58 protein-coding genes (1 of these 58 only partly in view) are annotated in these 54,150 nt (G+C 66.8%); 35 read left to right on the forward strand and 23 right to left on the reverse strand.

Annotated elements, in window-relative coordinates; all coding sequences use genetic code 11:
- Positions 1-59: 59 nt before the first annotated feature.
- Both QMZ25_RS15010 and QMZ25_RS19230 read left to right on the forward strand, forming a co-directional pair.
- Positions 60-254, forward strand: a complete 195-nt coding sequence (locus QMZ25_RS15010) for a DNA cytosine methyltransferase (RefSeq protein WP_283219891.1) — start codon at positions 60-62, stop codon at positions 252-254.
- Positions 255-284: 30 nt separating this feature from the next.
- A complete protein-coding gene (locus tag QMZ25_RS19230) occupies positions 285-1,265 on the forward strand; it encodes an HNH endonuclease (protein WP_345782740.1) in 981 nt (326 codons plus the stop codon).
- Between the two features lie 222 nt (positions 1,266-1,487).
- Here the strand turns inward: QMZ25_RS19230 and QMZ25_RS15020 are convergent, their stop codons facing one another.
- On the reverse strand, positions 1,488-1,856 hold the full coding sequence (locus tag QMZ25_RS15020) for a hypothetical protein (RefSeq protein ID WP_283219873.1): 369 nt from the start codon (positions 1,854-1,856) through the stop codon (positions 1,488-1,490).
- A gap of 493 nt (positions 1,857-2,349) precedes the next feature.
- On the reverse strand, positions 2,350-2,559 hold the full coding sequence (locus QMZ25_RS15025) for a hypothetical protein (protein WP_279942514.1): 210 nt from the start codon (positions 2,557-2,559) through the stop codon (positions 2,350-2,352).
- Between the two features lie 62 nt (positions 2,560-2,621).
- Between QMZ25_RS15025 and QMZ25_RS15030 the strand changes: the two genes are divergently transcribed.
- Together QMZ25_RS15030 and QMZ25_RS15035 are read left to right on the forward strand one after the other, a co-directional pair.
- On the forward strand, positions 2,622-4,046 hold the full coding sequence (locus QMZ25_RS15030) for a GAD-like domain-containing protein (RefSeq protein WP_283219874.1): 1,425 nt from the start codon (positions 2,622-2,624) through the stop codon (positions 4,044-4,046).
- Between the two features lie 260 nt (positions 4,047-4,306).
- Positions 4,307-5,446, forward strand: a complete 1,140-nt coding sequence (locus tag QMZ25_RS15035) for a YncE family protein (protein WP_283219875.1) — start codon at positions 4,307-4,309, stop codon at positions 5,444-5,446.
- A 113-nt stretch (positions 5,447-5,559) separates the two neighbouring features.
- Here the strand turns inward: QMZ25_RS15035 and QMZ25_RS15040 are convergent, their stop codons facing one another.
- The gene (locus QMZ25_RS15040; protein ID WP_065182551.1) at positions 5,560-6,036 is read right to left on the reverse strand and encodes a nuclear transport factor 2 family protein; all 477 of its coding nucleotides are present in this window, start codon (positions 6,034-6,036) and stop codon (positions 5,560-5,562) included.
- A gap of 219 nt (positions 6,037-6,255) precedes the next feature.
- On the opposite strand from QMZ25_RS15040, the gene QMZ25_RS15045 reads away from it, so the two are divergent.
- Together QMZ25_RS15045 and QMZ25_RS15050 are read left to right on the forward strand one after the other, a co-directional pair.
- Positions 6,256-7,068, forward strand: a complete 813-nt coding sequence (locus tag QMZ25_RS15045) for an alpha/beta hydrolase (protein ID WP_283219876.1) — start codon at positions 6,256-6,258, stop codon at positions 7,066-7,068.
- Positions 7,069-7,088: 20 nt separating this feature from the next.
- Positions 7,089-7,259, forward strand: a complete 171-nt coding sequence (locus QMZ25_RS15050) for a hypothetical protein (RefSeq protein ID WP_283219877.1) — start codon at positions 7,089-7,091, stop codon at positions 7,257-7,259.
- On the opposite strand, the gene QMZ25_RS15055 is transcribed toward QMZ25_RS15050, so the two are convergent.
- Positions 7,256-7,999: a hypothetical protein gene (locus tag QMZ25_RS15055; RefSeq protein WP_283219878.1), complete on the reverse strand. Its 744-nt coding sequence runs from the start codon at positions 7,997-7,999 to the stop codon at positions 7,256-7,258. The genes QMZ25_RS15050 and QMZ25_RS15055 overlap by 4 nt on opposite strands.
- 139 nt (positions 8,000-8,138) lie before the next feature.
- Here QMZ25_RS15055 and QMZ25_RS15060 point away from each other — a divergent pair, with 139 nt between their 5' ends.
- A complete protein-coding gene (locus QMZ25_RS15060; RefSeq protein WP_227255455.1) occupies positions 8,139-8,735 on the forward strand; it encodes a hypothetical protein in 597 nt (198 codons plus the stop codon).
- Between the two features lie 54 nt (positions 8,736-8,789).
- Positions 8,790-9,758: a polysaccharide deacetylase family protein gene (locus tag QMZ25_RS15065; protein ID WP_065182549.1), complete on the forward strand. Its 969-nt coding sequence runs from the start codon at positions 8,790-8,792 to the stop codon at positions 9,756-9,758.
- Positions 9,759-9,761: 3 nt separating this feature from the next.
- Here QMZ25_RS15065 and QMZ25_RS15070 read toward each other — a convergent pair whose 3' ends face one another.
- The 3 genes from QMZ25_RS15070 to QMZ25_RS15080 all read right to left on the reverse strand — a co-directional run bounded on the left by QMZ25_RS15070 (position 9,762) and on the right by QMZ25_RS15080 (position 11,957).
- Entirely contained in the window at positions 9,762-10,604 is an 843-nt protein-coding gene (locus QMZ25_RS15070) for an MnmC family methyltransferase (protein WP_065182578.1), read from the reverse strand.
- A 134-nt stretch (positions 10,605-10,738) separates the two neighbouring features.
- Positions 10,739-11,413, reverse strand: coding sequence for a hypothetical protein (locus tag QMZ25_RS15075; protein WP_283219879.1), 675 nt, complete (start codon positions 11,411-11,413; stop codon positions 10,739-10,741).
- A 127-nt stretch (positions 11,414-11,540) separates the two neighbouring features.
- The gene (locus QMZ25_RS15080) at positions 11,541-11,957 is read right to left on the reverse strand and encodes a hypothetical protein (RefSeq protein WP_053518813.1); all 417 of its coding nucleotides are present in this window, start codon (positions 11,955-11,957) and stop codon (positions 11,541-11,543) included.
- Positions 11,958-12,042: 85 nt separating this feature from the next.
- On the opposite strand from QMZ25_RS15080, the gene QMZ25_RS15085 reads away from it, so the two are divergent.
- A complete protein-coding gene (locus tag QMZ25_RS15085) occupies positions 12,043-12,327 on the forward strand; it encodes a hypothetical protein (RefSeq protein ID WP_065175406.1) in 285 nt (94 codons plus the stop codon).
- Between the two features lie 24 nt (positions 12,328-12,351).
- Here the strand turns inward: QMZ25_RS15085 and dmeF are convergent, their stop codons facing one another.
- Positions 12,352-13,326 carry a CDF family Co(II)/Ni(II) efflux transporter DmeF gene (dmeF, locus tag QMZ25_RS15090; RefSeq protein WP_065182548.1) on the reverse strand — a complete coding sequence of 325 codons (975 nt, stop codon included), beginning with the start codon at positions 13,324-13,326 and terminating at the stop codon, positions 12,352-12,354.
- 51 nt (positions 13,327-13,377) lie between these two features.
- Between dmeF and QMZ25_RS15095 the strand changes: the two genes are divergently transcribed.
- Positions 13,378-13,662 carry a metal-sensing transcriptional repressor gene (locus tag QMZ25_RS15095; protein WP_049417302.1) on the forward strand — a complete coding sequence of 95 codons (285 nt, stop codon included), beginning with the start codon at positions 13,378-13,380 and terminating at the stop codon, positions 13,660-13,662.
- A 24-nt stretch (positions 13,663-13,686) separates the two neighbouring features.
- Here the strand turns inward: QMZ25_RS15095 and QMZ25_RS15100 are convergent, their stop codons facing one another.
- A complete protein-coding gene (locus tag QMZ25_RS15100; protein WP_053518817.1) occupies positions 13,687-14,064 on the reverse strand; it encodes a MerC domain-containing protein in 378 nt (125 codons plus the stop codon).
- 68 nt (positions 14,065-14,132) lie between these two features.
- Here QMZ25_RS15100 and QMZ25_RS15105 point away from each other — a divergent pair, with 68 nt between their 5' ends.
- Positions 14,133-15,458 (forward strand): GTP-binding protein, encoded by a 1,326-nt coding sequence (locus QMZ25_RS15105; RefSeq protein WP_065182547.1) that lies wholly within the window; start codon positions 14,133-14,135, stop codon positions 15,456-15,458.
- A gap of 10 nt (positions 15,459-15,468) precedes the next feature.
- On the opposite strand, the gene QMZ25_RS15110 is transcribed toward QMZ25_RS15105, so the two are convergent.
- Both QMZ25_RS15110 and QMZ25_RS15115 read right to left on the reverse strand, forming a co-directional pair.
- Positions 15,469-17,079, reverse strand: coding sequence for an ATP-binding cassette domain-containing protein (locus QMZ25_RS15110; RefSeq protein WP_283219880.1), 1,611 nt, complete (start codon positions 17,077-17,079; stop codon positions 15,469-15,471).
- 163 nt (positions 17,080-17,242) lie between these two features.
- Positions 17,243-18,142 carry a LysR family transcriptional regulator gene (locus QMZ25_RS15115; RefSeq protein ID WP_053518823.1) on the reverse strand — a complete coding sequence of 300 codons (900 nt, stop codon included), beginning with the start codon at positions 18,140-18,142 and terminating at the stop codon, positions 17,243-17,245.
- 197 nt (positions 18,143-18,339) lie between these two features.
- Here QMZ25_RS15115 and QMZ25_RS15120 point away from each other — a divergent pair, with 197 nt between their 5' ends.
- Together QMZ25_RS15120 and QMZ25_RS15125 are read left to right on the forward strand one after the other, a co-directional pair.
- The gene (locus QMZ25_RS15120) at positions 18,340-19,518 is read left to right on the forward strand and encodes a serine hydrolase domain-containing protein (protein WP_180875805.1); all 1,179 of its coding nucleotides are present in this window, start codon (positions 18,340-18,342) and stop codon (positions 19,516-19,518) included.
- Complete coding sequence (locus QMZ25_RS15125; RefSeq protein ID WP_283219881.1) at positions 19,515-20,699, forward strand: MFS transporter; 1,185 nt, start codon at positions 19,515-19,517, stop codon at positions 20,697-20,699. Before QMZ25_RS15120 ends, QMZ25_RS15125 begins: the two co-directional genes overlap by 4 nt.
- Before the next feature lie 3 nt (positions 20,700-20,702).
- On the opposite strand, the gene QMZ25_RS15130 is transcribed toward QMZ25_RS15125, so the two are convergent.
- Positions 20,703-22,319 carry an EAL domain-containing protein gene (locus QMZ25_RS15130; RefSeq protein ID WP_065182542.1) on the reverse strand — a complete coding sequence of 539 codons (1,617 nt, stop codon included), beginning with the start codon at positions 22,317-22,319 and terminating at the stop codon, positions 20,703-20,705.
- Positions 22,320-22,545: 226 nt separating this feature from the next.
- Here QMZ25_RS15130 and cycA point away from each other — a divergent pair, with 226 nt between their 5' ends.
- The 4 genes from cycA (at position 22,546) to QMZ25_RS15150 (ending at position 28,331) form a co-directional block, all read left to right on the forward strand.
- Positions 22,546-23,919 (forward strand): D-serine/D-alanine/glycine transporter, encoded by a 1,374-nt coding sequence (cycA, locus tag QMZ25_RS15135; protein WP_180875803.1) that lies wholly within the window; start codon positions 22,546-22,548, stop codon positions 23,917-23,919.
- Positions 23,920-23,980: 61 nt separating this feature from the next.
- On the forward strand, positions 23,981-24,757 hold the full coding sequence (locus tag QMZ25_RS15140; RefSeq protein ID WP_065182540.1) for a lytic transglycosylase domain-containing protein: 777 nt from the start codon (positions 23,981-23,983) through the stop codon (positions 24,755-24,757).
- Between the two features lie 133 nt (positions 24,758-24,890).
- Positions 24,891-26,243 carry a hypothetical protein gene (locus tag QMZ25_RS15145; RefSeq protein ID WP_180875802.1) on the forward strand — a complete coding sequence of 451 codons (1,353 nt, stop codon included), beginning with the start codon at positions 24,891-24,893 and terminating at the stop codon, positions 26,241-26,243.
- A gap of 9 nt (positions 26,244-26,252) precedes the next feature.
- Complete coding sequence (locus QMZ25_RS15150; RefSeq protein ID WP_065182538.1) at positions 26,253-28,331, forward strand: gluconolaconase; 2,079 nt, start codon at positions 26,253-26,255, stop codon at positions 28,329-28,331.
- Here the strand turns inward: QMZ25_RS15150 and QMZ25_RS15155 are convergent.
- A complete protein-coding gene (locus QMZ25_RS15155) occupies positions 28,309-28,713 on the reverse strand; it encodes a YciI family protein (RefSeq protein WP_065175397.1) in 405 nt (134 codons plus the stop codon). The genes QMZ25_RS15150 and QMZ25_RS15155 overlap by 23 nt on opposite strands.
- Positions 28,714-28,895: 182 nt before the next feature.
- On the opposite strand from QMZ25_RS15155, the gene QMZ25_RS15160 reads away from it, so the two are divergent.
- From QMZ25_RS15160 to QMZ25_RS15200, 9 genes are all read left to right on the forward strand, one after another.
- A complete protein-coding gene (locus tag QMZ25_RS15160) occupies positions 28,896-29,309 on the forward strand; it encodes a YciI family protein (protein ID WP_283219882.1) in 414 nt (137 codons plus the stop codon).
- Positions 29,310-29,360: 51 nt separating this feature from the next.
- Complete coding sequence (locus tag QMZ25_RS15165) at positions 29,361-29,783, forward strand: VOC family protein (protein ID WP_065175395.1); 423 nt, start codon at positions 29,361-29,363, stop codon at positions 29,781-29,783.
- Positions 29,784-29,821: 38 nt separating this feature from the next.
- Positions 29,822-30,232, forward strand: a complete 411-nt coding sequence (locus QMZ25_RS15170; protein WP_065175394.1) for a VOC family protein — start codon at positions 29,822-29,824, stop codon at positions 30,230-30,232.
- A gap of 30 nt (positions 30,233-30,262) precedes the next feature.
- Positions 30,263-30,619, forward strand: a complete 357-nt coding sequence (locus QMZ25_RS15175; protein ID WP_053518847.1) for a DUF1428 domain-containing protein — start codon at positions 30,263-30,265, stop codon at positions 30,617-30,619.
- 45 nt (positions 30,620-30,664) lie between these two features.
- The gene (locus tag QMZ25_RS15180; protein WP_053518849.1) at positions 30,665-31,933 is read left to right on the forward strand and encodes a sigma-70 family RNA polymerase sigma factor; all 1,269 of its coding nucleotides are present in this window, start codon (positions 30,665-30,667) and stop codon (positions 31,931-31,933) included.
- 54 nt (positions 31,934-31,987) lie between these two features.
- Positions 31,988-33,637: a M28 family metallopeptidase gene (locus QMZ25_RS15185; protein WP_283219883.1), complete on the forward strand. Its 1,650-nt coding sequence runs from the start codon at positions 31,988-31,990 to the stop codon at positions 33,635-33,637.
- Between the two features lie 161 nt (positions 33,638-33,798).
- On the forward strand, positions 33,799-35,061 hold the full coding sequence (locus tag QMZ25_RS15190) for a histidine kinase (RefSeq protein ID WP_180875798.1): 1,263 nt from the start codon (positions 33,799-33,801) through the stop codon (positions 35,059-35,061).
- Positions 35,051-35,818 (forward strand): LytTR family DNA-binding domain-containing protein, encoded by a 768-nt coding sequence (locus tag QMZ25_RS15195; protein ID WP_053518856.1) that lies wholly within the window; start codon positions 35,051-35,053, stop codon positions 35,816-35,818. Before QMZ25_RS15190 ends, QMZ25_RS15195 begins: the two co-directional genes overlap by 11 nt.
- A gap of 32 nt (positions 35,819-35,850) precedes the next feature.
- Complete coding sequence (locus tag QMZ25_RS15200) at positions 35,851-36,195, forward strand: hypothetical protein (protein WP_283219884.1); 345 nt, start codon at positions 35,851-35,853, stop codon at positions 36,193-36,195.
- Positions 36,196-36,234: 39 nt separating this feature from the next.
- Here the strand turns inward: QMZ25_RS15200 and QMZ25_RS15205 are convergent, their stop codons facing one another.
- On the reverse strand, positions 36,235-36,849 hold the full coding sequence (locus tag QMZ25_RS15205) for a hypothetical protein (protein ID WP_053518857.1): 615 nt from the start codon (positions 36,847-36,849) through the stop codon (positions 36,235-36,237).
- Between the two features lie 331 nt (positions 36,850-37,180).
- Complete coding sequence (locus QMZ25_RS15210) at positions 37,181-39,292, reverse strand: M13 family metallopeptidase (RefSeq protein ID WP_065175391.1); 2,112 nt, start codon at positions 39,290-39,292, stop codon at positions 37,181-37,183.
- 287 nt (positions 39,293-39,579) lie between these two features.
- On the opposite strand from QMZ25_RS15210, the gene QMZ25_RS15215 reads away from it, so the two are divergent.
- Positions 39,580-42,531, forward strand: coding sequence for an EAL domain-containing protein (locus QMZ25_RS15215; RefSeq protein WP_283219893.1), 2,952 nt, complete (start codon positions 39,580-39,582; stop codon positions 42,529-42,531).
- Between the two features lie 66 nt (positions 42,532-42,597).
- Here the strand turns inward: QMZ25_RS15215 and QMZ25_RS15220 are convergent, their stop codons facing one another.
- Positions 42,598-43,479: a LysR family transcriptional regulator gene (locus tag QMZ25_RS15220; protein WP_283219885.1), complete on the reverse strand. Its 882-nt coding sequence runs from the start codon at positions 43,477-43,479 to the stop codon at positions 42,598-42,600.
- 95 nt (positions 43,480-43,574) lie between these two features.
- Between QMZ25_RS15220 and QMZ25_RS15225 the strand changes: the two genes are divergently transcribed.
- The 3 genes from QMZ25_RS15225 to QMZ25_RS15235 all read left to right on the forward strand — a co-directional run bounded on the left by QMZ25_RS15225 (position 43,575) and on the right by QMZ25_RS15235 (position 46,564).
- Positions 43,575-43,985, forward strand: a complete 411-nt coding sequence (locus QMZ25_RS15225) for a DoxX family protein (protein WP_053520277.1) — start codon at positions 43,575-43,577, stop codon at positions 43,983-43,985.
- Between the two features lie 31 nt (positions 43,986-44,016).
- Positions 44,017-44,805: a class III extradiol ring-cleavage dioxygenase gene (locus tag QMZ25_RS15230; protein WP_193396630.1), complete on the forward strand. Its 789-nt coding sequence runs from the start codon at positions 44,017-44,019 to the stop codon at positions 44,803-44,805.
- Positions 44,806-44,920: 115 nt separating this feature from the next.
- Positions 44,921-46,564 carry a Na+/H+ antiporter gene (locus QMZ25_RS15235; protein ID WP_053520275.1) on the forward strand — a complete coding sequence of 548 codons (1,644 nt, stop codon included), beginning with the start codon at positions 44,921-44,923 and terminating at the stop codon, positions 46,562-46,564.
- Between the two features lie 62 nt (positions 46,565-46,626).
- Here QMZ25_RS15235 and QMZ25_RS15240 read toward each other — a convergent pair whose 3' ends face one another.
- Entirely contained in the window at positions 46,627-46,875 is a 249-nt protein-coding gene (locus QMZ25_RS15240; protein ID WP_053520274.1) for a DUF3297 family protein, read from the reverse strand.
- 89 nt (positions 46,876-46,964) lie between these two features.
- Here QMZ25_RS15240 and QMZ25_RS15245 point away from each other — a divergent pair, with 89 nt between their 5' ends.
- Entirely contained in the window at positions 46,965-47,507 is a 543-nt protein-coding gene (locus QMZ25_RS15245) for a hypothetical protein (protein WP_053520273.1), read from the forward strand.
- Positions 47,508-47,553: 46 nt separating this feature from the next.
- Here QMZ25_RS15245 and QMZ25_RS15250 read toward each other — a convergent pair whose 3' ends face one another.
- The 5 genes from QMZ25_RS15250 to msrB all read right to left on the reverse strand — a co-directional run bounded on the left by QMZ25_RS15250 (position 47,554) and on the right by msrB (position 50,823).
- A complete protein-coding gene (locus QMZ25_RS15250) occupies positions 47,554-47,829 on the reverse strand; it encodes a DUF4031 domain-containing protein (RefSeq protein WP_111186594.1) in 276 nt (91 codons plus the stop codon).
- A 13-nt stretch (positions 47,830-47,842) separates the two neighbouring features.
- Positions 47,843-48,340, reverse strand: coding sequence for a hypothetical protein (locus QMZ25_RS15255; protein ID WP_053518232.1), 498 nt, complete (start codon positions 48,338-48,340; stop codon positions 47,843-47,845).
- Positions 48,341-48,466: 126 nt separating this feature from the next.
- Positions 48,467-49,405 carry a flagellar motor protein MotB gene (gene motB / locus QMZ25_RS15260; RefSeq protein ID WP_283219886.1) on the reverse strand — a complete coding sequence of 313 codons (939 nt, stop codon included), beginning with the start codon at positions 49,403-49,405 and terminating at the stop codon, positions 48,467-48,469.
- Positions 49,406-49,408: 3 nt separating this feature from the next.
- Positions 49,409-50,263, reverse strand: a complete 855-nt coding sequence (gene motA, locus QMZ25_RS15265) for a flagellar motor stator protein MotA (protein ID WP_053518236.1) — start codon at positions 50,261-50,263, stop codon at positions 49,409-49,411.
- A gap of 92 nt (positions 50,264-50,355) precedes the next feature.
- On the reverse strand, positions 50,356-50,823 hold the full coding sequence (gene msrB, locus QMZ25_RS15270; protein WP_053518238.1) for a peptide-methionine (R)-S-oxide reductase MsrB: 468 nt from the start codon (positions 50,821-50,823) through the stop codon (positions 50,356-50,358).
- A gap of 140 nt (positions 50,824-50,963) precedes the next feature.
- Between msrB and QMZ25_RS15275 the strand changes: the two genes are divergently transcribed.
- Both QMZ25_RS15275 and QMZ25_RS15280 read left to right on the forward strand, forming a co-directional pair.
- Positions 50,964-51,338 carry a hypothetical protein gene (locus tag QMZ25_RS15275; protein WP_053518240.1) on the forward strand — a complete coding sequence of 125 codons (375 nt, stop codon included), beginning with the start codon at positions 50,964-50,966 and terminating at the stop codon, positions 51,336-51,338.
- A 140-nt stretch (positions 51,339-51,478) separates the two neighbouring features.
- On the forward strand, positions 51,479-51,667 hold the full coding sequence (locus tag QMZ25_RS15280; RefSeq protein WP_128988036.1) for a lana protein: 189 nt from the start codon (positions 51,479-51,481) through the stop codon (positions 51,665-51,667).
- 45 nt (positions 51,668-51,712) lie between these two features.
- Here the strand turns inward: QMZ25_RS15280 and QMZ25_RS15285 are convergent, their stop codons facing one another.
- A complete protein-coding gene (locus tag QMZ25_RS15285; RefSeq protein ID WP_053518243.1) occupies positions 51,713-52,192 on the reverse strand; it encodes a winged helix-turn-helix transcriptional regulator in 480 nt (159 codons plus the stop codon).
- 149 nt (positions 52,193-52,341) lie between these two features.
- Between QMZ25_RS15285 and QMZ25_RS15290 the strand changes: the two genes are divergently transcribed.
- Together QMZ25_RS15290 and alr are read left to right on the forward strand one after the other, a co-directional pair.
- Positions 52,342-53,646 carry a D-amino acid dehydrogenase gene (locus QMZ25_RS15290; RefSeq protein WP_053518245.1) on the forward strand — a complete coding sequence of 435 codons (1,305 nt, stop codon included), beginning with the start codon at positions 52,342-52,344 and terminating at the stop codon, positions 53,644-53,646.
- On the forward strand, positions 53,625-54,150 hold the 5' portion of the coding sequence (alr, locus tag QMZ25_RS15295) for an alanine racemase (RefSeq protein ID WP_283219887.1). 545 nt of this gene lie beyond the right edge of the window; 526 of the gene's 1,071 nt are visible here — the first part of the coding sequence; its start codon is at positions 53,625-53,627; the stop codon falls past the right edge of the window. Before QMZ25_RS15290 ends, alr begins: the two co-directional genes overlap by 22 nt.

The raw sequence follows: 54,150 nt of genomic DNA on the forward strand, positions 1-54,150 counted from the left end.
TGCTGAAACTGGGCCATGATCTTCCTTCTTGGACCATTCAGGCGCGACGCTCGAATAATATGGGGCCCTTCCATTGGCGCAATCGAATCCTTAGGATAGAGGAAATAAAACGGCTTCAATCGTTTCCCGACTCGTTTGTGCTTGAGGGCACAATTGAGCGTCAATGGAGACAGATTGGAAATGCCGTCCCTCCATTAGTGGCGGAGAGTTTTGGTAGGGTTTTGTTTGAGCGCTTAAGTAAGGGCGCTAGCTAGTTTTTTTGCACCTTTAATTTGGGAGGGGTTGTGCCAGCTTCTGGGCTCTTGAGCGCTAAACAGCTATTGTCCTTGATATGCGATTCCATTCAGTTGTCAGGGTGGAATTATTTCATTGGTAATTCTCGGAAGCCCTTTGGGGTCGTATTGGAGAGGCAGGGGCGCGGCCGGGAGAATCTTAGAATATTCATCTGGAATTGCACGCATGGCGGCGGCGCTGCGCGTGCTGCTGACGAATATAGAATTCAGTTTACTGGTTCGGTTCCGGCCTATAGTGACGGCGAGATTGCACTGCTTCTTGGCTGGTATGCGCCATTTGGTGTCTTTGCTGCTTGGGATATTGGGAGACACGAGGGGCAAAACTCGAGCTCACCCTCTGCGCAGATTAGAGAAGAAGTCCTCCGAGGCGCATATCATAATGGATTTGCCGTGGGGGAGAGGGCGAACGGTGAAATAGTGGCGGCATTCAGGCCGGAGCTTCTGGCAGAGTACGCGTTAAATGCAAGTGATATTCACAATGGCAGTATTCAAGAGCTTAATGTTCTAAACGACATTCAGCATCTCGCCGCGCAGGAGCGAGGCGGGCAAGTAGATCGCGCGCGCGTTACTTCGACTATAGTCAGAGCATATCGCGAGGCGGACTTTAGTCGCAGGGTGTTGACGGCGTACTCGAATCGATGCGCAATGTGTGGAGTTCAGTTAAAGCTGATCGAGGCGGCTCATATCGTTCCCGTCGCCGTGCCCTCTAGTACAGACTTGACTTGCAATGGAATTGCATTGTGCGCGATTCATCACAGGGCTTATGATTCGAATCTAGTGTCGGTGGCGGAGGATTACTCAGTTCAAGTTAGTGATAGTAGAATTATAGAATTGCAGGGCCTTAATCTCGGTGGTGGCTTAGAGTCTTTCGTTGCGGGACTTAATCCGTACATAGCCTTGCCGGCGGATAGGAGAGACTATCCATCTGTCGACAACATTGCAGTGTCCCGCCGGGTTAGAGGGTGGCGCTGATTAGCTGTCGATACGCAGATTGATTGGCGTTTATCCAATGCGTTTAATCCCGGGATGAGCACCTATTTCCTCCTGGAGATAGGTGCGGCTGTTCCATGGATGGGCTGCCCATTAGAAGTTGGGCGCCGTCCTATTCTGGGGTTAAAGTCGGATTGCCTCGTGCGCGGGTTGCCACTCAGCACGTTCCGGTTTTTTAAGCGTCGCGTGTGCACATGTAGGTACCTAATCAGCACAATGCAACCTTTCAGTAGCCTGCGCAGTCAACGCCACACAAGCCATCTTCAATCCCTCCATTACCCGATCCCCCACGTACTCCTCGGGCGCGCCATTCTGCCGCGTGCGCTCCGCAGCCAGCATCAACTCTGCCACCACGCGCAATCCCGCTAGCGCGCAGTCCGCATCCGCCAGCTGAAGACAACGCCCAGGCAATTGATGCCGCTCCGGCCACGGCTGTCCATCTGCGGCCGCACCCTTTCCGATGCGACGCAGGGTCGAGACAAATCCGTTGGGATCGGTGGGTGCGTCGCGCTCGGGCTCGGAATTGGCCGGATCGTACTGCGCGTGCAGGGAACGGAAATTCGATTCGTTCATGGCAATGCTCCGTACAGAACAGATAGCACCGCCACCGATGAAGGTGGCGGGACGATGCGTGGCTCGAAAACCGGTCAACAACCAATCCGGCGGGCCCGAAGGCCCCCACGCACCGTCCGCCATGGAACGCGAACGGATTGCCAGCCGGCGCCACGTAAACGTGACGCCGACTGACAAGCGCAAACACATGGTTGTTGACCGGGTTTTCGACGCCCGCGCCACCCTGTGTGAGGTGGCATGCAAAGGTGTACTCGCATGGCTGCGAGATGCCAAGGAACCGTGGGCCGCAGAGGCCACAAGTGCTGACGCTTACGGCATTGTTACACGACTCCAATGCGGCGGAACCCCTGTGGTGCGGCGGTTTCCGCCGTTGTTAAGTTACGGCCCGAATGCGCAGCAGAAAGCACGCTTTGGCGCCGTGCAAGGCCCCAAAAGCGACACCCGACACAAAGGGCTGATAGAGAAAGCGTGGCAATTGCGACACGGCTTAACGTTAGGGCTCCAGTCCCGGCCGAGGCCACAGGGCATCGTCGCGCTCCAGGTCGTAATCGCTTCCGAATGCGAGTGCCGCCTCGCGTGGCGGAAGGTCCGCGTAGCAAGCCAGCAGATACTCGTCCATGCCGGTATTGCCAAGGTCGATGGCGAACAGATGCAGCAACTCCTTGTCGAACGCTTCCAGCCATGCGGCGTCGATTCTGGTCATGGTCATCCTCAAACGGGGAGGGCAGGATACTGGGCATACGTCTGATGACAGGAACAGATGCATTGGTCCTTCCTCGCCGCCTCACCCCACATCGCTTCGTCAAGACGCATCGGCCGTCGCGGCAGGTTTCGCCGGCTCCCCATAAGCGTGTTTCCGCCTATGAGGGTGTTCTCCCCGCCAGCCTTCTCGATCTGTGGCGCCGGAAAGGTCTCGGATTCTATGGCGACCTTCAGCTCGCGCTGATCGATCCCCGGCAATGGCAATCCGTGCTTGATCGCTGGATTGTTTCGCCACCCGATTCCGTACGGCGCATTCCCATCGCGCTGACGCCTTTCGGCACACTTCTCTATTACCGAAAACTGTCGGAAGCCGACGAAGACGTGGCCTACATCGATCCCGTGTCAAAGAAGACGGGTGACTTGGCGTGGAGTCTGGATGACTTCTTCAACACATTCCTTTGCGAGCAGGAGGCACTCGAAACGCTCATTTCACCGGCGTTGGCTCGGGCCGCAAGAGAAGCGTGCGGAGCACTCGCGCCCGGCGAAGTTTATGAAGTCGATCAGATGCTGTTCTCGGCCCATACGCTAAGGGTCGCAAAGGTCAATGCGCTCGACATGCATCGCCGCCTTCGCGATGCCGTTGATTTGCCCAAGTCGAAGACCGACGAGCCGACGACAGTAGCCGACGCGCTGCCAGTCGAACATCGCTCCATGTTCGAAGGCATTGCAACAGGCCCGGGACTCGCCGGGCTGTATCTGTCTTCCTACATCGACTGGCATCGGCTGCTGGCGCTGCAGCCGAGCGGCCAGTACCACTTGCTGTTCTGGCGCATTCATCACAAGACGTTCGAGCGCACCGAGATGCGCGTTTACAGCGGCTCCTACGAGATTTCCAGCAATTCTGAGGGGGATGACATTGTCGCGCTCGACGTCACCCTGCGGGAAGATTCTCTGGGCAGTGAGGCCAATGATGAAGAACTGGTGGCGATGCGTGCAGATGACACGACCCTTCTGCTACGTGCCGACGAGTTGGCGGACATGGCAACCGCCATCGGTGGGCGTGGCGTGATGGGGCGAAGTGAACACTACTTTCGTTGCGTCACGCTGGACGTGCCATTCGTAGAAGAGCCCAGCGATGGCCGCGCAGCACCATCATTCACGGATATGCCACATGCGCTGCAAGCATTGATCCATGTTGAACCTCTCCTTGCGACCATCACTCACGTTGACGATCCGGATCTCGACGAAGAGCACGACGGCGAGGGCGCTGTCATGTGCACGCTCGATCTGGGCGAGGACCACGGGTTGCGCATGAACATGCCGCTCTATTCGCCTGAGAATACCCGTCGCCAACTCAAGGGATGGGTTTGGGATATGGCACCGCTTGCCTGCAGGGCGGGCATCAGGTATCGGCGCGGAGAGGACGGTGTCATTGAATATGGACCCTTGGTCGGGGATGTGTTGACTACCCGTGCTCCGGATTCTTAGAAGGGCGCCAGGGCCGTGAATCCAACTCGGCCTCCTTGCCGACCGTGAATGCCCCCTCGCGGGCACTACGCGGGCGCACACAGGCATTTCGCAGCGATTGCGCGGGTGCCCGGTGCAGCATCCCACCCCGCCTCCCTGTCTCCTGTTACCATTCCCCCCGCTAACCCAGCCAGCCTTTCCGTGCGCACACGCCGGAACGGCCGTCTTCGTACGGCCCAGCGAGCCAGGACACCCTTCCGTGCCCTTTCAAGGATGCTCGCATGTTCCGTCATTCCGCTTTCCGCTCGGCCGCCCTGGCCCTTGCCATTTCGCTCAGCGTCGGCGCCCCGGCGGCCTTCGCCGATAACGCGCCCGCCGCCAGCACCCCCGCTGCCGTGCAGCGCCAGGCCATCGCCAAGGGCCTGTACGAGCTGGCGTACAGCCCCACCCAGAACGCCGTGTTCGTGGCCTCATCCGGTGGTTTCGGCGATGACGCCGGCCCGTCGCAGGTACTGCGCCTGAACCCGGCCACGCTGGCCGTGGAAACCCGCATCCCGCTGGAGCGCAAGGCGTTCGGCGTGGTGCTGGATGACGCCCACAACCGCCTGTACGTCGGCAACACCGTTGATACCTCGGTAACCGTGGTCGATACCGCCCAGAACAAGGCCATCGGCATCGTGCAGCTGATGGAGAAGAAGGTCGGCAAGGACGGCAAGGCCGCCTACACCCACGACCTGCGCGAACTGGTGGTCGACAGCCCGGCCAACCGTCTGTACGTCACCGGCCATTCCAGCGAGGGCAGCGTGCTGTTCGTGGTTGATACCACCACGCTGAAAGTGATCGACACCATTCCGGGCCTGGGCAACGCCAAGGCGCCAGGCCTGGCGCTGGATGCCGCCAACAAGCGTGTGTACACCAGCAACCTGCTGGCCGACCTGGTGGTAGTTGGCACCGACGCCAACAAGGTGGTGGCCCAGCACAAGATCAGCGCCGAGCAGCCGATGAACATCGCGCTTCACCCGGACGGCAAGCGCCTGTTCGTGACCGACCAGGGCTCGGAGATGATCCGCAGCTACATGACCAAGAGCAGCGCGGGCTTCACCAGCAAGCACCCGGGCCAGCGCGTGCTGGTGCTCGACCGCACCACCGGCAAGGAACTGGCCAGCATCCCGACCGACGCCGGCCCGCTGGGCATCCTGCTGGACGCACCGCGCAAGCGTCTGTACGTGACCAACCGCGATGGCGGCACGGTGACCGCGTACGACAGTGACAGCTACCAGAAGGTGGCCTCCTACCCGGTGCCGACCCACCCGAACAGCTTGGCGCTGGATGCCAAGAACAACGTGCTGTACGTGAGCATCAAGAACGGCGAGAAGGATGCCAAGGACGCGAACGAGAGCGTGGCGCGCATCCAGCTGTAACGGCTGGAGGTGGCCGCGCTGGGAAGGCGCGGCCACCTGTTACAGGCATGGGATTTCGCCAGGTGGGCGCCAGAGTGGCGGCGTGGACCCTCCGCCGCCTGCCACCCCGAACCTCAATCCACCCCGCGGTGGTCATAGCTGATCACCCGCTCCACCTGCCAGGTGCCGTCCACGCGTCGCCACACCTGCACGAAGCGCGCCTGCCCCACCCAACGCTCCACACCGTCCTTGCCGCGTTCGTAGAAGCGATGGTCGCCCATCTCCAAGGCACGCTCGTCGTGCAGCGGAAACACCTGCAGCGAACGGTCCACCAGTTCGCGGCGCAGGCGCCAGCCGCCCTCGCGCGCGTTGTCGCACATGCGGGCCACGCTGCGCCGGAAGTCCTCGCGGCTGCTGGCCGACTTGCCGTCCTTGTCGTGGAAGAACTCCATGTCCTCGGTGGTCATCGCCGCGGCCCGATCGGCATCGCAGGCCTCGAACGCCACCGCGAACAGCTGGGTATCGGCCTGGCGGATCTGCTCGCGCAGGGTGTCGGACGGGGCAGGGCTGGCGGCAAGGCCGGCGGCGAGCAGGGGCAGGGCGAACAGCATGGCGCGTCTCCGTGGATGTCGGGCGCACAGTGGCACGCTGCGGGGGCGGTCAGCGCACGGGTGCGACGAAGCCCCGTCTGCCAGGTACGAACGCCCGGATTCCGGGTGCGGGTGCCGGGCGCCAGGCGTGTAGGGCATGTCATGGCGCGGGCGGATTCCCTCACGGTCGCCACAGGCGGCGCTGCCTAGGCTGGTGCCATCCTTTCACCAGGAGTTCCCATGCCTGCTTCCCCCATCCGGCTGCACATCGAAGACACCGGCGGCGAGGGCCGCCCGGTCATCCTCATCCATGGCTGGCCGCTCTCGGCCGAGGCGTGGAAGGATCAGGTGCCGATCCTGCGGGATGCGGGCTACCGCGTGATCAGCTATGACCGGCGTGGCTTCGGTCGCTCCGAGAAGCCAGCCGACGGCTATGACTACGACACGCTGGCGGCCGATCTGGCCGGCATCATCGAGCAACGCGATCTGAAGGAGGTCACGCTGGTCGGTTTCTCGATGGGCGGCGGCGAGGTGGCGCGCTACATCGCCAATCACGGCGAGTCGCGCCTGCACAGTGTGGTGTTCGCGGCTGCGGTGCCCCCTTACCTGCTGCGCACCGACGATAACCCGGAGGGCCCGCTGACCCAGGACAAGGCGGACGAGATGCGCGCCGGCCTGGAACAGGACCGCGAAGCCTTCTTCGATGGCTTCACCCGCGATTTCTTCAGCGCCAACGGCAAGCTGATGGTTACCGAGGCCGAGCGCCAGGCGGCGATCGCGCTGTGCCACCAGTCCGACCAGACGGCGGCGCTGGGCTGCATGAAGGCGTTTGCCACTACCGACTTCCGTCGCGACCTGCAGAAGGTGAGCGTCCCCACCCTGGTGCTGCACGGCGACAGTGATGCCACCGTGCCACTGGAGGGCTCGGGCAAGCGCACCCAGCGCGCCATACGTGGCAGCGAGCTGGTGGTGCTGCATAACGCGCCGCATGGCTGCAACAACAGCCACACCGACGACTTCAATCTGGCGCTGCTGAACTTCCTCAAGCAGTAACCGGCCTCTACACTCGTCGCATGCGCCAGACCCGCACGCCACCGTGGAAGAAGCCCAACCCGAAGGGCCAGAAGTCGCAGCCGCTGTCGCCTGCACAGAAGGACGCTGCGCGGCAGCGTGCGGAGGAGAACGGGCGACCCTATCCGAACCTGGTCGACAACATGTGGGCGGCCAAGCTGCCGCGCGGTTAGCGCGGCGTTGGGCGGCCCGCTGGTGCAGGGGCGAGCAGGGGCGTCCAACCGCGTTCGCGCCAAGGTGCGAACGTGCGTGGGTGGACCTGCACCGCACCTGCGGCCAGAGCGCCCCGCGCTGTCAGTGCGGCCTGCAGCCGGTGTGTCTGCATCGGCTGTGCGAACGCGACCTGCAGCAGGTCACCCTGCTGCCGTACCTGTACCGGCAGGACATCGCGCGACTGGATTGCCAGCGGTGGGCGGCCGATGGTGTAGTCCATCTCGACCGTGCGTGCGCCCTGTGCGATGACAGGCTGCCACGCCTGCAACAGCGCGGCGTGCCGGGATGCGGGCAGGCGCACCTGGGCGATGCTCGCCGGGTAGCCGACGGTGCTTTCAACCATGACCTGGAAGCGTGCGCCGTCCGGCATGGCGACGGCCCATACCGCTGCCGTGGCGAAGATCGGTATGCAGCCGATGAAGTACCACGCGCGGGGAACCGGTGCGGCAACGTGGTAGCTCCACTGCGGATGACGACGTTGCAGGCGCCGTAGTGCCTTGCGTTCGCGACGGCGCGGTGGTGTGGCCGTAGGCAGCAGGGATTGCGTGACTGGTGGCAGCTTGGCGCGCTGGGTCTGGATGACACGCGACACGGCGTAGGCCGCCCCTGCGATCATCAACAGGCCGGTGCCGTAATGCACCAGCAGGTACAGCGTCAGCATCCAGCGCACTCCATGCAACGGCTCTTCCTCGGTGGACATCGTACCGCCGAGCACACGTGTTGTCGCATCCGCCAGCCGACAGCCGTGATCGGCTTGGTTAGGATGACAGACCGCCGACACGAGTGTAACGATGACATCCACTCCGTTCCCTCAGGGCCGCACGCGCGCCCCGGGACTGATGTTGCTTCTGCTGCAGGTGGTCGCCGTGCTGGGCCTTGGCTTGGCCGCAGGCTATTTCCATCATCGCGTGGATCTGTTGCTGGAGCCGGTGACGGCTGCCTGTGGTGGCCCGGACCCCGCGGCGCGACTGCGGATGGCCGAAGTGTTGATGGCGCGTGCCGGCGCGCTGGATGATTGGCAGCCACTGCGGTGGTTGCCGGTAGCGGGCATGGTGCTCGCACTGCTGGGTGCGATGGCCATCTGCGTGCATTGGTGGCACCGGGTACGGCGGCCCCTGCGCACCACCGCGCTTGGGCTGATGGCTCTGCATGCCAGCGCCATGGCGCTGGCGGCGTGGACCCTGCATCTGTACGAAGACGCATGGAACAGCGTGGTCAGGCTGTCTCCGACGGCGTGTCTGGTCGATCTGACCCAGCAGGGACGCATGCCACTGGAGCAGGCCCAGGAAGTGGTCTTCCATATTTTCACCCGCGCGCACGCGCCGCTGCAGCGCAATCCGGATGACCTGGCCCTGGTGCTGGTGGCGCTGCTGACGGCCGCGATGGTAGGCGGTGTTGCGCTGTGGCGGGCCGCGGCTGCGGAAGAGGGGCGCTGACGGCGCTCGCGCGCTGGGCTACAGTCGGCGTTCCTGCCGACACAAGGATGGTCCATGCGTACGTGGCTGTGTGCCCTGCCGTTGCTGCTGTTGTCGCTGGCGGTGCACGCCGCGGAGGTGGACCGGCGCATCGCGGTGACCATTGATGATCTGCCGTGGGCGCGCGTGGACACCATCCTGCCTGCGGATCTGCAGACGCGCCATGCGGCGTTGATGGCGCAGCTCCGCCAGGCCGATGTGCCGGTGGTGGGCTTCGTCAACGAGAACAAGCTGGAGGTTGATGGCCAGGTGCAGCCGGCGCGGGTGCAGATGCTGCGCGATTGGCTCGACGCGGGTTATGGGCTGGGCAACCACACCTATTCGCACATGGACCTCAATGCGCAGGGCGTAGCCGCCTTCCAGCAGGATTTCCTGCGTGGCGAACAGGTGCTGCGGCCACTGCTGGCCGAGCGCGGCCAGCGGCCACAGTGGATGCGCCATCCGTATCTGCGTGCGGGCCGGACCGCCGAGGACCGCGCGGCAATGGACGGATTCTTCCGCGACCACAGGTACCGCGTGGCGCCGGTGACGGTGGACAACGGCGAATGGGTCTGGGCCTTCGCCTACGCCAACGTGATGAATGAACAGCCGCCGTCCGCAGCCCGCGAGGCTACGCTGGCGCAGCTGCGCAAGGGCTATGTGCCGTACATGCTCAACAAGCTGGACTACTACGAGCGGCAGTCGCAGGCGCTGCTGGGCTATGCCTTGCCGCAGGTCTGGCTGATGCATGCCAATGAACTGAACGCGGCCACCTTCGCCGAACTGGTGGCGGCCACCCGGCGGCGCGGCTACCGCTTCATCACGCTGGAAGAAGCCATGCGTGACCCCGCCTATGCGCGCGGCGCGGAAGGCTACAACGGCCGCTACGGCCCCAGCTGGCTGCATCGCTGGGCGATGGCCGAGAACAAGCCGAAGGACTTCTATGCCGGCGAACCGGTGGTGCCGGCGTGGGTGATGACGCTGGCGAAGGTGGATTCGGAGTAGCGCTCAGCGCTTGACCGCCAGCACGCCGTCCAGCGCGAGCTCGGCCTTGAATCCGGCCTTTTCCAGGCGCTTGGCCACTTCGCGCGGCACATCGCGGCCGCTGGTGAGCTTGTTGGGCGCGCCGGTGTAGTGGAACAGGCGGCCGCCCTTGCGCAGGACGCGGGCGAGATGGTCGTAGAACACCTGCGAATACAGTTCGCCTGCGATGCCGAAGCGCGGCGGATCATGCAGGATCGCATCGACGCTGTTGCTGGCGATCTGCTCGATCTGCTGCGAGACGTCGCCCTGGCTGAAGTGCAGGCGACCGCCGGCAGCGGCCGAGTCGGGATCGGGCGACCACGGGTTGAGGGTGCGCAGCCACATCACGTCGGCGTTCTTCTCGAACGAGCGGATCTGGCCGACGCCGGCCTCCAGTGCGCAGGCGGCGAAGTAGCCGAGCCCACCACAGGTATCAAGCAGCGCCTTGCCCGCTGGTGCAACCAGCTCGACCTTGCGGCGCGCGTCCTCGAACGGCGACAGCTTCGAGGTGGGCAGCATCTTGATGCCGTCGATCTCGAAGGTCGGCGCACCCCACTCGGTAGGCACCAGTTTGATCAGTGAACCGCTGTAGCGTGAGATGGGGGCGAAGTCTTCGCCCTCCCAGTAGTACAGCGTGCGGTCCTTCAGCTTGCCCGGCCACGGGTAGTGCTGGCCGCGGAAATGGAAGCCTTCCGCGTCCAGCCCCACGCTGTCCTGGCTGCGCCCCAGGTCAAGCGAGCCTTGCCACTCGGGCGCGCCCTTGTCATGGGCACGACGCAGGGCATCGGCGCTGTCGCGGGTCAGCAGAGGGCCGGTGTAGTGGGGCACGGCAGGCATCGGGCGGTTCGGGGGAGGGCATGGTACCGCAGCTGCCATGAAGGATAGAAAGAGCGGTGTCGGACCCCTGTGCATTGCTGCGACGACCTTCATTGAAAGGATGAAGGTCGCCAGGAAGAAACGGCCTATTGGGCAAACTGAGTTCCGCGATTGGATGCGCACTGCTTTGGTATGCATACATCCAGCGAGGTGCTCACGAATCGCGACTCGTTTACGGTGCAGATGACGCCAATTCCCTCGCTGAGAGAGAAGGGGGATGAGAAATGACGTGTATCGCTAAGGTGGCATCTGCCATTGTCAACACCAAGTGTGGCCGTTCGGGCGCCGGCGACAGAACATTCTGCGTTCATCTGGCCCGTTGAGTAGTAGGAGATGCCCACAGGCACACGTCCATTCGGAGCAGTTGCTGTAACCCAGTCGATACTCTTCCAGTTCAATTTTGAGGCTGAACTACCGGGGGCGTTCTCACGAGTGCATACCCAGCCCGCCGCCGGCCCTTCAATCGTCCCTTCCCCCTGAGACGGTTCCATATCCATGGAGGCGCAGAAGGCCTGATGATAGAGCTTGGTGGCTTCCGACTGGTCACTGTATCGATAGATCAGGCGTCCAAATCCATCTGGCTTGAGATGCTGATCAACCTGGATGTGTGCTCCGTCGAAGTCTGGCCACGTTGTACGACGAACGATGATGATCTCGCCCTTGGAGTCCAACTCGGTTCTGTCGACACTCAAGGGTGTTTCTGCGAACGCAGGTACAGCCATGGCCGTCGCTAAACATAGGATCAGCGTGCGTCTGCTCATGTGTGAGTCTCCGTTTCATGGTGGCGGAGACAGTAGGCTCAACAATATCCGGCATCTCGATTGTGACCGAAGTTGTGCCTGATCGAATTTGAAACTTTCCTCATCCGCTTGAATCCCTGCACTTCGATCAATCGCACTTCACCGCATACACCGGCCCGGCACCGATCAGCATCAGTGCCATGTAGTCGCTGTCACTGGCCTTGCCCTTCAGCGTGGCGCCCCTGTTGAAGTGGAAGAGGCCGAAGCCGCCGGCCATGCGGATCAAGGCGCTGTCGATCTGTGCCGCATCGTCGCGGAAGTAGCGGCTGATCTCGCTGGAGGTGGCCTTGTGCAGCCCGTTCGGGTCGCGCTGCCATTGGCCATCGCGGTTGAAGGAAACGAAGTACTGGCTGCCTTCGCGCTCGATGCGGAAATCGGCGGTCCTGCGCGGGCTGGTGGCGAAGCAGCCTTGCAGGGCATCGGAGGAGAACGGCAGCCGTGCATCGCCACCACAGGCGGTGAACAGCAGCAGGGCACCGGGCAGCAGCAGGCGAAGCGCGCGCATGGGATGTCCCGACGAGGCAGGTGCGGCTAGTGTAGGCAGCAGGCGGGCGTGGCCCGTACAGAAATTCGGCAAGAGGACGCGTGCAATGGCACAGGGCAAGGCACCGTGGTGCGGTGTGGCCAGTGGATTGGGCCTGGTCGTGGGGTGGGCTGCAGGCACGCTTGCGGCACAGGCGGCGGTGGCCGCGGGAGGCAATGGCATCGCCGCGGGCCTGGGGGTGGGCGTGCTGGGCTCGGCACTGGTGGGATGCGGGCTGGCGGTGGCGTCGCGGGTGCGGGGCGAGCGTTGGCCCTGGATCGGTATCGTGGGCGCGGTGCTGAGTGCGCTGCCGTTGCTGATGTACCTGCTGCGGATGATGCTGAAGCTCTGAAGCCGGGGCGAGGGCTCGGCGCTGTCAGGACGGGCTGTGATGGATCTCGACCGTCACGTGCACCAGCTCCTCGTGGATCGCCAGCGCCTGGCGCACGGTATCGGCATCAAGGCGGGCGTCGCTGGTGACCACGCTGGCGCTGACCGCGTACTTGCCCCGGCCCACCTGCCAGACGTGCAGGTCGGCCAGGCGTGCCGGCCATGGGCCCTGCTCGATCACCTCGCGGACCTCGGCCACCACCGGCGCGTCCATCTGCGCGTCGAGCAGGATGCGGCCACTGTCACGCAGCAGGCCGACCGCCCACACCGTGACCAGCACGGCGCCGACCAGACCCATCACGGGGTCCAGCCAGGTGAGGCCCAGCAGTTTGCCGCCGAGCAGTGCGACGATGGCCAGCACCGAGGTGGCCGCGTCGGCCAGCACGTGCAGGTAGGCCGAGCGCAGATTGAGATCGTGGCCATGCGAAGGGGCATGAACGTGATCGTGGTGATGCCCGTGATGATGCGCGTGGTCGTGCCCATGCGCATGATGCGCGTGGCCGGGGCTGTCGTGCAGCCACCACGCACAGAGCAGATTCACGCCCAGGCCGACCACGGCGATGGCGATGGCTTCGTCGTAATGGATCGGCGCGGGAACCCACAGCCGCTGCACGGACTGCGCGGCCATCAGCGCGGCGACACCCAGCAGGGCAATGGCGCTGGTATAGCCCGCCAGGATCTCGATCTTCCAGGTGCCGAAGGCGAACCGCGGGTCGTGCGCGTAGCGCCGTGCACAGCGGTAGGCGAACACCGAAAGGCCCAGTGCCAGTGCGTGCGAGCTCATGTGCCAGCCGTCGGCCAGCACGGCCATGGAGTTGAACCACCAGCCGCCGATGATCTCCACCAGCATCATGCCGACGGTCAGCCACAGGGCGCGGCGGGTATTGCGTTCGGCAAGGGGATTGCCATCGTCGAAGCGATGGTCGTGGCGACGGGCAGCGGCGAGTGTGTCCAGATGCATGGAGTGACCGGCGGGTGGAGTTGATACCCCCATAGGGTATACGATCCACCCATGGCACATGTACACAGAAATCGAAAACAGCTGCTGACCCGGGTGCGCCGCATTGGCGGCCAGGTGGCGGCATTGGAGCAGGCGCTGGACAGGCCCGAGGGTGAAGCGGGCGACTGTGCGGACGTGCTGGTGCAGGTTGCGGCGGTGCGTGGTGCGGCCCACAGCCTGTTGATGGAGTTGCTGCACGAGCACCTGCAGGAGCATGTGGTCGGGGCTGAAGACCCGCAGCAGCGGGCGGCGGAGGCCGAGGTGCTGGTCGAACTGTTGCGGCGTTACGGGAAGTAACGCCGAGCGGGCCGTCGGCGATGCTCAGCAGTGGCGGTGCCGGCGCCGCGCGTTCCAGACGTGGGTGGCGGCCAGCAGCAGGCTGCCGGTGACGGTCAGCGGCGTTTCCCAGGCATGCGAAGGCAGCTCGAGCGCGCCGGCCAGCAGCAGGCCCAGGCCGAGACCGGCCGCGGTCCAGGCCATGACGGGCAGGCGATGGCGGCGGTCGGCCCGCCACAGGGCGTAGCCGGTCAGCGGCAGGGCGATCGCCACGAACAGCAGATGCACCCATTCGGCCTGGGCCCAGGCGCCGAACAGTGGCAACGCGGCGGCAAGCAGGGGCAGCGCCAGGCAGTGCAGCAGGCACAGGCTCGACAGGGCGAGGGCTCCGGCATCGAGCAGTGCGGGGGAAGGGGACTTCATGGGGGAGGTTCCTTGCGTAGCAATTGTTATACAGTAACATTTCTTTTCCGCAGCCAGACCGCTCCGACGTGAACACTGTTTCCCGCGCCGACCGCCGCTTGCCCGTCACCGTGCTGTCCGGCTTTCTGGGGGCCGGCAAGACCACCCTGCTCAACCAGATCCTGCGCAACCGCGAGGGCCTGCGCGTGGCGGTCATCGTCAACGACATGAGCGAAGTCAACATCGATGCGCAGCTGGTGCGCGACGGTGGCGCCGAACTGCGCCGCACCGAAGAGACGCTGGTGGAATTCAGCAACGGCTGCATCTGCTGCACGCTGCGCGAGGACCTGCTGCAGGAAGTGCGGCGGCTGGCTGACAGCGGCCGCTACGACTACCTGCTGATCGAATCCACCGGTATCGGCGAACCGATGCCGGTGGCCGCGACCTTCGCGGTGCGCGATGAGCAGGGCTTCAGCCTGAGCGACATCGCCCGGCTGGACACGATGGTCACCGTGGTCGACGGCAGTGCCTTCCTGGCCGACTTCGGATCGACCCTGCGCCTGGCCGAGCGTGGCCAGCAGGCGGGACCGGACGACGACCGCGGGGTAGTCGACCTGCTCTGCGAGCAGGTCGAGTTCGCTGACGTGATCGTGGTCAGCAAGATCGACCAGGTGGATGAGGAAGTGGTGCAGGACACGCTGGCCGTGCTGCGCGGCCTCAACCGCGATGCGAAGCTGCTGCTGTCCAGCTTCGGTGATGTACCGCTGACGGAACTGCTCGATACCGGCCGCTTCGACTTCGAGCGGGCGCAGCGCGCACCGGGCTGGGTGAAGGAGCTGCGTGGCGAGCACACGCCGGAAAGCGAAGAGTACGGCATTGCCAGTTTCGTCTACCGTTCACGGCGGCCGTTCCATCCGGCCCGTTTCGCGCGCGCGTTGCGCAGTGGCATGCCCGGCGTGATCCGCAGCAAGGGCTGGTTCTGGCTGGCCAACCGCATGGACTGGGTGGGCGAGTTGAACTCGGTTGGCGCGGCAACGCGCACGCAGGCCGCAGGGTTCTGGTACGCCGCGCGTGATCGCGTACGTGCAGGCCTGGAAGACACCACGCCGCTGCTGCCGCCGACACCCCTGCCGTACAGCGATGTGGGCTGGGCGCGCCAGCAGGCCAACTGCTGGAGCGCTCCGCTGCCGGGCGTGGAGGACTTCTCGGATCGCGCCGCGCATGCCGCAATGGCGCGGCTGTGGCATCCGCTATGGGGGGACCGTCGGCAGGAACTGGTGGTGATCGGCGTGCACATGGACGAACGCGCGGTGCGCGCGGAACTGGATGCGTGCCTGCTGGATGACCAGGAGCTCCGCGCCGGCCCGCTGTTGTGGCAGCAGTTGCCTCAGTCGTTCCCGGCATGGAAGCGCTGACGGGAGGGGTTCAAGGGCGTGGGTCGTGCCATTGCCAACCGTCTGCTGTTACCTGCAGTACCTGCGTGGGCCGCAAGGCCTGCAGCAGGTGACGGTCGTGGCTGACCATCATCAACGCACCCGGCCATGCATCCAGCAGCTGTTCCAGCGCCTGCAGTGCCCCCAGGTCCAGGGCATTGCCGGGCTCGTCGAGCAGCAGCAGCTGGGGTGCCGGGTCGGCATACAGCACGCTGGCCAGTGCGCCCTTCACCCGTTCGCCGTCGCTGAGGCTGCTGGCGGGACGCTGGATGCGCTGCGCATCCAGCCCCAGCAACGCCAGGCGCGTGCGCAGCTCGCCAGGATCGGCGGCGGGGTTGGCGGCCTGCACGCTGTCCAGAATGCTGCGCGTACCGCACAACCCCAGCAGCTGCTGGTCCAGCAGGGCCAGCGGCGCCAGGCGCTGCACGGCGCCACTGCGGGCGGGCAGGTGATCGGCCAGCACACGCAGCAGGGTCGATTTGCCACTGCCGTTGTCGCCGATCACGGCGATGCGTTGCCGGCGACGGATCTCCAGCTGCAACGGCAGGCTGCAACCGTACGGCAGTACGAGATCAGTCGCCTGCAACAGGCGCGTACTGCCACGTTCGCCCTCGCCTGCAAACAGGGCCAGCTCGGGTGTGGCCTGCACGGCCGATGAAGCGGCGCGCAGCTGCGCGGCACTGGCCTGCAGGCGCTCGTTCTGGATCTGCTGCGCACGCCCGTGGCTGGCTTCTGCGCGCTGCTTCTGCCGGCCGAGCAGGATCGGTGCCTGGTTGGCCTGCTTCGCCTCGCGTGTGCCGCGTGCCTGCCGCTGCTGTTGGCGTTCGTGCTGCTCGCGCGCGCTGCGTTGCTGCCGCCGGTGCTGCGCACGTGCGTGGTCAAGCTGTGCGTCCGCTGCGTCCCGCTCGGCGGCGCGTGCCTCGGCATAGTGCTGCCAGGGTCCGCCGTAGCGACGCAGGCCGTGCGCGTCCAGCTCGACGATCTGCTGCATGTGCGACAGCAGCTCGCGGTCGTGGCTGATCACCAGCAGACCGCCGGTCCACTGCTGCAGCTGCGCGTAGAGCTGCTGCCGATGGCGGGCGTCGAGGTGATTGCTGGGCTCGTCCAGAATCAGCCAGTCGGCGCCACTGGCCCAGGCGCCGGACAGCGCCACCTGCATCGCCTGGCCACCGCTGAGGCGGGCCGCCGGCTGCGCAGGATCGAGATCGTCCGGTAGCTGTTGCGCCTGCCAGTGCTGTGCCAGCCGCTCGCGCAGATCCCAATGCTCGCCAATGCAGGCGAAGTCGGCCTCGTCGATGCTGCCAGCCTCGATCCGCGCCAGTGCGGCCAGCTGCGGGCCGACGCCGGCCAGTTCGCCGACGCTGCCACGGGGTGGGTGGCCGGGCGTGGGCAGCAGGAACACGTTGCCGCTGCGGTGCACGTCGCCGCTTTCCGGCGTGATCTGCCCCGCCAGCAGGCGCGCCAGCACGCTCTTGCCGGCACCGTTGGCGCCGACCAGGCCGGTGGCGACCGGTTCAAAGGAAAACGACAGGTCTGAAAACAGCGACCGGCCATCGGCCAGTCGATACGACACGCGATCGAGCGTGAGGAAATGTGCGGTCATGCGACCTCCATGGATGCCGTGTTCTCCCCTGCGCACAGGGGCGGGAAGCGTCGGGCCGTCTAGTTCGAAGACGGCGGCATCAATGGCGCATCGGTCGCGAGCCTCAAGGAGGAATGAGCGGCCAGTATAGCGCCGGCGGCTGAACGGTCGCGCCGCGGCGTGGCTACGGCACGGTGTCCAGGCGCGCGCCGACGAAGTCGATGAACACGCGCAGCTTCGGCAGTACGTGGCGCCCCGAGGGCCACAACAGGTGGAAGGTGCCGCAGGAGTGCACGTACTCGTCCAGCACCGTCACCAGGCGCCCGTCGGCCAGCGTATCGCGCACTGAATGCACGGGTACGAAGGCCAGGCCGACATCGCGCAGGGCCAGGGCCACGCGGGCTTCGATGGTGTTGGCGACCATGTGCACGGGCAGTTCCTGCACGGGTTCGCCTTCGGGCCAGTGGATCGGCCATGGCTCCAGCTTGCCGCTGCTGGGGAAGCGGTAGTGCAGCAGCGTGTGCTGCAGCAGGTCGGCCGGGGTGCGGGGCGTGCCACGCCGCTGCAGATAGGCAGGCGAGGCAACGACACGCCGGGGAAACACCCCCATCCGACGCGCGTTCATGCGCGAATCGCTGGGCTCACCCACGCGCAGCACTGCGTCGAAGCCTTCTTCGATCACGTCCACCAGGCGGTCACTGAAGTCCAGGTCGAGGCGGATGTCCGGATACGCCGCCATGAATTCGGCCATCAGCGGCAGGGTGAGGTCGCCGACCAGCGGCAGGCTGATGCGCAGGGTGCCACTGGGCGTGGCATGCGGTTGCGCCAGTTCGGTACGCGCGGCATCGCGCTCGTCGAGGATGCGCCGGCAACGGGCCAGGAACAGTTGGCCCTCCGCGGTGAGGGTGATGCTGCGCGTACTGCGGTGGAACAGGCGTACGCCCAGGGCCTGTTCCAGCCGGGCCACGCACTTGCCCGCCGCGGAGGCGGAAATGCCCTGCAGGCGCCCGGTTTCGACGAAGCTGCGGGTGTCGGCGGCGTGCACGAAGGTCTGCAGGTTGGCGAGATTGTCGAGAACGGACATGGGCGTGGCAGGCAGGGCAGCGGCGGGGGGAATGCAACACCGTGATGCAGCGCGTTGACGCGCGATGATGGCCTTCCGGTTCCGGGCATCATGCCCATTGCGGACTCCCCGGTCCATGATGCGCGGAGCGGCAACCGGCTTTTTGCCGGCGTCCAGGCTGCCTAAGGTGGCGGCCTCTCCTCCCACGGACTGCCGCCATGAATGCCGCTCTTTCCCCAGTGACTGAACCCGCCCTGCCGTCGGTGCAGCGCCTGCTGCAGCAGGTGCACCCTCATCGGCTGGTCGGTGCGGTCGTGCAGGTGCGTGTGCACGGGGTGCTGCGCCACGCCAGCGCCACCGGCCTGGCCGACCGTGAACGCGGCGAACCGATGCGCCGTGACCATCTGTTCCGCCTGGCATCGGTGAGCAAGCCTCTGCTGACGGTGGTGATCCTGCGCCTGGTCGCCGAGGGTGTGCTTGATCTGGATGCGCCCGTGCAGCGCTGGCTGCCCGATTTCCGGCCGGCGCTCGCCGACGGCAGCACCCCGGCCATCAGCCTGCGCCAGCTGCTCAGTCACAGCAGCGGCCTGGGCTACCGCTTCCTGGAAGCCGATGCGCACGGCCCCTACGCGCGGGCCGGCGTCAGTGATGGCATGGATGCCAATCCGCTGTCGCTGGCCGACAACGTGCGGCGTATCGCACAGGTGCCCCTGCTGTTCCCGCCGGGCAGCCAGTGGATGTATTCGCTGGGCGTGGACGTGGCCGGGGCGGTGGCCGAAGCCGCAACGGGCGAGACCCTGCAGGCGTTGTTCGAGCGCCTGCTGGCGACGCCGCTTGGCCTGCGCGACACCGCCTTCGCAACCGGCGACGCGAGCCGGCTGGCCACGCCCTATGTCAGCGACGACCCGCTGCCGCACCGCCTGCGCGAGGGCGAGGTCGTGCCGGTGTTCCCGGAAACGGTCGGTATCGAGTACAGCCTGGCCCGGGCCACCGATGCCAGCCGCTATCCATCGGCCGGCGCGGGCCTGGTCGGCACGGCCGACGATCTGATGACGGTGCTCGAGGCGCTGCGCGACGGGCAGGCGCCTGCGCTGCTGCCGGCCCCGCTGCTGGCGCAGATGGGCACGCCGCAGGTGGGTGAGGCGGGGCCGCCGGAGCCGGCAGGCTGGGGCTTCGGCCTGGGATTTGCCGTGCTGCGCGATGCGGTTGCCGGCGCAACGCCGCAGGCGCCAGGCAGCTGGCGCTGGGGCGGTGCCTACGGCCACAGCTGGTTCGTTGACCCGGCACGGGGCCTGAGCGTGGTGGCGCTGACCAATACGCTGTACGAGGGCATGGACGGTGCATTCGTGGATGAACTGCGCGATGCGATCTACGCCGATCTGGAGGCTGCACGATGAGTGGCCACGCGATCGATGCGGCAGCCCCCGCGGGTGCTGCCTCGCGCCTGCCCTGGGCCGGCCTGCTGGCGCTGGCCGGCGGTGCCTTCATCACCCTGCTGACGGAAACACTGCCGGCCGGGGTGCTGCGGCCGATGGGCGCCAGCCTGGGGGTGAGCGATGCGGCGGTGGGTCAGCTGGTCAGCGTGTACGCGCTGGGTTCGGTACTGGCGGCGCTGCCGATGACCGCGCTGACCCAGCGTTTGCCGCGTCGTCCCCTGTTGCTGGCCGCGATCGCCGGCTTCGTGCTGGTCAATACGCTGACCGCGTTGAGCAGCAGCTACGCGCTGATTCTGGCGGCGCGCTTCCTGGCCGGCGTCAGTGGCGGCCTGCTGTGGTCGCTGGTGGCAGGTTACGCCGCGCGCATGGTGGTGCCTGAGCTGCAGGGACGCGCCATCGCGGTGGCGATGATCGGATCGCCGTTGGCCCTGTCACTGGGCGTGCCAGCCGGTACCCTGCTGGGCCAGCAGATCGGTTGGCGCTGGGCGTTCGCCCTGATGAGCGTGCTGGCGGTGCTGCTGCTGGTCTATGCGCGCTGGGCCCTGCCGGCCCTGCCCGCAGCCGGCTCCGGACGGCGTGTGTCGCTGGCTGCGGTATGGCGCATGCCGGGCGTGCGCAGCACCTTGCTGGTGATGGCGCTGTACGTACTCGCGCACAACGTGCTGTACACCTACATCGAGCCTCTGGCCTTGCAGGCCGGTGCGGGGGCCTGGCTGGACCGCCTGCTGCTGGCGTTCGGCATGGCGGCCCTTGTCGGTATCGCGATCGCTGGCTGGGGTGTGGACCGCCACCTGCATGCGCTGGTTTGGAGCACGGTGCTGGGCTTCATCGCCGCCGTCATGGCGCTGCTGTTGTGGCCGGTGAGCGCGACCGCGCTGCTGCTGGCGACGATCGTGTGGGGTGTGGCGTTCGGCGCGGTGCCGACCCTGTTCCAGACGGCATTGGCGCGGCGCGCCGGCGCGGCGGCCGACCTTGCGCAGTCGATGCTGGTGACCGGCTGGAACCTGGCCATTGCGGCCGGCGGCGTGGCCGGTGGCCTGGTGCTGCAGTCCGGCGACGCGCGCCATCTGGGCTGGCTGCCGCTGCTGTTGCTGGCGGCAAGTGCGGTGTGGCTGATCGCACGCCCGAAGGCCTGGGCGTAACGCTTACGGCAGTGGCTCCTGTTCGATCGGTACGCTGCGCGGGTTCTGCATCTGTTCGCGCGCTGCGCCGTAGCGCTGCTGCCGCTTGTGGTGGAACGCCACGAACTCGTCACGTGGCAGCGGCCGGGAGAACAGCCAGCCCTGCCCGAACTGCACCTTCTGACCGTGCAGATAGGCCAGCTGCGCTTCTGTCTCCACGCCTTCGGCCACGACCCACAGGCCCAGCTCGCGCGCCATACCGATGATGTGCGGGGTGACCGGGCTGGTGGCACTGTCGGTGCCGATCGCATCGACGAAGGACTTGTCGATCTTCAGCGCATCCAGTGGCAGCTGTGCCAGGTACTGCAGGCTGGAATAGCCCACGCCGAAATCGTCGATGGCGACGCTGTGCCCGGCGCGGCGTGCCGCGGCCAGCATCGTGCGGGCGCGGTCCAGGTCGAGGAAGCCGCGCTCGGTGGCCTCCATCCAGATCTGCTGCGGCAGGATGCCGCTGCCGGTCATGTGCTTGGCGATCATCTTCAACGCGCGGCCGCTGCTGATGTCTTCGGCCGCCAGGTTGATCGCCACGTGCGCGCTGCGATCGCCGACCAGCAGTTCGCGCAGGTCGCGCACCACGTTCTCGATCACCAGATCGGTGACATCGCCGATCATCCCGGCCTCTTCGGCCAGCGGAATGAACAGGTCCGGACGCACCTGGGTGCCGTCCGGACGCTGCCAGCGCACCAGCGCTTCGGCGCCCACGCAGATGCCGGTGTCCAGTTCGATGATCGGCTGGTAATGCAGGTACAGCTCGCGACGGCGGATGGCGGTGGCCAGTTCACCCCGCAGCGACAGCCGGCGGCGCGACAACCAGATCACCAGGCCGGCACCGGCGGCGGCCAGCAGCACGCCCAGCGGCACGAACAGCCACGCCTGCTGGCGGAAGCTGGCGGTGAGCGCGGTCCGCGGGGTGGTGGCGATGGCCAGCCATTCTTCATTGCGAGCGGTGGCGTACAGCGTGTTCTGGTCCAGACCAATGCCGGGATCGCGCAGCAGGCTCTGCAGCAGCGCCGGATCCATGTCGTTCTGCCGGGCCAGCAGGCGGCCGTCGGGGCTGGCCAGGGCCAGCCGCACGTTCGGATCAACGATGACATCGACGAAGCGGCGGGGATCGACCAGTACGTCGTAGGAGCCATACAGGATCGACAGCACCTTGCGGCGGCCGCTGGTCTCGGGACGCACATCGACCGCGATTCCGGCGCCGTCGCTGGTGACGTGGTCCGGCCTGGGCTGGTTCACGTCGGACAGGAACGGCCCCCATGAGGTGCACCGCAGTTTGCCGCCTTCGAAATAGCCCAGCTGATCGGCCGAAGGGGTGGTCATCACCAGTGTCTGCATGCGCCGGATGTGCTCCGGGCTGCAGGCGGGGAGTGCGGTGGCCTCGGCTGATTTCAGTGCGGCCAGCGCTTCCTGGTAGGACAGGTCCGCGCGCCGCAGGGTGCGCTCGGCGATGTCGTGCAGGCGCTGCTGCTCCACGCTCACGGCGCGGTCCCACGTGGCGTAGGCCATGACGGCGATGGGAATGGCCGCCGCCAGCAGCGCCAGCGCGGTTCCCCCGATGATGATCCGCAGTCGGCTCACGTCCGGGGCTCCAGCAAGGCAGGCAGGGCAGGGCGCATGGTCGGGCCGATCCTTGGGCAGATGCGGCTATCTGAGCATGCCGCCGCGCCGGGCGGAATGGGACGAATCAGGTATTCGGTCACATTGTGGTGAAAGCGGCCAACTTTGCCGGATTCAGCCCGTCCCCAGCTGGCGCAACCGGCCCGGGAGGACTACCGTCGGACGCTTCGCCCGCCGATTCCGCGCCATGACCGACCCTGCCCAGCCCCCCGAGCATCTGCGCCGCAGCCTGTCCAACCGCCACCTTCAGCTGATTGCCATCGGCGGTGCCATCGGCACCGGTCTGTTCATGGGATCGGGCAAGACCATCAGCCTGGCCGGCCCGTCCATCGTGTTCGTCTACCTGATCATCGGCGCGATGCTGTTCTTCGTCATGCGCGCGATGGGCGAACTGCTGCTGTCCAACCTGCAGTACAAATCCTTCATCGATTTTTCCACCGATCTGCTCGGGCCCTGGGCCGGCTTCTTCTGTGGATGGACCTACTGGTTCTGCTGGATCGTCACCGCCATCGCCGATGTCATCGCCATCGCTGCGTACGCACAGTTCTGGTTCCCCGGCCTGGATGCGTGGATTCCGGCACTGATGTGCGTGCTGTTGCTGCTGGGGCTGAATCTGGTGACAGTGAAGCTGTTCGGTGAGATGGAGTTCTGGTTCGCGCTGATCAAGATCGTGGCGATCTGCGCGCTGATCATCACCGGCGCCGGCCTGGTGGCGTGGGGCTTCACCTCGCCCAGCGGGCACACCGCCTCGCTGGCCAACCTGTGGAACGACGGTGGCATGTTCCCGATGGGACTGGTCGGCTTCTTTGCCGGTTTCCAGATCGCGGTGTTCGCCTTCGTCGGCATCGAGCTGGTGGGAACCACCGCCGCTGAAACCGCCGACCCGGAGCGCAACCTGCCCAAGGCGATCAACTCGATCCCGGTGCGCATCATCATCTTCTACGTGCTTGCGCTGGTGGCGATCATGGCAGTGACGCCGTGGCGGCAGGTGGTGCCGGACAAGAGCCCGTTCGTGCAGCTGTTCGTATTGGCCGGGATCCCTGCCGCCGCCAGCCTGATCAATTTCGTGGTGCTGACCTCGGCAACGTCCTCGGCCAACAGCGGCATCTTCTCCACCAGCCGCATGCTGTATGGCCTGGCGGAAGAAGGCCACGCGCCGCGCGGCCTGTCGAAACTGTCGCGCGCGGCGGTGCCGGCCCGCGGGCTGCTGTTCTCCTGCCTGTGCCTGCTGGGCGGCACGCTGCTGATCTACCTGATCCCGAATCTGGTGACCGCCTTCACCCTGGTGACGACGCTGGCGACGGTGCTCTTCATCTTCGTCTGGTCGCTGATCCTGGTGGCTTACATGGTCTACCGCCGCCGTTACCCGCAGCGCCACGAGGCCTCGATCTTCAAGATGCCCGGTGGCGTGGCGATGTGCTGGGCGTGCCTGGTGTTCTTCGCGGGCGTGCTGGTCCTGTTGAGCCTGCAGGCCGATACCCGCCAGGCCCTGATCGCCAGCCCGGCGTGGTTCGTGCTGCTGGGCGTGGGCTACGCGCTGCGCAGCCGGATGGCCCGCTAGGGGCGCGGCCGCCACCGCATTCACCCATCGTTAGCGGGGGCGGCCGGATGATCCGGCCGCCATGACCCGCCGCCCCGTCCTCGCTGCGCTGATGCTGCTGTCCCTCCTGTGGGCCGGGACGGCGGCTGCGCGCACGGTGTACCGCTGCGTGCAGGGCAACACCGTCAGCCTGGCCACCGCGCCGGAACCCGGTTCGCGCTGCACCGCGCGAGATATCGACGACAACGCCATCCAGACCCCGAACCTGTGGGGCAACATGGGGGTGTTCAGCGGCGTGCTGTACGAACGTGAGCAGGACGGCCGGCTGGTCTATTCCACCCGCAATCTGCCGGGCTCGCGGGTGTTCCTGAAATTCACCGTGGCCACGCCGCCGGGCGAGCCTGCGCATGAGGGCCTGGGCCGGGTCGGCAAGCCGCAGCTGGCACCGCACGCGCGGCAGTTCAGGGCGGCAGCGAAGGCGACCGGTGTTGATGATGCCTGGCTGCGTGCCATCGCCCACGCAGAAAGCAACTTCGACGCGCTGGCGGTGTCCAGCAAGGGCGCGCAGGGCGTGATGCAGCTGATGCCCGAGACCGCACTGGAGTACGGGGTGAGCGACCCGTTCTCGCCACAGCAGTCGATCGACGGTGGCGCGCGCTACATGCGCGCGCTGCTGCGCCGCTACAACGGCGACCGCACGCTTGCCGCGGCCGCGTACAACGCCGGCATCGGCGCGGTGACCCGCTACAAGGGCGTACCGCCCTACGCGGAAACGCTGGCCTACGTGGACAAGGTGATGGCGTTGTACACGCGCTATCGCGAGGCGATGGGCATCCGCATCGAGGTGCCGGCAAAGTAGCCACTCGTCGGACGGTGATTGTGGGCGCCCCTCGGCCGCGGCAGGATGGCGCTGCACGGGTGGGCGGGGGAGCGCCGGCCCGGGCGTCGAGGGACGATCCGGCCTGCAGCATCGAATCCACAGGGGGATGTGCATGAAGCCTATCGGGAGCGTGGTCGCGGCATTGTTGTTCGCGATCGCATGCAATGGCTGTGCCAGCAAGAACGTGTTGTATCGCGATGCCGAACGACGACAGGACGCAACCGCGCTGTTCCTGGACCGTGAGGGAAGTCTCTACCCTGCAGCCAGCGTAGCGGTGCCGGTGCAGCAGATGCTGGAAGGGGCACGCCCGTCGTCGGCGGATTTCGCGACGCTCCGGCATCTCTACCAGCAGTCGGCAGTGCCAGGTGCCGCCTCGGCAGCGGCGTGGCGCAGCCTGCTTGCCGATACCGGGGTGACGCCCGACGCCGCCTTCACCGACACCTGGCAGCAGATCCAGCAGGTGCTGCGTGCGCGCGCCTCGCAGCAGCTGGATCGTGCTGCGGAGGACGGCCGTGTGGTGGTGCTGCTGGTGCACGGCTACAACAACGACTACCGCGAGGCGGCCGCCTGGTACGAACGGGTGGAGCGTGATTTCCGCGAGCGCGGGGCGGCCAGCGGGCAGACGTTGTCATTCGTGCGCGTGTACTGGGATGGCCTGCATGGCAACGCGTTCCGGATCTGGGGCGCCGCCCAGCTCAACGGGCCCTACGTGGGACTGGAGCTGCGCAGGGTGCTGGCGGGTGTGGACAACAGGGACATGCCGTTGCGGGTGTTCACCCACAGCTCGGGTGCGTACGTGATGAACAACGCACTGGGCAACGGCTCTTCGCCGCTGCGCGGCATGCAGGACGCTTACTACCGTCGCGCTGCCGGTCTGGATGGCTATGGATTCCCGCCGCTGCGCAACCTGCGCATGGCCATGCTGGTACCGGCGCAGCCGCCGACGGCGATGGCCAACTACCATCATCCGCGCCTGGAGCAGACATTCGGCACGATCCCCGACCGGTTGATCCTGGGCCTGAGCCGGCACGATTTCGCCACCGGCAAGGGCCGCCGGCTGGGGTCGTGCAGGATGGCGGGCAACACCTGCATGGCCACCCACATCCGCTATTCCTGCGCAGCGGTACGGCGCGACCTGCGCAGCAGCGAATCGCACGGGCGAAAGCAGGTGTGGGCCGTCGCGTTTCCGCAGCCCGCGCTGAGATCGCATCCCCATGCGGTAGCGTCCTACATGCAGGATGGCGACTGGAAGCTGTTCGCCGACGCGCTGCTGCTCGACACCGCGCTGGAGCCGGCCAACCAGGCTGCGCTGTGCGAGCGCAGGGTAGGGCCGCTGAAGCACAGCGATGCCTGGCCTGACGAAATAAAAGTGCGCGCTGCAACAGCACCCGAGCGTGCGGCTGAGGCCGATGCGGGTTGGCATTGGTGGAACTACTGGCTAAGTTCGTCGCTCCCCGTTGAATGATGGAACACGATGGCGCGGCGATACTGGATGGCGGCGGTTGCGGTGGCAACCGCCGGTGCATTGGCGGCGACCTTCTGGCTGCCGGACGAACCCCACCCCGAGACACCTGCGGGACCGGCGCCGACGCCGCTGGCATGGACCGCGCAGATCGAACTGCTGGCCGGTGATGGCCATCCGGGTGATCGGGATGGGGCCTCCGTGCAGGCGCGCTTCGCCGATCCCTACGCGCTGCTGCGGTTGGACGATGGCAGCGTCTACTTCACCGATGGCGGCGACAACAACCGTATCCGCCGCCGCCTGCCCGATGGCCGCGTCGAGACCGTGGCCGGGCAGGGCGAAGGTCGCGTCGATGGCCCGGCACTGCAGGCACGCTTCCACACGCCGTCCGGCATCGCCGCCGATGCACAGGGCAATCTGTACGTGGCCGACACCGGCAACCATGCGATCCGCCGCATTGGCGTCGATGGCCAGGTGACCACGGTGGCCGGCGGCGAGCAGGGATACGCCGACGGTCCCGGCGCGCAGGCACGTTTCGATGCGCCGATGGGTATCGCCTTGGATGCGCAGGGGCAGATCTACGTGGCCGATACCTGGAACGACCGGATCCGGGTGATCGGCACCGACGGCAGTGTGCGCACCCTCGCCGGGGGCGATCGGCCCGGCTTCATCGACGCGGCAGGAGGCGAGGCGCGGTTCGATACACCGGTGGCGTTGGCCTTCGACGCGCACGGGGTCCTGCTGGTGGCGGATCTGTTCAACAACGCGGTGCGTCGTGTCGGTGCCGATGGCACGGTCAGCACGTGGGTCGGCAGTGGCGGGGTCATCAACGGGCCGCTGTCGCTGACCGCGACCCATGATGGCGTGCTGTACGTGGGCGACCTTGAGGGACGCGTGGTACAGGTCACCGCACAGGGCCACCAGATCGCACTGGTCGGTAATGACCGACTGCCGCGGCTGGCGCGCCCCAGCGGCCTGGCGCTGGATGCGGATGGCAGCCTGCTGGTGGCCGACGCGGCCGGATACCGGCTGCATCGGCTGCGGCCGCTGCCGGTGGGCGAGCTTCCGGCCCCTGCGCTGGTCGGACCCGCCGCTGATGCAGCGCTGCCGGACACGGCCGGGCGCTGGCCGCTGGCACCGCAGGAGGGCTGGCACGAAGTGGTCGGCACGCTGGGCGAGGTGCGGGGCAATTTCAGGGGTGAGAGCCGGCACCATCTGCACGGCGGCTTCGATGTGCGCGGCGATGTCGGCCAGACCGTGCTGGCCATTGCCGAGGGCAAGATCAGCAGCCCGGTGGCCAGCTGGAGCCTGGGCGGGCAGGGCGAAGGGCTGGCGGTGGACCGGCTGAAGTACATCCACATGCGGGTGGGCCGCACGCCGCGCGGGGAACCGTTCGACGCGCGCTGGCAGGCGCTGTATGACGACCAGGGCGCGCTGGAACGCATCCGCGTGCGCCGGGGCACGCGCATCCACGTGGGCGATCGCCTGGGCAGCATCAACAGCCAGGCGCACGTGCATCTGGCGGTGGGCACCAGCGGCTTTGAAACCAACGCGGTCGCGCTGGGGTTCCGCAACTTCGCCGATCACTTCGCGCCGCGCATCACCGATGTGGCGCTGCTGGACGCCAACGACCAACCGATGACGGCGGGGAGCGACGGCAGCGTGATGGTCGCGCGGCAGGGACGGGGCGTGCAGATCGTGGTCGAGGCCTGGGACCAGGTCGACAACAACCTGGCCCGGCGCAGGCTGGGCGCGTACCAGGTGGGCTACCAGATCCTGGATGCGGCCGGTCGGCCGCTGCAGGGCTACGAGCAGCCGCGCTGGAACATCGTGTTCAACCGCATGCCGCCGCAGAATGCCGCCGTAAAGGTTGCCTACGCACCGGACAGCGGCATCACGGTGCACGGCAGCGCCGTCACCCGTTTCCGCTACCTGGTCACCAACACCGTGCGCGATGGCCTGATGGAGACCGGTCGCTGGCAGCCGGCAGCACTGCCGCCGGGGGACTACATCGTGCGTGCCAGCGTGCGCGACTACAGCGGCAACGAGGGCATCGGCAAGCGCGAGGTCAGAGTACGGCTGCTGCCATAGCGGGCGGGGCGCCGCAGCGCTCACGCTCGGCGTCCATGTCCTCAAGCGGGCGCACTTCGATGCTGCCGAACCGTGCCCACGGGAACTCGCGCGCGATGCGCATCGCCTCGTCACGGTCGCGCGCCACAATGAGATTGAAGCCGGCCAGCAGCTCGCGGGTTTCGGCGAACGGGCCATCCAGCACCCGGCTGTGGCCATCGCGGACGCGCAGGGTCTGCGCGGTATCCACCGGCTGAAGCTTCTGCGCCAGAAGCAGCGTGCCTTCGGCCTGCAGCCTGTCGGCGTGGGCCAGGCAGTCGCGCATCAAGGTGTTGAACGCCTCGGTCGGCAGGGCCTGCAGCAAGGCAGGTTCGATGTAGATCAGAAGCAGGTACTGCTGCATGGCGCGATCCTGGCGGGGGCGGACCTGCATGATCGCGCAGGTTTGCGCCGGGGCATGTTGCAGCGCGGGAGACCGGTGCCCGATGCCCCCCCAAAAAAAAACTTTCAGAATTTGTCGATTCCCCGTCCCCTCGTTCGTTGTAACAGTGAAGGGCGCGCACCTGCGCCCCACGGGAGACCCACATGAAAGTCATGGTGATCGTCAAAGCCAACGCCGATTCCGAAGCCGGACGCCTGCCCAGCGAGCAGGAGCTGACGGCCATGGGCGCCTACAACGAACAGCTGGTTGCCGCCGGCATCATGCTGGCCGGTGAAGGCCTGCATGCCACCGCGCGTGGCCGCCGCATTCACTTCGGCGGCGCTGGACCGCAGGTCGAGAGCGGCCCGTTCGCGCCCGTCGCCGACCAGATCGCAGGCTTCTGGCTGTGGAATGTCCGCTCGCTCGACGAGGCTGTGGAATGGGCCAGCCGCGCCCCCTTTGGCAGTGGTGGCACGCTCGAGGTGCGCCCGCTGATCTCCGCCGAAGACTTCGGCGAAGCCTTCACCCCCGAATTACAGCGGCAGGAACAGCGTCTGCGCGAGCAGCTCGAAGGCTGAGCCTCGCCGCGCCGCGAACACTCGACATCTTCAACCGAACGGAGCACCCCGATGAAACTGATTCCCTTCCTTGGCTTCAGCGGCCAGGCCCACGAGGCGATGGCCTTCTACGCCAAGGCCCTGGGTGGCCAGGTCACCTCGGAAATGAAGTACCGCGACATGCCTCCCTCCGACGGCTCGCCGGGATGCAACGAGATGCCGGCCGACACCCTTGACCACGTGGCCCACAGCCAGCTGGAAATCGGCAATGCCATCCTGATGGCCGCCGACGGCCCCGGTGCCGGCGACGGCGGCTCGACCACCATCAATGTCGATGTCGACAGCATCGAGGAGGCCGAGCGCGTGTTCGCCGCGCTGGCCGATGGGGGCCAGGTGCAGATGCCGATCGCCGAGACGTTCTGGGCGCACCGCTGGGGCATGTTGACCGATCGCTACGGCAAGCCGTGGATGGTCAACTGCATGAAGCAGCCCTGATCGCCCGCCTTCTTTCCATTTCCCAGGGAACCTGAGCAATGAGCACACCGCAACCGCAGATGATCTTCGTCAACCTGCCCGTGCAGGATCTGGACAAGTCCAAGGCCTTTTTCGCCGCACTGGGCTACCACTTCAACCCGGCGTTCACCGATGAGAACGCGGCCTGCATGGTGGTCAGCGACAGCATCTTCGTGATGCTGCTGGTCAAGCCGTTCTTCCAGCAGTTCACCACCAAGGCGATCGCCGACGCGCAGGCGCAGACCGAGGTGATCACCTGCCTGTCCGCCGACAGCCGCAACGCAGTGGACGTGATGGTGGACAAGGCACTTGCCGCCGGTGCCACTGAACCGCAGCCGGCGCGCGACTATGGTTTCATGTACCAGCGTGGCTTCCAGGACCTGGACGGACATCTCTGGGAAATCGCCCACATGGACGGCGAGCCGGGCTGAGCGGCCACGCCCGACGACAGGAGAACGCTTATGGCTTACGTCGATGCCTATGTGCTGCCGTGCCCCGAGGACAAGGTCGCGGCCTACCGCCGCCTTGCCCGCAAGGCCGGTGCGGTGTGGAAGGATCACGGTGCGCTTCAGTACATGGAATGCGTGGCCGACGACGTGGAACCCGGCACGTCGACCTCGTTCCCGCGTGCGGTGAAGGCCAAGCCTGGCGAGACCGTGATCGTGGCCTTCGTGGTGTTCCGATCGCGTGCGGCACGTGACCGCATCAACGCGAAGGTGATGGCCGATCCGCGCCTGGCCGGCATCGGCCCGAAGGACATGCCGTTCGATACCCGGCGGATGTTCTGGGGCGGTTTCAGGCCCATCGTCGAAGCGTGACTGCCGGTGCTTGTGCGGCGGGAGCGTGCATGCTGTGATCGGCGCATGCACGAGCCCGCCCTGACCCAGCGCCTGGAGACTCTCTGGCGGATGGAATCGCCAGTGTTGATCGCGCGCCTGGCGCGGCTGCTCGGCGGTGATGTCGGCCGTGCCGAGGAACTGGCCCAGGACACCTGGCTGGCCGCGCTGGAGCGTTGGCCGGAGCAGGGCATCCCGGACAATCCTGGAGCCTGGCTGATGACCACTGCGCGCAACCGGGCCATCGATGTACTGCGCCAGCACCAGCGGGTGGCGCAGCAGCATGCGCAGTGGGGCGAGGCACTGCATCCGGCCGCGCTGCCGGCACCGGACGACAGCACCGCGCTGGAAGACGATCTTGGCGACGATCTGCTGCGCCTGATGTTCGTGGCGTGCCATCCGGTACTGCCCGCGGACGCGCGCGTGGCGCTGACCCTGCGCCTGCTCGGCGGGCTGACCACGAGCGAGATCGCGCGCGCGTTCCTGCAGCCGGAACCGACCATCGCCCAGCGCGTGGTGCGCGCCAAGCGCACGCTCGCGCAGAAGCAGGTGCCCTATGAAGTGCCGCGTGCCGAAGCGTTGCCCGCGCGCCTGGCCTCCGTGCTGGAAGCGATCTACCTGGTGTTCAACGAAGGCTACGCCGCCAGTGCCGGCGATGACTGGATGCGACCAGCGCTGTGCGAGGAGGCGCTTCGCCTGGCGCGCATTCTCGCCCACCGCATGCCGGCCGCCGCCGTGCTGGGACTGCTGGCACTGATGGAACTGCAGGCGTCGCGCGCCGCGGCGCGGGTGGATGCGCAGGGCCGGCCGGTGCTGCTGGACCAGCAGAACCGCGCACGCTGGGACTGGCTGCAGATCGAACGCGGGCGGCAGGCGCTGGCCCGCGCGCTGTCGGCCGGCGGTAGCGACGATCCCTACGTGCTGCAGGCCTGCATTGCCGAGTGCCATGCAACGGCGCGCCAGGCCGACCAGACCGATTGGGCACGCATCGCCGGGCTGTATTCGCGGCTGCTGCAGATCCAGCCTTCGCCTGTGGTGGCGCTGAACCGGGTGGTAGCCATCCTGCGCAGTGAGGGCGCGTTCGCTGCCTGGGCGCATCTGCAGCCGCTGCTCTCCGATGACCGTCTGCGTGACTACGCACCGTTGCAGGTCGTCCGTGGCGAGGTGCTGCAGCACCTGGGTCGGGTCGAAGACGCCCGGCAGGCGTTCCAGGCCGCTGCCGCGCTCACCGACAACGTGCGCGAACGCGATCACCTGCTGGCACGGGCCCATCCGACAGTGCCAAAAGCGCCTTAAATCCCTCGGGCCCCTTTTGTACACTCGGCTGGGATTTCCCTGCTGGAGAGAGCAATGAAGCGAGTAGCACTGGGCGTGCTGGCCCTGTCGGTGTCGGGCGCACTGATGGCGGCCACGCCGAAATTCGATGGCGCGCGGATTTCCGCCGACGTGAAGGAACTGGCCTCGGACGCCTATGAGGGCCGTTCGCCGGCCACTGCGGGCGAAGCGAAGACCATCGCCTACCTGAGCAAGCAGTTTGCCGACGCCGGGCTGCAGCCGGGTGGCGACCTGAAGGATGGCAAGCGCCTGTGGACCCAGGCCGTGCCGCTGCGCAAGGGCGACATCGTGGGGACGCCGCAGCTGGCCCTGCATCAGGGTGACAGGACCATCGCGCTGGAGCAGGGCAAGCAGATCGCCGTGCGCGCGGCCATGAACGGCGCCAGCACGGTGGACATCAGCAAGGCGCCGCTGGTCTTCCTCGGCTACGGCGTGAAGGCCCCGGAGCGCAACTGGGACGACTTCAAGGGCGTGGACCTGAAGGGCAAGATCGCGGTCGTGCTGATCAACGACCCGGACTTCGAGACCGGCAAGGGCGACTTCGACGGCAAGGGCATGACCTGGTACGGCCGCTGGCCCTACAAGTACGAGGAAGGCGCACGCCAGGGCGCGCTGGGCGTGCTGATCGTGCATGAGACCGCACCGGCCTCGTACGGCTGGGCCACGGTCGCCGGCTCCAACACCAACACCATGTTCGATGTGGTGCGCGACAACCCGGCCGACAGTCACCCTCTGCTGGAAGGCTGGATCCAGCGCGACCTGGCCGTGGACCTGTTCCGAGCGGCCGGCCAGGATTTCGAGGCACTGAAGAAAAAGGCGCAGCAGCGCGACTTCACGCCGGTCACGCTGACCGGCGCCAGCCTGGACGCGAAGTATGCGGTGAAGACCGAAGTGATCACCTCGCACAACGTGGCGGCGCGGCTGGAAGGCAGCAGTCACCCGGACGAGACCGTGATCTACAGCGCCCACTGGGACCACATCGGCGTGGGCGAGCCCGATGCCCGCGGCGACCGCATCTTCAACGGTGCGCTGGACAATGCCAGTGGCACCGCTTCGCTGATCGAACTGGCCCGTGGCTTCGCCAAGGGCAAACAGCCGCAGCGCTCGCTGCTGTTCCTGGCGGTCACCGCCGAAGAAAAGGGCCTGCTGGGTTCGGAGTACTACGCGACCCACCCGTTGTATCCGCTGGAGAAGACCGTGGCGGTGATCAACATGGATGGCATGGCGCCGTTCGGCCCCTCGCGCGACTTCGGCATCTACGGTGCCGCCCGCTTCGAGCTGCTGGACCAGCTGAAAGAGGTGGCCAAGGGCTGGGACATCCGCTATACGCCCGATCCGAAGCCGGAAGCGGGCCTGTTCTTCCGCTCTGACCATTTCCCGTTCGCCAAGCGCGGCGTGCCGGCGCTGTCCTGGTCGGCCGGACAGGACTGGGTGGACGGGGGCGTGGCTGCTGGCAGGAAGGCGTCGGAGGACTACACCGCCAAGCGCTACCACCAGCAGGGCGACGAGTGGCAGCCGGACTGGGTGTTCGTCGGCGCCGCCCGCGACCTGGAGGTGCTGTACACCCTGGGCAACCAGCTGGCGAACTCGCGCAGCTGGCCGAACTGGAGCAAGGACGAGTCGTTCCGCGCCGTGCGTGACGAAAGCGCGGGGCAGCGGAAGTAAGGGAAGGCGGGGCGCTGCCCCGTCCCCCCCGGTAGCGCCGGGCCACGCCCGGCGTTTCCGTGAGGGGTTCCATCGCGGCTTTCCCGCACTTCGTCGCAGGCCGCTTGTCTGCCCGGCAGGCCGCCCTATGCTCGGCTTACCCCTTTCACCAAGGCGCCGCCGTGTTCGCCAGCCTCACTCTCATTTTCCGTCATCTGTTGGCCTGGGCCGCGGCGCTGGTCGTGGCCGGCATGGTCTGGAGCGGCATCTTCAGCGGCATGAACGATGGCCCGGGCTGGATTTTCGGCCTGCTGGCGATGTTCCTGATGATTACCGCGCTCGGCAGTGCGATCAGCCATGTGCGCCGGGTCTGGCTGGTGGCCGGGCGCCTGGACGCGAGCACGCTGTCCGGGCGCCAGCGTCGGCAGGTGGAACTGCCGATGGATGCCGGCCAGGCCTTTGCCGTGGTCGAGGCGGCCGTGGCCGAGCTGCCCCGGGTGGAGGACGTGGAAAGCGCGGCCGGCAGCCTGCAGGTGCGCGCCTACGTGCGCCGCGTCGACCCCTGGAACGGCCGCCAGCCCTCGCGCTGGAACCTGCCCGCGCGGCTGGCGATCAAGCGCAACGGTGTGCTGGCCACGGTCACGCCCGGGCAGGGCACCAGTACCGTGACTCTGCTGTTCGAGCCCGATGCGGGCTGGTGGGCCGATCTGCTGGCGCTGGACGAAGGCAGCAACTACGAGAATGCCGAAGCGGTCACCCGTGCGATCAGCCGTCGGGTGGCCGACCAGCGCCGCACCGAGCAGGCCGCCGCGGAGCAGACCCAGGTGGAAAAGGAGCTGTCGGTGGCGCGCCTGAACCTGCTGCACGCGCAGGTCGAGCCGCACTTCCTGTACAACACGCTGGCCAATGCCCAAGTGCTGACCCGCACCGATCCGGCGCGGGCCGAGCAGATGCTGGGACACCTGATCCAGTACCTGCGCAGTTCGTTGCCGCAGGTGGACGAATCGATGTCGACCCTCGGCGTGGAGCTGGAGCGTACCCGCGCGTACCTGGAGATCCTGCGGATCCGCATGGGCGCAAGGCTGGCGGTGGAGGTGCAGGTGCCGCCGGAACTGCATGCGGTGAAGCTGCCGGCGATGGCGCTGCAGACGCTGGTCGAGAACGCGATCAAGCACGGCCTGGAGCCCAAGCCGGGAGGTGGAACGATCTGGATCCTGGCGCGCGGCTTCGACGACCACGTGACGGTGACCGTGGCCGATGATGGGCTCGGCTTCAGCCAAGGCACCACCAGTGGCACCGGCATCGGCCTGAAGAACCTGCGCGAGCGGCTGCGCCTGACCTGCGGCGAGCAGTCCGGCGTAGCGATCGTCGCCAATTTCCCCAGCGGCGTTGCTGCGACCATGACATTGCCGCCATCCAACAAGGAGCGCAGCCATGCCGCTTGAAGCCCTGATTGCCGAGGACGAGGAACTGCTGCGGCAGTCGCTGGTGGACCAGCTGCGCCGGCTGTGGCCGGAGCTGAAGCTGGTGGCCGAGTGCGAAGACGGCGCCAGTGCACTGGAGCAGCTGGCCGAGAAGCAGCCGGACATCGCTTTCCTCGACATCCGCATGCCGGGCATCACCGGCATCGAGGTCGCGCGTGCACTGTCCGAGCTCAGCCCGCGCACGCAGGTGGTGTTCGTCACCGCCTACGACCAGTACGCCATCGATGCCTTCGAACAGGGTGCGATGGACTACCTGCTCAAGCCGGTCAGCGATGAGCGCCTGCTGGCCACGCGCGAGCGCATCCTCGCGCGGTTGCCCTCCACGCGCCACGATGATGCGGTGCTGGAACGCCTGCTCCAGCGTCTGGGACCGGGACAGAACGGTGACCGCCCGCCGCTGGCGTGGATCACCGCCAGCAATGGCCGCGAGACCCAGCTGATCATGCTGGAGGACGTGGTCTACTTCCGCGCGGACAACAAGTACACCACCGTGATCACCGCCGCCGGCGAGAGCCTGCTGCGCACCCCGCTGCGCGAACTGCTGGAAGTGCTCGATCCGCAGCACTTCCGCCAGATCCACCGCTCGACCATCGTCAACATGAAATCGGTCGCTGCGGTCAGCCGCGACGATACCGGGCGCGGTGTGCTGCGCCTGCGCCAGCGGCCGGAAACGCTGGTGGTCAGCCAGCCCTTCATGAGCCTGTTCCGCGGCATGTAGCCGCGACGTTGCATCTGCCCCGAGGAATGACCATGCCCCGTCTGCTGCTTGTGTGTGCTGTGCTGCTGGCACTGGCCGGCTGCGAAAAATCCAGTAATTCCTCGATTACCCGCGCGCGCGCCAACGGCGTGGACACGCTGTACAGCAAGGGCACCGTCGTCGATGGTCAGGCGCGGTTCCAATGCATCGCCAGCAGCAGTGGCAGGTGCCACTATCTCGTGCTGGATCCGGCCTGCAGCACCGAGGCCACCTGCGCCATGCCGCCCCTGCGGCGTTTTTCGGTGGCCGTAGGCCAAACCGAAACCATGCGAGGCCTGCCCGAGGGCTTCCACCAATGCGTCAGCCAGGACCCGATAGAACAATGCCACCGTGAGTGATCACGGTGGCATTGTGGACCCCCCCGTTTTCCGCAAGGGTCAGTAGGCAGGCTGCAGCGTCAGTTCGTGATGGTGTTCGGTTTCGCCTACATGGTTCAGCCGCCCGACCAGTTCGGAGTGCTGCTTCATCCGTCCGATCTCGGTCATGATGCGGATGTCCTCATGGCGCAGCTCGCGCCTGGCGGTGACCGCCTGCTTGTAGTCCAGCACTTCCGGGTAGTGCTCGGCCAGGTCCAGCGCCTCGGCCACATGCTCGACGCTGTCGGCCTTGGAACTGATGCGGGCCCGGCTGTTGAAGGCTTTCATCCAGCGCTCGAAGCCGGCCTGCTGGTCGAACATGTTGGCCATGAACCAGATCACGAACAGGATCGAGACCCATGAGCCGAACACGATCACCACGCGGGTGAAGGTGATATGGAAGTCGTCACGCCACAGGTAGTTGGCGATCAGGCCCAGAATCACCAGCGACGCCGCCTGCCAGCCGATTATGGAGGCGATCAGCCACTGGCACTTGGCCTGGGCCAGCACCGCCACTTCATCGCGGATCTGCTGCTCGCTGAGATTGCGCCAGTGCGCGACCTGTTTGTCGAACGGGCTGCTGTAGAGCTCGTTGTCGCGAAGCAGAATTCCCAAACCCTTGAACAAAGCAATCATGGCTGGCTCCTTGTGGAACGTGCGTCGATCAGCGTTGGACGGTGTGGCGGGTTCAGTTCTAGCACTTCCAGCGAGCGGTGCAATGGGCGGAACGCCAAGCGGCGTAAGGGTCTTGTCCGGCCGGGTGAAGTTTTGTGCGATGCAGCACAGCGCCCGCACCCTGCGACAGGATGTCGCAGGGTGAAACGTGCTGCGGGCGCACATGAAACCGGGCATGAGCAGGGATCCCGGCAATCGGCCTCGTCTTCGGCCTGAATCGGCACCGACCGCGCAGCCTGCCAGGCCCGGTGCGGATGAAAACGGGCGCCTCGCGGCGCCCGTTTCCCTCATCTCACCAGACTTTGACCCGCTTGTCGGGCGCCAGGTACAGCTTCTGGCCCTCCTTCACCTCGAACGCCGGGTACCAGGCGTCGATGTTGCGCACGGTGAGCGCGCGGAACTGGCCCGGCGCGTGCACGTCGGTCAGCAGCGAATTGCGCAGCGCCTGCTCGCGGCTCTTGCTGCGCCATGCCTGGGCGAAGCCGAGGAAGAAGCGCTGGTCCGGGGTGAAGCCTTCCAGGGTCTGGCCCGGCTTGCCCTGCAGCGACAGCTGGTAGGCGTCGTACGCCGTTCCCAGACCGGCGACGTCGGCGATGTTCTCGCCCAGCGTCAGCTTGCCGTTGACGTGCACGCCGGGGAACGGCTCGTAACTGCTGAACTGGGCCGCGAGCGCGTCGCCGGCGGCGTTGAACTGCTTCAGGTCCTCGGCGGTCCACCAGTTGTGCAGCTTGCCGGTCTCGTCGAACAGCGCGCCGGCATTGTCGAACCCGTGGCTGATCTCATGGCCGATCACCGCACCGATCGCACCGTAGTTCACCGCATCATCGGCGGCCCCATCGAAGAACGGCGGCTGCAGGATCGCGGCCGGGAACACCAGGCGGTTCTCCAGCGGCACGTTCATCGCGTTGATGGTCTGCGGCAGCATCGCCCACTCACCGTGGTCGACCGGCTTGCCCAGCTTGGCGATGTTGCGCTGGTACTCGAACAGCTCGGCGCGCTGTGCATTGCCCAGCGGGTCGTCGCGGCGGATTTCCAGACCGCTGTAATCGCGCCATTTTTCCGGATACCCCATGCCCACGGTCAGGCCGGCCACCTTTGCCTTGGCGCTGGCCTTGGTCTGCGGCGACATCCACGACAGCGCGTCGATGCGCCTGGCGAACGCGGCGATGATGTTCTTCGCCATTTCGTCCGCGCGCTCCTTGGTCCTGGCGTCGAAGTGCTTCTCGACATAGCGCTTGCCGATGGCCTCACCGACGGCGTGGTTGGCATCATCCACCGCGCGCTTCCAGCGATCGCTCTGCTGCGGCGTGCCGCTCAGCGCGGTGCCGTGGAAGGCGAAGCGGGCATCGGCGAACTTCTTCGGCAGGTACGCCGCGGCGCGATCCAGCGCATGGAAGGCCAGGTAATCCTTCCAGACCTCCAGCGGCTCGGTGGCCACCAGCCTGGACAGCCCGGCCACCGCCCTGGGCTGCCAGACGATGAAGTCCTGCTGCTTGCCCAGTGCAGCGGCATCGAGGAAGGCGGTCCAGTCCATGCCCGGGGCCTTGGCGTTGAAGTCAGCCTGGGTCCAGGGGTTGGCACCCTTGGTCACGTCGTTGGTTTCTTCCTGGGTGGCGTGCGCCTGCGCGATCTTCGTTTCCAGCGCAACGATGCGCTGCGCCTTGCCGGCCGGGTCGGCGCTGCCGGCCAGCTGTAGGAGCTGCGCGATATAGGCCTGGTACTGCTTGCGCAGTTCGGCCATGCGGCCGTCGCCCAGATAGAAGTCGCGGTCGGGCATGCCAAGTCCGCCCTGCACCAGATACGGCGCGGTGCGGTCCGGCTGCAGCAGATCGACCGAGACCCACAGGCCGAACAGGCGGTCGGTGTAGAAGTTGGTGGCATTGAGCAGGTCGACATCGGCGCGCATGTCGCCGCCCAGCGCGCGGGCCAGGCCGGCCTTGTCAGTGATCGCATCGATCGCCTTCAGCTGCGGCTGCACCGGCGCGATACCGCGCTGCTCGATGCCGGCCTCATCCATGAAGGCGGCGTAGTAATCGCCGATCAGCTTGTCCTCGCCGCTGGCCTGGGCATTGCCGGCAGCGCCTTCGAGGATGGCGCGGGTGTCGGCCTGGGTCTTCTCCGCGATGACGTTGAAGCTGCCGAAGCGCGAGCGGTCGGCGGGGATCTGGGTGTTCTTCACCCAGGTGCCATTGGCGAAGCCGAAGAAATCGTCGCCGGCGGCGATGCTGCGATCCATGCCGCTGGCATCGAAGCCGAAGCTGCCCAGCATCGGCTTGGCGGCTGCGGGGGCGGATGCGGCCGGCGCGGCGGTACTGGCCGCCGGATCGGCGGCGCGGTCGCAGGCGGCCAGGGACAGGCTGGCAGCAATGGCCAGTGCCAGGGTGGGACGGCGCAGCTTGGACATGGACTTCTCTTGCGGCGGGAAAACGCCAAGTCTAATCCGCTCCGATGCGATGGGTCGCACCGTTGTGGCGCAAGGCTGTGCACGATCTGGCTGAACGCGGTGCGGCGATCTTCACGCCGTCACCGCCGTGGTGCATGCTGCATGCCGGACCCCTGCGCGGACGCAGGGCGGTGATCCGGCGTGGCGGGCCCGGCGGTCAAGAATGGCAGTCGCCGGCCGCTGAGGTCGGGGATGTGGAGGAATCGTTCGCGCATGAAGCCAGCCGACTGGACAGGGAACACCCACCGATGCCCGCGCTGAAACGCGCGTTGGCCCGGCCACTGCGCGCCATCACCTGGGGCGGGGTGGTGCTGGGCGTGCTGCTGGTGGCCGGTCTGGCGATGATGCTGGTCAATGACCATCATCGGCGGTTGGAAGCGGCGCAGCGGCAAAGCCGGGCACTGGCGGTCGGCAGCGAGCGCCTGCTGGCATTGCAGCTGCGCAATCTGGAGCGGGCGATGGGCGGCATTTCCGCCGACGCCGCCGAGCTGTTCCGGAGCGTGCCGGCACAGGCACCGCGGCTGCTCGATGCGGCCGTGGCCGGCGTGCTGCAACGGCACGCCGAGCTGCACAGCATCGTGGTGCTCGACAGCTACGGACGTGCGCTGACCGCGGGCCAGGGCGACCTGCAGCTGCCCCTGTGGACCGATCCGCAACGGCGCGGCCCTGGCAGTGCGCTGTACATCGGGCCGCCGCAGCGGGGCAGCGATGATGGCTGGGTGGTGCCGCTGGCGCTGCCGCTGGACGACGACCGCTGGCTGCTGGCGCGCCTGCGCTGCGGCGAACTGCAGCGCATCATCGGCGGGCTGGACGTGGGCCCGAACGGCCTGGTGTCGATCAGTGATGCCGAAGGCTACATGTTGGCGCGCGTGCCCGATCCGCATGGCACGGTCGGACACCGCTACGAGCTGCCCGGGCGCGATCTGCTCGGCAGGCAGGCGGTGATCGAACTGGGGAACATGCCCGGCGTGGTCGACGGCGTGCCGCGCATCACCACCATCAGTACGCTGGAACGCAACCCGCTGGCGGTGCAGGTGGGCCTGGCCGAAAAGGACGTGCTGGCGCCGTGGTGGCCCTACCTGCAGGCATCGGTGGCCATCGTGCTGGTCTATGTGGCCGTGCTGCTGGTGCTGTTGTTCGCCGTCCGGCGAACGATCCGCCGGCAGCAATCGATGGCCGAGGAACTGCAGGCCGGCAATGCGGAACTGCGGCTGGCCCACCAGGTCGGGCGGGTCTGCACCTGGTATGTCGATGAGGACGCTGCACTGCTGCGCTGGTCACCGCTGGCACGCGAGATCTTCGGCGTACAGACCGACGCGCTGCCGGTGGCCGATTTCTTTGCCCGGGTGCACCGCGATGATGCCGCACGGCTGCAGAAGGCGTTTGACCAGGCATTTGCCGGCAACGCGGTGATGGATGAGGTATTCCGCCTGGTGCTGCCGGGGGGGGCGGTGCGCTGGGTCGGCGCGCGGGGCCAGCGCGTGCCGGTGGCCGATCGCCAGCGGCGCATGATCGGCGCGCTCACCGATCTCAGCGAGCGGTATCAGGCCCGTGAACAGATGAACCAGGTCGAACGGCGCTTCCGCCTGCTGTTTGACCGCAATCCTGCGCCGTTCTGGGTGTTCGATCCGGACACGCTGCGCTTCATCGAGGTCAACGATGCGGCCGTGCGGCAGTACGGCTACAGCCGTGAGGAATTCCTCACCATGAGCATCCTCGACATCCGGCCGCGGGAAGGGTGGGACGAGGTCAAGGGAGCCATCGCGCGGGCGCGCGTGGGCGACCTTCCCGATGCTGCCGTGCGCCTGCACCGGCGCAAGGATGGCAGTGTGTTCGAAGTGCGCGCGCATTTGTCCCGGCTGGATTTCGATGGCCAGCCGGCCTGCCTGGTACTGGCCGAGGATGTCAGCGAGCGGATGGCCTATGAGCGCGACCTGGCTTACCAGGCGCGGCACAACCCGGCGACCGGGCTGCTCAACGTGCGCGCGCTGACCGAGCAGCTGGATGCCCAGGCGGAGGGCTATACCATCGCCTTCGTGCAGCTGCGTGGCCTGCAGCTGGTGGCCGACACGCTGGGCCGGGAGATCGGCGATGCGGTGCTGCAGTCGATGGCCTCGCGCCTGGCTGTGCTGGCGGCACGTTACGGCGCGCTGGCCTTCCAGCCGGCGGAAGATTTCGTGTTCGCCATCGGCGCCGCGCATGACACCCGGCGCGTACTCGACGATCTGCTGCAGATCGTGTCGGCACCGATGCGTGGCAAGGATTCGCTGCACCAGTTCGAGCCGCGCATCGGCGTGGCGGTGCACACGGCAGATGATGGCCACAGCGCCGAGCAGGTGATCGGCATGGCGGCACAGGCGGCGCACGCCGCGCGCGCCGAAGGGGATGTGGTGGCCTGGTTCGACGCTGCGGTGACCACGCGCCTGGCTGATCGCCTGCGCCTGGCCGGGCGCATCCATGCGGCGATCGACAGCGAGTTCCAGCTGTACTTCCAGCCGATCCGGCACGCCAGCGACGGCAGTCCGGCGGCACTGGAGGCATTGCTGCGCTGGCCGCAGGCCGATGGCAGCTTCATTCCTCCCAACGAGTTCATCCAGCTGTGCGAGGACACCGGTCTGATCCTGGCCCTGGGGCGCTGGGTGATCCGTGCGGCGGCCCGGGCGCAGCGGCGCCTGGTGGAGGCGGGTTGGGGCGATCTGCCGATCGCGGTGAACGTGTCGGCCGTGCAGTTCTTCAACAGCGACCTGGTGGCCGAGTTCACCCGTGCCCAGCAGGACTTCGGCCTGGCCCGCGGCGCGCTGCATGTGGAGCTGACCGAGAGCAGCCTGATGCGCAAGCCGGCGCAGGCGATGCAGACCATGCAGCGCCTGCACGAGCAGGGCATCTGCGTGTCGCTGGATGATTTCGGTACCGGCTACTCCAGCATGTCCTACCTGCAGCACCTGCCGCTGGACATCCTCAAGATCGACCGCAGCTTCGTCGCCGACGTGGAGACCAATCCGCGCAACGCATCGATCTGCAGGGCGCTGCTGTCGCTGGGCCACAGCATGGGCCTGACCATCATTGCCGAGGGCGTGGAAACGCCGGGGCAGCTCGACTGGCTGGCCGCGCACGGTTGCGACCAGGTGCAGGGCTACCTGCTGGGACGTCCGGCCCCTCTGGAGCGGATCATCGGCATGCTGGACGAGGTCGCTGTCTAGCCCATGTTGCGGCTCGCCGGGCACGGCCTTGCGCCCGCGTGTCACGGGTGTTGTCCGGTGGCGCGGTCAGATCCCGGCCTCCACCAGGTAATCGATGAAGCTGCGTACCTTCGGCGCCAGGTGGCTGCGACTGGTGTAGACGGCGAAGATGCCGATCGGCGCCGCTTCCCAGTCCGGCAGGATGCGCACCAGGCGGCCGTCGGCCAGCGCCTCCTGGAGCAGGAAATCCGGTTGCAGGATCACGCCCATGCCAGCAATGGCCGCCTCGCGCAGCACGTCGCCGTTGTTGGCGCGCAGCACGCTGTTCACCGTGACCTGGACGTCGCCTCCGGGGCCGTGCAGTGGCCACTGGTCGCCGCCGGCCCAGTAGCTGTAGCCCAGGCATGCGTGATCCTGCAGTGCCTGCGGCGTGGCCGGCGCGCCGTGCGCAGCCAGGTAGGAGGGCGCCGCGCACAGGCTGATCCGCGATTCGCCCAGGCGACGCGCGATCAACGTGGGCCCGGGCTCGCGGGTGATGCGGATGGCCACGTCGTAGCCTTCTTCGACCATGTCCACCAAGCGGTCGGACAGGGCCAGGTCCAGTTCCACCTGCGGGAACCGCTCGCGGAAGCCGGCCAGCAGCGGGCCGAGACGGGCGATGCCCCAGCTGACCGGCGCATTGATGCGCAGCAGGCCGGACGGTTCCAGTGCCTGTGCGCCGATGCTGGCCTCCAGTGCGTCGAACTCCGCCAGCAGGCGCACGCACTGCGCGTAGTAGGCGGCGCCGGCACTGGTCGGGCTGACCCGGCGGGTGGTGCGGTGGAGCAGCCGCGTCGACAGGCGCTTCTCAAGCGCCGCAACCTGCCGGGTGACGCCGGCGGTGGACATATCCAGTGCCTGGGCGGCCGCACTGAAGCCATTGCGCTCGACCACGGCCACGAACACACGCATGGCGTCCAAAGTGTCCATTGTTGCGCCTTATGAAATAAATACGGTCGAATCATCGTATTTATCGGCATCGGTCGGCGCAATAAGCTGTGCTTCTTCCCTTTCGAGGCCCCGCCATGACGACCTCTGCTGCTTCCGCTCCCCCGCTGGCGCCCTATGGGGCGACGCTGCTACGCCTGGCCCTCGGCGTCCTGTTCCTGATCCATGGGCTGACCAAGCTGCTGGTGTTCACCCCGGCCGGCACCGCGGCGTTCTTCGAGTCGCTCGGTCTGCCGGGTGTGCTGGGTTACCTCACCCTCGCGGCAGAACTGGTGATTTCCGCAGCCCTGCTGCTCGGAATCTACGCGCGCTGGGTCGGGCTGGCCGGTGTGCCCCTGTTGCTGGGCACCATCGTCACCGTGCACGGCGCGAACGGCTTCGGCTTTGCCAATGCCGGCGGTGGCTGGGAGTACCCGGCCTTCTGGGCGCTGGCGCTGGTGGTGCTGTTCCTGGTCGGTGACGGCCGCTGGACCCTGCGTTCGCGTTGAGCGCTGGCTGATACTGCAAACGGAGAATTCCATGTCCCGCCTGCCTTCGCTGTACATCTCGCATGGTTCACCGATGACTGCGTTGCAGCCGGGCGAGGTGGGCGTGCGCCTGGCCGAACTGGCGCGCGACCTGCCCACGCCGCGCGCCATCGTCATCGCCTCGGCCCACTGGCTGGGGCGGCAGCCGTTGGTCGGCGCCCACCCGCAACCGCCGACCCTCCATGACTTCGGCGGCTTCCCGCGCGCGCTGTTTGAACTGCAGTACCCGGCACCGGGCGATCCGGCGCTGGCCGAAGACGTAGCCGGGCGCATCGCCGCGGCAGGCCTGCCGGTGGCCATCGATACCCAGCGTGGTCTCGACCACGGCGCCTGGGTGCCGCTGCGCCTGCTGCGTCCGCAGGCCGACATTCCCGTGGTGCCGGTATCGATCCAGCCGTTGCTGGGGCCTGCGCACCAGTTTGCGCTGGGCCGCGCGCTGGCACCTCTGCGCGAACAGGGCGTGCTGCTGGTCGGCTCGGGCAGCATCACCCACAACCTGCACGACTGGGGCGACTACCAGGACGGCAAGGAAGCGCCCTATGTGCGGCCGTTCATCGAGTGGGTAGAGCAGCGGCTGGCGGCCGATGATCGCCCGGCGCTGTTGGACTACCGCCGGCAGGCACCGTTCGCCGAACGCGCCCATCCCACCGATGAACACCTGTTGCCGCTGTTCTTTGCGATGGGTGCGGCCGGTGAAGACCGCTTCGGCGCACGTCGCATCGATGCCGGCGTCGATGGCGGCTTCCTGGCGATGGACATCTACCGCTTCGACGGGGCATGAGCCTGTGCTGACGCAGCATCGCTGCGGTTGTCGCAGCCGCGGTCGCCTGTGGTAGTTTTTTCCGGGTTTCCGGCGCTGGCTTCATGCCCCCCGCGCGCCGCTTCCTGGAAGAAGCATGCATACCATTGAAGTCGTGCTGGCGATGCTGGTGGCGGTCGTCGCCAGCGGATACCTCGTCCGCGTCCTGCCGTTCTCACTGCCGCTGCCACTGGTGCAGATCGGTCTGGGCGCGGTCATTGCGGGCGTGTTCAACCGCGGCCATGCGCTGGAGCCGGAAGTGTTCTTCCTGCTGTTCCTGCCGCCCCTGCTGTTCCTTGACGGCTGGCGCATCCCCAAGCAGGGCCTGTTCCGCGACAAGGGCGCGATTCTCGAGCTGGCGTTCGGCCTGGTGGTGTTCACCGTCATCGGCGCCGGCCTGCTGATCCACTGGATGATCCCGGTGATGCCGCTGGCGGTGTGCTTCGCGCTGGCGGCGATTGTTTCGCCGACCGATCCGGTGGCCGTTGGAGCGATCGCCTCCAAGGCCCCCATTCCCAAGCGGCTGATGCACATCCTCGAGGGCGAATCACTGCTCAACGACGCCTCCGGTCTGGTCTGCTTCCGCTTCGCGGTGGCGGCGGTGATGACCGGTACCTTCTCGCTGGCCACCGCTTCGCTGACCTTCCTGTGGGTGGCGGTGGCGGGCCTGGCGGTGGGCGTGGCGGTGACGCTGGGCGTGTCGACCTTCCAGCGTTGGTTGTGGCGCCGTTTCGGTGAAGAGCCGGGTGCGGCGATGCTGGTCAACCTGCTGATCCCGTTCGCGGCCTACCTGCTGGCCGAAGAGATCAATGCCTCGGGCATCCTCGCGGCGGTCGCGGCCGGCATCTCGATGAGCTACGTGGAAATGACCGGCCGTGTTTCCGGCAGCATGCGCGTGCAGCGCGCGGGCGTGTGGAACATGCTGCAGTTCAGCTTCAACGGCATCATGTTCGTGCTGCTGGGCGAGCAGTTGCCGGGCATCGTCGAGCGTGCAACCACCACGATGAACGAGACCGGTCACCAGAGCGCATGGTGGCTGTTGGTGTACGTGCTGGTGATCAATGCCAGCCTGATCGCCCTGCGCCTGCTGTGGGTGTGGCTGTCACTGCGCTGGAATCTGCTGCGTGCGCGTCGGCGTGGCCTGGAGCGGGGCGAGGCGCCGAACTGGCGCATCGTGGTGGCCACCTCGGTGGCGGGCGTGCGCGGTGCGATCACCCTGGCCGGCGTGCTGACGCTGCCACTGTTCCTGCCCGATGGCAGCCCGTTCCCCGCACGCGACCTGGTGATCTTCCTGGCTGCAGCGGTGATCCTGTTCTCGCTGGTCGGCGCCAGCGTGGCGCTGCCGCAGCTGCTGAAGGGCCTGCAGTTGCCGGCCGACTCCGGTGAGCGCAAGGAAGAGGATCTGGCCCGCCGGTTGTCCTCGAAGGCGGCGCTGGCCGGGGTGGAGCGCAAGCGGCAGCAGCTGGTGCTGAACCAGAACACCGAGAACGTGCAGTTGTACAACGACGCGGCCTCGCGGGTCAGCCTGCTGTATCAGCGGCACCTGGATCGCGAGAACCCGGACGTGGATCCGGAGAAGGTGAAGCGGATGGAGGAGGGCTATCGCCAGTTGCGCAGCGCCGGCCTCACTGCCGAGCGCGAGGAACTGTTCCGCCTCACCCGGCGCGGCGTGATCTCCGACGAGATCTCGAGGCGCCTGATCCGCAACCTGGATCTGCTGGAGTCGCGCAAGCGCGAGTGACCGGCCCTGTGCATCGGGGTCGGATCCCTTTCCCGCGGAAAGGGATCTGACCCCGGGCTCCGTCAGGCCGGCTTCTGGTCGAGGAAGTAGGCCTCGACCTTGCCTTTGACCTTGATCGTCATCGGGTTGCCGCGACGGTCACGGGCTTTGCCGGCCTGCACGCGGATCCAGCCTTCGCTGACCGAGTATTCCTCGACGTTGTCGCGCTCGACGTCGTTGAAGCGCACGCCGACGCCGCGCTCCAGCGCCTGCGCATCATGGAAGGGGCTGGCCGGATTGATCGCCAGGTGGTCGGGAGGGGTATCGCTCATCGCATCATTCACAGTGACGGCCACCAAGGCCGGCTTCAGCGATACAGGATAAACCGTAGAATGCCGGCCTGCCCCGAGGAGTTCCCGCCATGCCCGACAACAGCGACTACTTCGACTTCGAGGAGGACGTCCATGATTTCGACGAGGATGGCTTCGAAGCGCGGGTCTGGAACCTGCTGGTACTGATCAACCCGGGCGACGAGGAACTGGCGCTGCAGCAGTTCAACCGCTGGCGCGAGCTGCTGGCCGAAGCCGGCGAACCGCTGGAGGCAGACGCCGATTGGCTGCCGCCACTGCTGTCCGCGATCGGTTGGCAATCCGGCTTCGAGGTGGAGCGGGATGACCTGGAAACGCTGATATCGGCGGTGAACGAGCTGTCCGCGCGCTTCAACCTGCAGCTTGACTGGGGCGGCGACCTGGACGATGAGGATTTCACCGAAGACCTGGATGGCGTGCAGCTGATGTCCACCGCCTTCGACCGCCTGCGCGAGCACAACTACACGCTGTGGAGCGTGGATGCCGGCAGCGCGGGTTTCACCGGCTGGATGGCACTGACCCGTGACGACGACGCCATGCTGGCGCTGTGCTCGCTGCTGAACGTGGAAATCCGCCTGGGCAGCGACCCGTTCTGAGCGTCATCCCGGTTCGCCGGGCCATGCCCGGCGGAGGCGCTGCGGCCTACGGCCGGTACTGCGCCCGCGCGTTGGCGATCACCGCTTTCACCTGTGCGCGGTCGGTGTGCCGTGAAATCGCCACGGCACCCAGTGCGATCGCCTGTGCGCGCAGCTCGGTGGTGACGTCGTAGTGCGCGCCGCTGGCCTTGTTCTGGAAGGCCCGGCGGGGGATGCCGAGCTGCGCCGCCATGGCGTGCAGCTCGGCCAGGGTGTCGGCCATCAGATGCGCCCAGCGCTGGTCGCGCCAGGCATGCACTGCGTCATCAACGTAGACCGTCACCGCCGCGGCCGGATCAGGCCTGCGGCTTGCCGTCGGCGTCGGCGGCCGGAGCAGCCTCGGCGTCAGCGGTACCTTCGGCAGCGCTGGCTTCTTCGGCCACATCGCCTTCAGCGGTTTCGCCCTCAGCTTCCACGCCTTCGAACTCGGCGACCAGCGCGTCCAGGTACTCGTCGGCGGTCTGGCCCGCTTCGGCGGCCAGGGTATCCAGCAGCTTCTGCAGCAGTTCGGAATACTCCAGGCTGACCTTGCGGCCTTCCTTCTCCTGCACGTTGGCCAGGTGCTTGAGCATGGCCAGCATCGGCACCGGGTTCTCGGCATTGCCCATGGTCTGACCGCCGATGGCCAGCAGCCACTCGCGACCCTGCAGGCCGATGGCGGCGACCACCTGGCCGTCCTCGCTGGTCAGCACGGCGTGGTTCTGCACCTGCTGCTGGGCGTTCAGACGGAGGAACGGGCGCTTGGCCTGCTGCTTCTTGCGCTGGTCGCGCTTGGCCTTGGAAGACTTGGACATCGGGGGTGTCACCTGAAAACGGAAAGACCCCCATTGTACCGGGTGCGCCGGGCCATGCCCCTGGTGGGTGCGGACCTTGGTCCGCATGCTTTCCCGGATGTGCGGACCAAGGTCCGCACCCACCGTCTACTTTGCCTCACCCTGCGCCGCCTGTACGTCCGCGTCGATGGCCGGCGCCGACAGACCCACCTGTGGACCGGCGCCGGCCAGCGCGGCCTGCTCGGCGGCGCGGGTCATCACCACGATGCTGATGCGGCGGTTGATCGGGTTCTGCGGGTCTGCCCGGTCGAACAGCACCGAGGAGGACAGGCCGACCACGCGGGTGATCTTGCTGTCCTCCAGTCCGCCATCGATCAGGGCGCGGCGGGCCGCATTGGCGCGGTCGGCGCTCAGTTCCCAGTTGCCGTAGCCGCGGGCGGCGGTGTAGGCGGTGATGTCGGTGTGGCCGGTCAGGCTGATCCGGTTCGGCACGTGGTTCAGGTACTCGGCCAGCTCATGCAGGATCTGCTGCGTGTAGGGCTTGAGCGTGGCACTGCCGAGGTCGAACATGGGCCGGTTCTGCTTGTCCACGATCTGGATGCGCAGGCCTTCCGGGGTCAGGTCCAGCAGCAACTGGTCCTTGAACGGCTCCAGCGCCTGGCTGCGGCTGATCGCTTCCTGCAGTTCCTTCATCAGCTGTTCCAGCTGCTGCTTGTCGCGCTGCTGCTGGTCCACCGGGTGCGGCACGGCTTCCTGCTGGTTCTGGAAGGGATCGTTGCTGCTGCCACGCGAGATGTCGGTGGCGCCGCCGAGCTTGATCATCGACGTGCTGGCACCGCCGGGCCCGGCCATGCCCGGGGCCGGCGTGGCGCTCTGGCCACTGAGCGGGCTGGGGTTGCGGAAATACTCGGAAATGGCCGCACGATCGTTCTTGCTGGTGGTGGCCATCAGCCACAGCACCAGGAAGAAGGCCATCATCGCGGTCACGAAGTCGGCATAGGCCACCTTCCACGAGCCGCCATGGTGGGCGGCATGGCCGGCCTTCCTGACCTTGCGGACGATGACGGTGGGTTTGCTCTCGGCCATGGCTTACTTGACCGTCTTCAGGTGCTGCTCGAAATCGGAGAAGGCCGGGCGCACGTTCGACGGCAACGTCTTGCGGGCGAATTCCAGCGCGATCTTCGGGTTGTAACCGCGCAGGCAGGCCAGCAGTGCGGTCTTCACCGATTCGTAGATGCGGCTGTCCTGCTCGGCACGTGCTTCCATCGCCGCTGCCATCGGGCCGACGAACCCGTAACCGAGCAGGATGCCCAGGAAGGTGCCGACCAGCGCGCCGGCGACATGGCCGCCGACCTCGACGATGTCGCCGCCGATCGAGCCCATGGTGATGACGATGCCCAGCACCGCCGCGACGATGCCGAAACCGGGCAATCCGTCGGCCACCTTGGTCAGCACCTGCGACGGGGCCATCGCTTCGGCGTGGTGCTTTTCCAGCTCCAGTTCGAGCAGCGGCTCCAGTTCATGCGGCTCGATGTTGCTGCCGATCATCAGGCGCAGGCAGTCGGTGATGAAATCGATCAGGTGGTGGTCGGCCTGCACCTTCGGATAGTTGCCGAACACGGCGCTCTCGGCCGGGCGTTCGACATGGTCCTCCAGCGCCATGAAGCCTTCCCGGCGCGCCTTGTTGAGCAGTTCGTAGAGCAGGCTGAGGACGTCGATGTAGTCCTGCTGCTTGTAGCGCGGGCCCTTGAACACGCCGACGATGGCCTGCAGCGTCTGCTTGACCGTCTTGGCCGGGGTGCCGACCAGGAACGCACCCAGCGCGGCACCGCCGATGATGACCAGTTCGTAGGGCTGCCAGAGAGCCCCCAGGCGGCCGTGGGCACCGAGGTAGCCCCCGATCACGCTGATGATGACGACCAGGAATCCAACGATGATGAGCATGGGGCAACGCAGGGAGGGGGGATATCTCCTTGTCGGCCCACCCTGCGGATTTCTGAAGAGGGAATTCTGTGAAACCGGTCGGCGGGGTTATCTCAGCCCGCCACGCCGCTTTCCGCACCGCCACGCTGCAACGGGTTGGGCCAGGCCTCGCCGTTGCCGGCAAACGAAAGTGAGACGGAGTTCAGGCAGTGGCGCTCATGGGTGGGCGGCGGCCCGTCAGGGAACACGTGGCCGAGGTGGCTGCCACAGCGGGCGCAGGTGATCTCGGTGCGGATCATGCCGTGGCTGGTATCGCGGATCTCACGCACGTGTGCCGCGTCGTAGGGGGCGAAGAAGCTCGGCCAACCGGTGCCGGAATCGAACTTGGTGCTGGAGCGGAACAGGGGCAGCCCACACAGCCGGCAGCAGTAGACACCCTCACGCTTGTTGTCCAGGAACACGCCACAGAACGGTGCTTCGGTGCCGTGCTGCAGCAGCACGCGGCGTTCTTCGCTGCTGAGGCCGGCGACCAGGGTGTCGGTCTGGGAGGCGGTAGGGGGCGTCAGGTCGAAGGCACTCATGCTGGCTCTCCGTGGGGTCGATGGCCTGGGGATGCCTGCAGACGTGGGGGTGTGACCGCCGTCTTGCAAGTGTGAGCTGCGTTCATGGGCGGCACACGGGCGCGGGCGCATGGTGGGGAGGATTCCTGCTGGAGCGTGCCATGAAGACCCTTTCCGTCTGGGTGCTGTCGGCTCTGCTGCCCCTGTCGGCACAGGCCCAGGTGCCCACCACATCGCCGACCACCACCCGCAGCACCACCACCGTGGCGCCAGCGCCGGTGACGCCGCCCCCACAGCCGGCAAGACCGCAGCCGCAGGTCCTGCCGTCACCGCAGCCGACGCAGCCGATCAAGTCCACCGGCCCGGCGCAGGTGGTGCCGACGCCGGCGCCGAAGCTGCCGGACAAGGTCTATGACCGCAACGGGCGCATCGTTCCCGGCGTCAAGCCGGTCGGCCCGAACCGTGTGTTCGACTCCCGTACCGGCCGTTATTACGACAGTGTGCCGGCCGGCAGTGGCCAGCAGGTCAAGCCATAGGGCAGGCCGCTACCGCCCGCGGCGGGCGGTGACCGCGCCGGCTGAACGCCTGAAAACACACTGCTGCCGCTCACGGCTTTTTCGCCTGTGATTAACCGCCGCAGGACCACCGTGGCCCTGCGCCGGCATCCCGCCGTCGCATGTCCTTCGTCCTTTGGATCGCGATCATGAAGAACCCGCAGAACCGTCATCCCGGCAAGGAAGCGCAGAGCCATAAGCCGCAACAGCAGCAACAGCAGCAGATGGACCCGCAGCGGCCGCAGAAGGGCGGCAAGCAGCAGGAAACACGCCAGCAGCAGGGCTCGATGAAGCACCCGCAGCAGCGCTGACGCCCCTGGAACAGGGCCGGAACCCGCAGCGCGGGCTCTGGCCCTTCATTCCGGAATCGGCAGGCTGAGCGTCTCCTTGACCTCTTCCATGACGATGTAGCTCTTCGATTCGCGCACGTGCGGCAGGGTCAACAGGGTGCTGCCCAGCAGTTTGCGGTAGGAGGCCATCTCGCTGATCCGCGCCTTCAGCAGGTAGTCGAAGTCGCCGGACACCAGATGGCACTCGAGCACGTTCGGCAGCTTCAGCGCCGCACGCCGGAACTCCTCGAAGATGTCGCCGGACTTGTAGGCCAGGCTGATCTCCACGAACACCAGCAGGCTGGCTTTCAGCGCCGTGGGATCCAGGTGAGCGTGATAGCCGGTGATCACGCCCTCGCGCTCCAGCCGGCGCACGCGCTCGGTGCACGGGGTGGTCGACAGGCCCACGCGCTCGCCCAGCTCGGTAAAGGAAATGCGGCCTTCGGCCTGGAGGATGCGCAGGATCCTGCGGTCGATCTTGTCCAGTTCACGGGGGCGGGCGGCCATAGGCGTCAACCTGGGGAAGTGAATCACGGGGAAACATCTTGCCCGCAGCGTGAAAAACAGGCAAATCGCCTATGAATGGAAGAATATACTTCCCCGATTATGGCCCTGTCGTGCTCAAACGCAGGGAATGATCGGGTTGGAGAATTTCCATGCGAGTCCTAGTTCTCGGCAGCGGCGTGATCGGCACCACCAGTGCCTGGTACCTGCGACAGGCCGGGTTTGATGTCACGGTCGTCGACCGCCAGCCCGGCCCCGCGCTGGAGACCAGTTTCGCCAATGCCGGCCAGCTGTCATTCGGCTACACCTCGCCCTGGGCCGCGCCCGGCGTGCCGAAGAAGGCGATCGGCTGGCTGTTCGAGAAGCATGCGCCGCTGGCGATCCGTCCCGGCATGGATCTGGCCCAGTACCGCTGGCTGTGGCAGATGCTGCGCAACTGCACCCACGAGCGCTATGCGATCAACAAGGCGCGCATGGTGCGCATGTCCGAGTACAGCCGCGATTGCCTGAACGAGCTGCGCGCGCAGATCGGCATCGAGTTCGAGGGGCGCGACCTGGGGACCACCCAGCTGTTCCGCACCCAGCAGCAGCTGGATGCCTCGGCACAGGACATCGAGATCCTGGCCCGCTATGGCGTGCCGTACGAAGTGCTGGATCGCGCCGGCATCATCGCCGCGGAACCGGCGCTGGCGCACGTTGATGGCCTGGTCGGTGCGCTGCGCCTGCCGCGTGACCAGACCGGCGACTGCCAGCTGTTCACCCGCCGCCTGGCGCAGATGTGCACCGATGCCGGTGTCGAGTTCCGCTTCGACCAGGACATCAGCGCCATCGAGTCGGATGGAGAGCGCATCACCGGCGTGCGCATCGCCGGCAAGCTGGAGACTGCCGACCGCTATGTGGTCGCGCTGGGCAGTTACTCGCCGGCGCTGGTCGCGCCGCTGGGCATGCGCCTGCCGGTGTACCCGCTGAAGGGGTATTCGTTGACCCTGCCGATCACCGATCCGGCCATGGCGCCGACCTCGACCATCCTCGATGAGAGCTACAAGGTTGCTGTAACCCGCTTCGACAACCGCATCCGTGTCGGTGGCATGGCCGAAGTGGCCGGTTTCGACCTGTCGCTGTCACCGCGTCGCCGCGAGACCCTGGAGCTGGTGGTTCGTGACCTGTACCCGAAGGGCGGGGACCTGTCGCGCGCGCAGTTCTGGACCGGCCTGCGCCCGGCCACGCCGGATGGCACGCCGGTGATCGGCGCCACGCCCTTCCGCAACCTGTATCTCAACACCGGTCACGGCACACTGGGCTGGACCATGGCGTGTGGTTCAGGTCGCTACCTGGCCGACCTGATGAGTGCACGCCAGCCACAGATCAGCACTGAAGGCCTGGACATCTTCCGCTACGGCCAGTTCGGCCATGCCCCGCAACACGAGAGCCGCACATGCGTCCTGCCCGCGCGCTGATCGATCTGCACGCGCTGCGCAGCAACTACCGGCTCGCCCGCGAGCTGGGGGGCGGCAAGGCGCTGGCGATCATCAAGGCTGATGCCTATGGCCATGGCGCCGTGCGCTGCGCGCAGGCCCTGGAAGACGAGGCCGACGGCTTCGGGGTGGCGACCATCGAAGAGGCGCTGGAGCTGCGCAAGGCCGGTATCCGCGCGCCCATCCTGCTGTTGGAAGGCATTTTCGAAGCCAGTGAGATGGCGCTGGTGGCCGAGCATTCGCTGTGGTTCTCGGTCGGCTCGCCGTGGCAGCTGGAAGCGCTGGCTGCCTTCGACAGCCCGCATCCGTTGACGGTCTGGCTGAAGCTGGACAGCGGCATGCATCGCTTGGGTCTGGACGTGGAGACCTTCCGCGCCGCACACGCGCGCCTGCAGACGATGCCGCAGGTGGAGCGGATCGTGCTGATGACCCATCTGGCGCGTGCCGATGAACTGGACAGCGAACGTACCCACGAGCAGGCCGCCA

This window comes from Stenotrophomonas sp. RS-48 (genome assembly GCF_030053245.1).
Classification (GTDB): Bacteria; Pseudomonadota; Gammaproteobacteria; order Xanthomonadales; family Xanthomonadaceae; genus Stenotrophomonas; species Stenotrophomonas maltophilia_P.

Bases quoted from the DNA above. Each gene is read 5' to 3' on its own strand.
- QMZ25_RS15010 (WP_283219891.1), top strand. From the start codon at position 60: ATGGGGCCCTTCCATTGGCGCAATCGAATCCTTAGGATAGAGGAAATA.
- QMZ25_RS15020 (WP_283219873.1), bottom strand. From the start codon at position 1,856: ATGAACGAATCGAATTTCCGTTCCCTGCACGCGCAGTACGATCCGGCC.
- QMZ25_RS15025 (WP_279942514.1), bottom strand. From the start codon at position 2,559: ATGACCAGAATCGACGCCGCATGGCTGGAAGCGTTCGACAAGGAGTTG.
- QMZ25_RS15035 (WP_283219875.1), top strand. From the start codon at position 4,307: ATGTTCCGTCATTCCGCTTTCCGCTCGGCCGCCCTGGCCCTTGCCATT.
- QMZ25_RS15040 (WP_065182551.1), bottom strand. From the start codon at position 6,036: ATGCTGTTCGCCCTGCCCCTGCTCGCCGCCGGCCTTGCCGCCAGCCCT.
- QMZ25_RS15045 (WP_283219876.1), top strand. From the start codon at position 6,256: ATGCCTGCTTCCCCCATCCGGCTGCACATCGAAGACACCGGCGGCGAG.
- QMZ25_RS15050 (WP_283219877.1), top strand. From the start codon at position 7,089: ATGCGCCAGACCCGCACGCCACCGTGGAAGAAGCCCAACCCGAAGGGC.
- QMZ25_RS15055 (WP_283219878.1), bottom strand. From the start codon at position 7,999: ATGTCCACCGAGGAAGAGCCGTTGCATGGAGTGCGCTGGATGCTGACG.
- QMZ25_RS15060 (WP_227255455.1), top strand. From the start codon at position 8,139: ATGTTGCTTCTGCTGCAGGTGGTCGCCGTGCTGGGCCTTGGCTTGGCC.
- QMZ25_RS15065 (WP_065182549.1), top strand. From the start codon at position 8,790: ATGCGTACGTGGCTGTGTGCCCTGCCGTTGCTGCTGTTGTCGCTGGCG.
- QMZ25_RS15075 (WP_283219879.1), bottom strand. From the start codon at position 11,413: ATGAGCAGACGCACGCTGATCCTATGTTTAGCGACGGCCATGGCTGTA.
- QMZ25_RS15080 (WP_053518813.1), bottom strand. From the start codon at position 11,957: ATGCGCGCGCTTCGCCTGCTGCTGCCCGGTGCCCTGCTGCTGTTCACC.
- QMZ25_RS15085 (WP_065175406.1), top strand. From the start codon at position 12,043: ATGGCACAGGGCAAGGCACCGTGGTGCGGTGTGGCCAGTGGATTGGGC.
- dmeF (WP_065182548.1), bottom strand. From the start codon at position 13,326: ATGCATCTGGACACACTCGCCGCTGCCCGTCGCCACGACCATCGCTTC.
- QMZ25_RS15095 (WP_049417302.1), top strand. From the start codon at position 13,378: ATGGCACATGTACACAGAAATCGAAAACAGCTGCTGACCCGGGTGCGC.
- QMZ25_RS15100 (WP_053518817.1), bottom strand. From the start codon at position 14,064: ATGAAGTCCCCTTCCCCCGCACTGCTCGATGCCGGAGCCCTCGCCCTG.
- QMZ25_RS15110 (WP_283219880.1), bottom strand. From the start codon at position 17,079: ATGACCGCACATTTCCTCACGCTCGATCGCGTGTCGTATCGACTGGCC.
- QMZ25_RS15115 (WP_053518823.1), bottom strand. From the start codon at position 18,142: ATGTCCGTTCTCGACAATCTCGCCAACCTGCAGACCTTCGTGCACGCC.
- QMZ25_RS15120 (WP_180875805.1), top strand. From the start codon at position 18,340: ATGAATGCCGCTCTTTCCCCAGTGACTGAACCCGCCCTGCCGTCGGTG.
- QMZ25_RS15125 (WP_283219881.1), top strand. From the start codon at position 19,515: ATGAGTGGCCACGCGATCGATGCGGCAGCCCCCGCGGGTGCTGCCTCG.
- cycA (WP_180875803.1), top strand. From the start codon at position 22,546: ATGACCGACCCTGCCCAGCCCCCCGAGCATCTGCGCCGCAGCCTGTCC.
- QMZ25_RS15140 (WP_065182540.1), top strand. From the start codon at position 23,981: ATGACCCGCCGCCCCGTCCTCGCTGCGCTGATGCTGCTGTCCCTCCTG.
- QMZ25_RS15145 (WP_180875802.1), top strand. From the start codon at position 24,891: ATGAAGCCTATCGGGAGCGTGGTCGCGGCATTGTTGTTCGCGATCGCA.
- QMZ25_RS15150 (WP_065182538.1), top strand. From the start codon at position 26,253: ATGGCGCGGCGATACTGGATGGCGGCGGTTGCGGTGGCAACCGCCGGT.
- QMZ25_RS15155 (WP_065175397.1), bottom strand. From the start codon at position 28,713: ATGCAGCAGTACCTGCTTCTGATCTACATCGAACCTGCCTTGCTGCAG.
- QMZ25_RS15160 (WP_283219882.1), top strand. From the start codon at position 28,896: ATGAAAGTCATGGTGATCGTCAAAGCCAACGCCGATTCCGAAGCCGGA.
- QMZ25_RS15165 (WP_065175395.1), top strand. From the start codon at position 29,361: ATGAAACTGATTCCCTTCCTTGGCTTCAGCGGCCAGGCCCACGAGGCG.
- QMZ25_RS15170 (WP_065175394.1), top strand. From the start codon at position 29,822: ATGAGCACACCGCAACCGCAGATGATCTTCGTCAACCTGCCCGTGCAG.
- QMZ25_RS15175 (WP_053518847.1), top strand. From the start codon at position 30,263: ATGGCTTACGTCGATGCCTATGTGCTGCCGTGCCCCGAGGACAAGGTC.
- QMZ25_RS15180 (WP_053518849.1), top strand. From the start codon at position 30,665: ATGCACGAGCCCGCCCTGACCCAGCGCCTGGAGACTCTCTGGCGGATG.
- QMZ25_RS15185 (WP_283219883.1), top strand. From the start codon at position 31,988: ATGAAGCGAGTAGCACTGGGCGTGCTGGCCCTGTCGGTGTCGGGCGCA.
- QMZ25_RS15195 (WP_053518856.1), top strand. From the start codon at position 35,051: ATGCCGCTTGAAGCCCTGATTGCCGAGGACGAGGAACTGCTGCGGCAG.
- QMZ25_RS15200 (WP_283219884.1), top strand. From the start codon at position 35,851: ATGCCCCGTCTGCTGCTTGTGTGTGCTGTGCTGCTGGCACTGGCCGGC.
- QMZ25_RS15205 (WP_053518857.1), bottom strand. From the start codon at position 36,849: ATGATTGCTTTGTTCAAGGGTTTGGGAATTCTGCTTCGCGACAACGAG.
- QMZ25_RS15210 (WP_065175391.1), bottom strand. From the start codon at position 39,292: ATGTCCAAGCTGCGCCGTCCCACCCTGGCACTGGCCATTGCTGCCAGC.
- QMZ25_RS15215 (WP_283219893.1), top strand. From the start codon at position 39,580: ATGCCCGCGCTGAAACGCGCGTTGGCCCGGCCACTGCGCGCCATCACC.
- QMZ25_RS15220 (WP_283219885.1), bottom strand. From the start codon at position 43,479: ATGGACACTTTGGACGCCATGCGTGTGTTCGTGGCCGTGGTCGAGCGC.
- QMZ25_RS15225 (WP_053520277.1), top strand. From the start codon at position 43,575: ATGACGACCTCTGCTGCTTCCGCTCCCCCGCTGGCGCCCTATGGGGCG.
- QMZ25_RS15230 (WP_193396630.1), top strand. From the start codon at position 44,017: ATGTCCCGCCTGCCTTCGCTGTACATCTCGCATGGTTCACCGATGACT.
- QMZ25_RS15235 (WP_053520275.1), top strand. From the start codon at position 44,921: ATGCATACCATTGAAGTCGTGCTGGCGATGCTGGTGGCGGTCGTCGCC.
- QMZ25_RS15240 (WP_053520274.1), bottom strand. From the start codon at position 46,875: ATGAGCGATACCCCTCCCGACCACCTGGCGATCAATCCGGCCAGCCCC.
- QMZ25_RS15245 (WP_053520273.1), top strand. From the start codon at position 46,965: ATGCCCGACAACAGCGACTACTTCGACTTCGAGGAGGACGTCCATGAT.
- QMZ25_RS15255 (WP_053518232.1), bottom strand. From the start codon at position 48,340: ATGTCCAAGTCTTCCAAGGCCAAGCGCGACCAGCGCAAGAAGCAGCAG.
- motB (WP_283219886.1), bottom strand. From the start codon at position 49,405: ATGGCCGAGAGCAAACCCACCGTCATCGTCCGCAAGGTCAGGAAGGCC.
- motA (WP_053518236.1), bottom strand. From the start codon at position 50,263: ATGCTCATCATCGTTGGATTCCTGGTCGTCATCATCAGCGTGATCGGG.
- msrB (WP_053518238.1), bottom strand. From the start codon at position 50,823: ATGAGTGCCTTCGACCTGACGCCCCCTACCGCCTCCCAGACCGACACC.
- QMZ25_RS15275 (WP_053518240.1), top strand. From the start codon at position 50,964: ATGAAGACCCTTTCCGTCTGGGTGCTGTCGGCTCTGCTGCCCCTGTCG.
- QMZ25_RS15280 (WP_128988036.1), top strand. From the start codon at position 51,479: ATGTCCTTCGTCCTTTGGATCGCGATCATGAAGAACCCGCAGAACCGT.
- QMZ25_RS15285 (WP_053518243.1), bottom strand. From the start codon at position 52,192: ATGGCCGCCCGCCCCCGTGAACTGGACAAGATCGACCGCAGGATCCTG.
- QMZ25_RS15290 (WP_053518245.1), top strand. From the start codon at position 52,342: ATGCGAGTCCTAGTTCTCGGCAGCGGCGTGATCGGCACCACCAGTGCC.